Source organism: Microbacterium sp. zg-B96, from assembly GCF_030246865.1.
Lineage (GTDB): Bacteria > Actinomycetota > Actinomycetes > Actinomycetales > Microbacteriaceae > Microbacterium.
Genome location: NZ_CP126738.1, coordinates 1 through 56,788 on the forward strand (window position 1 = coordinate 1; position 56,788 = coordinate 56,788).

Sequence of the window (56,788 nt, forward strand, 5' to 3'; positions counted from 1 at the left end):
AGGGAAGCCTCCCTGATTAGCGTTGCCCACGCACGTTATCCACAGGCCCGCCCCCTCCGAGTGCGGCGGATGCCACGGCGCATCGATCCCCGGAGGCGCAATGTCACAGCACGACCTTCCAGACGTACCGGTCTGGAGAGCTGTGCTCGACGAGCTCTCCGGCGACGAGCGGGTCACCCCGCAGTTGCAAGGCTTTCTCAGTCTCGCCGTCGCGCAGGGCGTGATGAGCGGCACACTGTATCTCGACGTACCCAACGAGCTGACCGCGGCGCAGCTGAACAAGCGGCTGCGCGCTCCCATCATGGAAGCCCTCGCCCGCGTCGACGCCGAACCTGCAGCTTCCGCGTTCCGCGTCGTGGTCAACCCCGAGCTGACCGACGCGCATTTGACCGCACCGATCCCGCTGCAGCCGGCGCCGGCTCCCATCGTGGTGCGCAGCCCGATCGCCGAGGCACCCGAGCCGGTCGCGCCGCCCTCCCGCAGTGACACCCGGCTCAACCCGAAGTACACCTTCGACAACTTCGTCATCGGCCAGTCCAACCGTTTCGCGCATGCCGCCGCCGTGGCCGTGGCCGAAGCACCCGCGAAGGCGTACAACCCGCTGTTCATCTACGGCGACTCCGGGCTGGGCAAGACCCACCTGCTGCACGCGATCGGCGAGTACGGGCTGAGCCTGTACCCCGGCATCCGGGTGCGATACGTCTCGAGCGAAGAGTTCACCAACGACTTCATCAACTCGATCGCCAATAACCGCGGTGCCGCCTTCCAGGCACGCTACCGCGAAGTCGACATCCTGCTGATCGACGACATCCAGTTCCTGCAGGGGCGCGCCGAGACGCAGGAAGCCTTCTTCCACACGTTCAACCAGCTGCACGACCACGACAAGCAGGTCGTGATCACCAGCGACCTGCCGCCGCGGCTGCTCACCGGGTTCGAAGACCGCATGCGCAGTCGGTTCGAGTGGGGTCTGATCACCGACGTTCAGGCACCCGACCTCGAAACCCGCATCGCGATCCTCCGTAAGAAGGCGCAGTCCGAGCGACTTCTGGTGCCCGACGAGGTTCTCGAGTACATCGCCACGAAGGTCTCGTCGAACATCCGCGAGCTCGAAGGGGCGCTGATCCGCGTCTCGGCGTTCGCGAGCCTCAACCGCTCGTCGCTGGACATCTCCCTCGCACAGACCGTGCTGCGCGACATCATCGATCACGACGATGCCAACGTGGTCTCACCGACCGACATCATCACCGCCACGGCGCAGTACTTCCGGCTGTCGGTGGACGATCTCTACGGCTCAAGCAGGTCCCAGGCCGTCGCCACGGCCCGTCAGATCGCGATGTACCTGTGCCGTGAGCGCACGAGCCTGTCGCTGCCGAAGATCGGTCAGCTGTTCGGCAACCGCGACCACACGACCGTGATGTACGCCTACAAGAAGATCAGCGAACTCATGAAAGAGCGCCGCTCCATCTACAACCAGGTGTCCGAGATCACCACGCAGCTGGGCCGCAACGGCCGCTGACCGCCGTCCGCAGGCCTATGCCGCGGTCCGCATGCCCGTCGAGCGACGTATTCGTGTCTCTCGCGCTTGACAGGCGCGCCTCGGCGCGCCATCATCCCAGTTCTGCACAGTGTGGAAAACCTGTGGATAAATGTGAGACGCGCCGACGTGATTGTGCACAGATCGGGCCAGCCTGTGGAGGACGGCACTGCAACGGCACCTCGCCGATACCCGCGGAAAGACGCCAATCCGCACGCCGCTAACAAATGACACGGTTGTCGTTACGGTGTCTCGACTGGCATCGCGGAAGTTATCCACAGTTTCCACAGGCGTTAACAAGATGACAGAACCATCTCTATGAATTTCCAGTCCATCACCGTGACCGGAACCGGAATCACATCTTCCGGGCCAGTGCCTCCTGGGCAGTAGCATGGGAGCCCAACCCGCCGTCAAGGGAGCACCAGTGAAGTTCCACGTCAATCGCGATGTGTTCAGCGAGGCCGTGTCGTTCGTCGTGAAGCTTCTGCCGCAGCGAAACCCGCAGCCGATCCTGGCCGGCGTGCTCATCGAAGCCACCGAAGCGGGTCTGTCGCTGTCGGCCTTCGACTACGAAGCGTCCGCCCGCACCACGATCGAGGCCACGGTCGATGACCCGGGCACGATCCTGGTGCACGGCCGCCTCCTCGCCGACATCGCCAGCAAGCTCCCCAACGCCCCGATCCAGATGAGCATCGAGGACGACGGCGGCATCCTGCTGACCTGTGGTTCCGCCCGCTTCACGCTGTCGTCGATGCCGGTGCAGGAATACCCCGCGATCCCGGAGGTCTCCGGCGAATCGGGCCTGGTCCCCGCCGATGACTTCGGCACCGCGATCGCACAGGTCGCCTTCGCCGCGTCCCGCGACGACGTGACCCCCGTGCTCACCGGCGTGCAGCTCGAGGTCTCCGGCACGCAGCTGAGCCTTGTCGCCACCGACCGTTACCGCGTGGCGCTGCGGGAACTGCCCTGGGACGGCGGAGCCGCGGCCACCGAGGAGTCGACGACCGCCCTCGTCCCGGCACGCACGCTCACCGAGGTCGGCAAGACCTTCGCGCACTCCGGTGACATCTCGATCGCCTTCTCCGGCTCCGGCGACCGTGAGATCATCGCGTTCACGGCCGGCAACAAGACGGTCACGTCTTTGCTGATCAAGGGCAACTTCCCGCCGGTGCGGCGGCTGTTCCCCGAGCAGACCGAGCACCACGCGGTGGTCAACACCGCCGAGCTCATCGAAGCCGTGCGCCGCGTGTCGCTCGTGCTCGACCGATCTGCGCCGCTGCGGTTCACCTTCACGGTCGACAGCGTCTCGATGGATGCCTCGGGCACCGAGCAGGCACGTGCGACGGAGTCGGTGGATGCCACGCTCGTCGGCGAGGATGTCACTCTCGGCCTGAACCCGCAGTACCTCATCGAGGCGCTCGGAGCGGTGCGCAGCGAGTTCACGCGCATCACGTTCACCTCGAGCGAGAACGCCAACAAGCTCAGTCCCGTGCTGATCACGGCGCAGACCTCCGTCGACCGCGCCGGTGAGGGTTCGTTCAAGTACCTGCTGCAGCCGAACCTTCTGCTGCGCTGACCACCGCAGCCGGCCCGGGCGACCTGTCGGAACGGCGAACTAGGGTGATTCGGTGATCGTCGAGCAGCTCAGCCTCGTGGACTTCCGCAATTACGCGGTCGCCGACGTCGCGCTGTTCCCCGGCGCGAACGTGTTCGTCGGCCGCAATGGCCAGGGTAAGACCAACCTGGTCGAAGCCATCGCCTTCTTCGCCACGCTGGGGTCGCACCGGGTGTCCAACGACGCCCCGATGGTGCGTCACGGTGCGGATGCCGCGATCGTTCGGGCTCGGCTGGCTCACGGTGAACGGCGTGTGCAGTTGGAAGTCCAGGTCAACAAGCAGGGATCCAACAAGGCGCGCGTCAACGGGGCGCCGGTCAAGCCGTCGGAACTGCCGCGCTACGCGCAGGTCGTGTTGTTCGCTCCGGAAGACCTGCAGATCGTCCGGGGAGACCCCTCCGCTCGCCGTAGGTTCGCCGATCAACTGCTCATCCAGCGCACTCCGCGCATGGCCGGAGTGCTTGCCGACTACGACCGAGTACTCAAGCAGCGCACCGCCCTGCTGAAATCGGCGAAGGCGCGCGGCATCCGCGGCGACGCGCTCACGACCCTCGAGGTGTGGGACGACAAACTCGTCACCCTCGGCACGCAGGTGATCCGCGCTCGTCTGGCCCTCGCATCCGAGCTCACCGGTCCGCTCGTCGCCGCGTATGCGGCGATCGCCGGCGCTGACCACAGCCCGGAAATGGTCTGGGCGCTGTCGGTGGACGGTACCGATCCCGAGGAGGATGCCGCGTCGGCGGCGTCCGCGGCCGATGCCTCCGCCGTCGAGGCGCTGTTCCGCACGGCACTGGCCTCCCGCCGCACCGCCGAGTTCGACCGTGGCCTGACGCTGACCGGCCCGCATCGTGACGACCTGCTGCTGCGGGTGCGCGGCCTGCCGGTGAAGGGCTATGCGTCGCACGGCGAGTCGTGGTCGGTCGCGCTCGCGCTGCGGCTGGCATCGGCAGAGCTGCTGCGCGCCGAGTCGCGGCTGGGAGATCCGGTACTCATCCTCGACGATGTGTTCGCCGAACTCGACGCCGACCGTCGCAGCCGCCTGGCAGGACTGGTCGCCGACTACGAGCAGGTCGTGGTCACCGCCGCCGTCGACGATGATGTGCCGGTCGCGCTGCGTGCGCGCACCGTGCGGGTGGATGCCGGTCGCATCCTGGAGGCAGAAAATGACTGATCCGGCGCGTATTCCCGAAACCATCGCGACCTACATGAGGTTGCGGGGCCTGGAACCGACGACCCGCGGCTCACGCCGCAAACGCCGCCGCGTCACCGACGACGAGAACGCACCGTTCACCTCTGGTCGCGATCCGCACGGCCTGGGCGACGTGGTCGCCGCGCTCACCCGGGCCTCCGGGTGGGACTCGCAACTGGCCCGCGAAGACCTCGTCCTGCAGTGGGATGAGGTCGCCGGCGCCGAGACGGCGCAGCACGCGGCGCCGGTCGCTCTGGGCGACGGCATCCTCACCGTGCAGTGCGACTCCACCGCATGGGCTCGCCAGCTCACCCTGATGCGAGCGACGATCGTCTCGGAGATCGCGCGCCGCTTCCCTGAGGCGGGCGTGTCGAGCATCCGGTTCATCGGGCCGGACGTTCCCTCCTGGAAATGGGGCCGCAGAGCGATTCCAGGGCGGGGTCCTCGCGATACCTACGGCTAACCCACGATCTGGGGCATTCCACGCGATTTCAGGGCGCTACAGGGCCGTTTATGCCCCGTTCGGTGAGTGAAACCCAGTAGACTGGACGCTCACGCACGATCGATGTGGAGCGCTCGAAACCTATGACGCCTGACAACCCCGACAGCGTTTCCGAAGAACCCGAATCTCACGCGGCGCCGGCCACGCACGCCGAGTACGGGGCGGATGAGATCCAGGTACTCGAAGGGCTCGAGGCGGTACGCAAGCGTCCCGGCATGTACATCGGCTCGACCGGTGAGCGGGGTCTTCACCACCTCGTCTACGAGATCGTCGACAACTCCGTCGATGAGGCTCTGGCCGGGTACTGCGACACGATCCACGTCACGATCCTCGCCGACGGCGGCATCCGCGTGGTGGACAACGGTCGCGGCATTCCGGTGGACATCCACCGCACCGAGGGCAAGTCGACCGTCGAGGTCGTGCTGACCGTGCTGCACGCCGGCGGCAAGTTCGGCGGCGGCGGTTACGCCGTCTCCGGTGGCCTGCACGGCGTCGGCTCATCGGTCGTCAACGCGCTGTCCAGCCGCCTCGAGGTCGAGGTGCGGCGTCAGGGTCACGCGTGGCGGCAGTCCTACGCCACCGGTGGTGTGCCGCAGGCGCCGCTGGCGATGATGGAGGAGACCTCCGAGACCGGCACGACCATCGAGTTCTGGCCCGACGAGACGATCTTCGAGTCGGTCCACTTCGACTACGACACGCTACGCACCCGCTTCCAGCAGACCGCGTTCCTCAACAAAGGGCTGCGCATCACGCTGAGCGACGAGCGCCCCGAGTCCGCCTACGTGGTCGACCAGCCGGACGGCACCTCGGAGGAGCGCCGCCCGCACGACGACTTCCACTACGAGCGGGGCCTGGTCGACTACGTCGAGTACCTCAACAAGGTGCGCAAGGCCGAGGTCGTCAACGACGAGATCATCGAGATCGAATCCGAAGACACCGTGCGCCACATCTCGCTCGAGCTGGCCATGCAGTGGACCACGAGCTACACCGAGAACGTCTTCACGTTCGCCAACACGATCAACACGCACGAGGGCGGCACGCACGAAGAGGGCTTCCGCGCCGCGCTGACGACGCTGGTGAACAAGTACGCCCGCGCGCAGAACCTGCTCAAGGAGAAGGACGACAACCTCACCGGCGAGGACATCCGCGAGGGGCTCACCGCCGTGCTCTCGGTGAAGCTGTCCGAACCCCAGTTCGAGGGCCAGACAAAAACCAAGCTGGGCAACACCGAGGCCAAGGCGTTCGTGCAGAAGGTCGTCGGCGACAAGCTCACCGATTGGCTCGACCGCAACCCCGGGCAGGCCAAGCGTGTCATCGGCAAGGCCGTCGACGCCGCCACGGCGCGGCTCGCGGCCCGCAAGGCACGCGAGACAGCACGACGCAAGAGCGTCTTCGAGTCGGCATCCATGCCCGACAAGCTCAAGGACTGCTCGAGCAAGGATCCGTCGATCAGCGAGATCTTCCTCGTGGAGGGCGACTCCGCCGGCGGCTCGGCCGTCAGCGGCCGCGACCCCGAACGCCAGGCGATCCTGTCGCTGCGAGGCAAGATCCTCAACGTCGAGAAGGCGCGGCTGGACCGGGCGCTGGGCAACAACGAGATCCAGGCGATGATCTCCGCGTTCGGTACCGGCATCGGCGAGGACTTCGCGGTGGAGAAGGCGCGGTACCACAAGATCGTGCTGATGGCCGATGCCGACGTCGACGGGCAGCACATCACCACGCTGCTGCTGACCATGCTGTTCCGGTACATGCGCGGGCTCATCGAGGCCGGGTTCGTCTACCTCGCCCAGCCGCCGCTGTACCGGCTCAAGTGGTCCAACTCCGACCACGAGTACGTCTACAGCGACCGTGAGCGCGACGCGCTGATGACCGAAGGGCTGGCCTCCGGCAAGCGCATCCCCAAGGACAACGGAGTGCAGCGCTACAAGGGTCTGGGCGAGATGAACGCCAAGGAACTGTGGGAGACCACAATGGACCCGCAGACGCGCACCCTCCGTCAGGTGACGATCGACGACGCGGCCGCCGCGGACGAGATCTTCTCGGTGCTCATGGGCGAGGACGTCGAGGCGCGGCGCGGGTTCATCCAGCGCAACGCCAAAGACGTGCGCTTCCTGGACATCTGAGCTGCGCTGCACAAGCGAACCGGAACTGAGAGAACATGACTGACGACCAGCGCCCCGACCCGACTCCCGGGTACGAGCACGGCAACATCGACCAGGTCGACCTCCAGGTCGAGATGCAGCGCAGCTATCTCGACTACGCGATGAGTGTCATCGTCGGTCGGGCACTGCCGGACGTGCGCGATGGGCTCAAGCCCGTGCACCGCCGGGTGATCTACGGCATGTACGACGGCGGATACCGCCCCGACAAGGCCTTCTCCAAGTGCGCCCGCGTCGTGGGTGAGGTGATGGGTCAGTACCACCCGCACGGTGACACCGCGATCTACGACGCGCTGGTGCGACTGGTGCAGCCGTGGTCGCTGCGCTACCCGCTGGCCGACGGTCAGGGCAACTTCGGATCTCCCGGCAACATGGGTGCCGCCGCCCCCCGGTACACCGAGACCAAGATGGCCCAGCTGGCGCTGGAGATGGTCCGCGACATCGACGAGGAGACCGTCGACTTCGAGGACAACTACGACGGCCGCACCCAGGAGCCCTCGGTGCTGCCGGCGCGGTTCCCGAACCTGCTGGTGAACGGCTCGGTGGGTATCGCGGTCGGCATGGCCACCAACATCCCGCCGCACAACCTGCGTGAAGTGGCATCCGGTGCCCTGTGGGCGCTGGAGAACCCGGATGCGTCCCGCGAAGAGCTGCTCGAAGCGCTCATGCAGCGCATCCCCGGCCCCGACTTCCCCACCGGTGCGCAGATCCTCGGCACCCGCGGCATCCGCGACGCGCAGCGCACCGGACGCGGCTCCATCACGATGCGCGCCGTCGTCAGCGTCGAGGAACTCCAGGGCCGCAACTGCCTGGTCATCACCGAGTTGCCCTACCAGGTCAACCCCGACAACGTCGCGGCGAAGATCCGCGACCTCGCCCGCGACGGCAAGCTCACCGGCATCGCCGACATCCGCGACGAGACCAGCGACCGCACCGGCCAGCGCCTGGTGATCGTGCTCAAGCGCGACGCCGTGGCCAAGGTCGTGCTGAACAACCTGTACAAGCACACCCAGCTGCAGGAGAACTTCGGCGCGAACATGCTCGCCATCGTGGACGGCGTGCCGCGGACGCTGCCGCTGGACGGCTTCGTCTCGCACTGGATCGACCACCAGGTCGAGGTCATCGTGCGACGCACGCAGTACCGCCTGCGCGAGGCCGAGAAGCGCATGCACATCCTGCGTGGCTACCTCAAGGCGCTCGACGCGCTGGATGACGTCATCGCCCTCATCCGCCGCTCGCCGAGCGCGGACGAGGCGCGCGAGGGCCTGAAGGTGCTGCTCGAGATCGACGGCGACCAGGCGGATGCCATCCTGTCGATGCAGCTGCGCCGACTGGCCGCCCTCGAGCGCCAGAAGATCATCGACGAGGCCGAAGCGCTGCAGCTGAAGATCACGGATTACATCGACATCCTCGGCAGCCCGCTGCGTCAGCGCGAGATCATCCGCGACGAGCTCACCGGCATCGTCGACAAGTTCGGCGACGAACGGCGCACCCACATCCTGCAGGGCTACGACGGCGACATGTCGATCGAGGACCTGATCCCCGAGGAGGAGATGGTCGTCACCGTCACGCGTGCCGGCTACATCAAGCGCACCCGCAGCGACAACTACCGCTCGCAGCACCGGGGCGGCAAGGGCGTCAAGGGCGCCCAGCTGCGTGCCGATGACGTCGTGGAGCACTTCTTCGTCACCACGACCCACCACTGGCTGTTGTTCTTCACCACCAAGGGCAGGGTCTACCGCTCCAAGGGATACGAAGTCCCCGAAGCAGGGCGCGACGCCAAGGGCCAGCACGTGGCCAACCTGCTGGCGCTGCAGCCGGATGAGGAGATCGCGCAGATCCTCGACATCCGCGACTACACCGCGGCCACCTACCTGGTGCTGGCCACCCGTGGCGGCCTGGTGAAGAAGACCAGGCTGACCGAGTACGACACCAACCGCCAGGGGGGGATCATCGCGATCCGCCTGCGCGAGGACGACGAGGTCGTCAGCGCCCTGCTCGTCGACGAGACCGACGACGTGCTGCTCATCTCCCGCCACGGCATGTCGCTGCGCTTCACCGCCACCGACGAGTCGCTGCGCCCGATGGGCCGGTCCACCGAGGGCGTCAAGGGAATGTCGTTCCGCGGCGACGACAGCCTGCTGTCGGCCTCCGTCGCCCACGACGACGGCTACGTCTTCGTCGTGACCGAAGGCGGGTACGCCAAGCGCACCCGACTCAGCGAGTACCGCGTCCAGGGACGTGGCGGTTTGGGCATCAAGGTGGCCAAACTCAATGAGGATCGCGGCGTCCTCGCGGGCGGCCTGATCGTCGGCGAGGACGACGAGGTCTTGGTGGTTCTTGCCAGTGGCAAGGTGGTACGCTCTGCCGTGGCCGAGGTGCCTGCCAAGGGCCGTGACACGATGGGCGTCGTCTTCGCACGACCGGACGACGAGGATCGCATCCTCGCGATCGCCCGTAACGGTGAGCGCGGCCTGGCAGAGAGCGCCGCAGCTGATGCGGATGCCGCAGCAGCAGATACCGACGCACCGGCCACGGAGCCCGCAGACGGGACCACCTCCCCCGAGATCCCGGAAGAGAGTACTGACGCATGAGTACGGTAGCCGACAAGCTGGCCAAGAAGTCCTCAAGCAAGACCAGCTCCAAGCAGGTGCGCCTGCGGCTGGTCTACGTGGACTTCTGGTCCGCGGTGAAGCTGTCGTTCCTGGCTGCGGTGGCGCTGGCCGTGGTGACCGTGGTGTCGATCTTCCTGGTCTACATGATCCTGGAGGCCACCACCCTGCTGGCCAAGGTCGACGAGCTGTTCATGGCCTTCACCGACGGCACGGGGTCGCTCACGTCCTTCCTGGGGCTCCCCCAGGTGATGGCGTTCGCGGCGATCGTGGCCATCCTCAACCTCATCGTGGTGACGGTGCTCGGTGCCGTCGTCGCGGGCATCTACAACCTCATGGTGAAGATCACCGGCGGGCTGCTCGTCGGGTTCACCTCCAACTGACTCGCCCGGCGCGTCGTCGGTTTCGTGAAACCGGGTCGCGTCGGGTAAAGTCTTGGAGGTTGCCGATGCGAATCGGCGCAGGGGGCTATAGCTCAGGCGGTTAGAGCGCTTCACTGATAATGAAGAGGTCCCAGGTTCAAGTCCTGGTAGCCCCACCACAGCCCCGGGGCCTTAGCTCAGTTGGTAGAGCGCCTGCTTTGCAAGCAGGATGTCAGGAGTTCGAATCTCCTAGGCTCCACAGTTCGAAAAGCGTCGCCCTCGGGCGGCGCTTTTCGGTTTTCCGGCTTCGCACTGCCGCGACGGCGCACCGGTTCTTCGGAGATCGGCAGTCCTTCGGATGCCGCGGGGCCGGATGGTCCGAAGTTGTGACGTTCGCCGAAGTTGTGGCGGTGGGCGCGGACACCAGGCCCATGTCGCCCCGCTCGGTAGAGTCACAGACATGGACATGCGGATCGCCGCCTACGCCGTCATCACCGATGACGACGAGCGCGTCCTGCTTGCCCACTGGAACCAGAACGGCCACTCCGGCTGGACCATGCCCGGTGGCGGCCTGGAGGACGGCGAGGACCCCGAGCACGCCGTGCGGCGCGAGGTGCGCGAGGAGACCGGCTACCGCGTCGCGGTCGGGCCCGTCCTTGGCATCCACTCGCGTGTCATCCCGGCCTCCCGACGCATCGCCGAGGGGGAGGGTCCGCTGCACACGCTGCGCATCGTCTACAGCGCCCGCATCACCGGGGGCCGGCTGCGCGACGAGGTGGATGGTTCCACTGACCGTGCCGAGTGGTTCCCGCTGGCCGGGGTGTGGCTCCTGCAGCGCGTGAAGCTCGTGGACATCGCGCTGAAGATGGCTCAGCTCAGCTGACGGATGCCGCAGCCAGCTCGGTGGAGATGTCGGCCACGGTGGCCTGATAGGCGGCGATGAGCGCGTCGGCATCGACGAACAGGCTGTAACCGGGCGCGCCGGCACCCATGGCGATGTGTTTGCCGACGATGCGCTCGTCCGCGAACACCGGCCAGTCCGTCGTGCTGCCGATGGGCACGATGGTGCCGCGCTGGTATCCGGTGGCGGCCAAGGCGTGCTCGGCATCCGGCAGGCGCAGCCGGTTGACGCCCACGACGGAGCGCAACTTCGGCCACGAGATCGCGCGGTCCCCAGGGATGAGCACGAACAGATACGTGTCGTTGCTGCGCCCCACCACGAGGGTCTTCACGATGTCCGCGGGGGTCAGGCCCAGCAGGGCTGCCGCCTCGGGGAGGCTGTGCGCGGCCGGACGCTCCCGGAAAGACACCTCGAGCCCGCGCGCCTGTGCGGCGTCGCGGGCTCGAGAAAGACCGTCGGGGAGACTCGTCAAGCGTCGGGTGCGCTCAGCGGGTCGTCGGCCACCCACAGCTCGTCGTCGGCGCGCAGCGTCTGCCACGCGGCGTAGACGATGCCCAGTGCCGCAGCAGCGCCCAGGATGATGGCGATGACGCCACCGGCGCTGACGCTCTTCTTCGGCTCGGGGGCCACGACAGACAGCTTCTTGGCGATCTTCTTCGCCGCATCCTTGCTGTACTTGTCGGCCTTCTTGGAGTACTTCGCCACGTCGGGGGCGGCGAAACCACGACCTGCGGCCACGCGGGATCGGGTGTCGTTCGCGGCATCCCACACCGACATCGCGGAGCCGACGACGGCGCCGGCGGCGGGGACCACCTTGTCGTTGAGGACGCTGCGCGAAACGGTCGCGGCCTTGGTGACGTACGGCGCTGCGTAGTGGCCGTAGGCAGTGTTGATCGCCGGCAGGACCTGCTCGCGGTTGTACTTTCCGAGCTGACGGCTCGCTTCCTTGGCGACGTGTGCCGCCTCACCAACCAGTACCTGCTGCGACTCCCACAGCGTGTTGGCCTGTTGCTGGAGCTTGCGGAGTTCCTTCTTGCGTTTGCGGCTGAGGCTCACGAGGGGCCCTCCCTTTTCGCTCGGGGACGTTTCTCCTTATCTTGCCAGACCTGCCCCTGGGCGGGAGGGGTTGCGCATAACTCTGCGAGAATGTACAACATGGCACTCCCCACTGCGGTCGCGACCTTGCACACCAACCATGGCGACATCGTCGTCAATCTCTTCGGAGACCACGCACCTCGCACGGTGCAGAACTTCGTCGGCCTCGCCGACGGCACCGGGTCGTGGACCGACCCGGCTACCGGCAAGCCGGGCGAGGGCCCGCTGTACAGCGACGTCATCTTCCATCGCATCATCCCCGGCTTCATGATCCAGGGCGGCGACCCCCTCGGTCAGGGCGTGGGCGGCCCCGGCTACACGTTCAACGACGAGATCCACCCCGAGCTGGACTTCGGCAAGCCCTACATCCTGGCCATGGCCAACGCGGGGCTCCGCCGTAACGCGATCACCGGCAAGGCCGAGGGCACCAACGGCTCGCAGTTCTTCATCACGACCGACCCCACCCCGTGGCTCAACGGCAAGCACACCATCTTCGGCGAGGTCGCCGACGATGCCTCCCGTGCCGTCGTCGACGCGATCGCGAAGGTTCCGACGGCAGGCGGCGACCGCCCCATCGAGCCGGTTGTGATCTCCTCGATCGACGTCACCGCCGTCTGACAACCCGATCGTGACTTCCGCGGACTTCCGCACCAATCCGGAGAATTTCTGCTACCGGCATCCGGACCGGCAGAGCTTCGTGCTGTGCCAGCGGTGTCTGCGGACGATCTGCCCGGAATGCCAAACGCAGATGCCGGTCGGAGTGATCTGCCCGGAGTGCCTGCGCGATCAGCAGCAGTCGGCGAAAGTGACGCGGATGCCATCGCGCCGTAAGGCGCGGTGGCAGTCCACGTCCACCGATACGCGGCCGCTGGCGACCTATGCGCTCCTGATCGTCACGTCGGTGGTGTCGCTCATCGCGATGATCCCCGGTATCGGCGGCGTGGTGTCCACGTACCTGGCGTTCAACAGCGCATTCCTGTTCCCCGGACCGGGTTTCCAGCCGTGGCGTCTGCTCACGGTGACGCTTGTGCACGCGGGTGTCTGGCATCTGCTGCTGAACATGCTGGCGCTGTGGGCGCTGGGCCGGAGCCTCGAGCCCCTCCTGGGGCGCGGGCGCTTCCTTGCGCTCTACGCGCTCAGCGGGCTGGGCGGATCGGTGCTGGTGGCGTTGCTTGCACCCGGTACGTGGGTCGTGGGTGCCTCGGGCGCGGTCTGGGGCCTGCTGGGCGCGATGTTCGTGATCGGGCGTCACTTGGGCGTCAACGTCACCGCGATCGCGATCCTGCTGGGGCTCAACCTCGTGATCACGTTCCTGCCTGGTTCGGGAATCTCATGGCAGGCCCACATCGGCGGCGGCCTCGTGGGCGCGCTGGTCGGGCTCATCTTTGCGCGCACGCGCGCGGTACGCCAGCGGCGCAGCCAGATCTGGCTGCTCATCGCGGTCGCCGGGGGGCTTCTCGCACTGCTCGTTGTGCCGGTGCTGGTCTACGGCTGAAAGTTATCCACAGATTCATCCCCAGCCTGGGGATGAATCACACCGGTGTAATTCACAGGTGCGGGACGACCTGTGGAGGGGTGAATCAGCGCCAGCGCGTCGTCATCAGGAAGCCGATGAAGGCGATGCCGAAGCCGATCACAAGGTTCCAGGCGTCGATGCCGGGGATCGGGTACTGCATGCTGCTCAGGTAGAAGACGAGCACCCACACCAGGCCCAACAGCATCAGCCCGAACATGATGGGCTTGAACCAGACGGGGTTGGGGGTCGCGTCGCCCTCGCTGCGTTCGGTGACCGAGTCGCCGCCGTTTTCGGAAGGTGCCATGCGGGCCAGTTTAGCGTCCAGCGCCGTCCCACCCTGCCTCGTTAGGATGCAGATGTGCCCGAGACTTCCGTAGCGCTTCGCACGCGCCGCCGCCCGGCCGACAGCCGGCGCCCGGTGAACGTCTTCGGGGTGCTCGGGGAGATCCTCATCACCCTCGGCGTGATCGTGCTGCTGTACGTCGCGTGGCAGATGTGGATCGGCGACGCGATCATCGCCGGCGAGCGGCAGACCGAGGCACGCGAGCTGAGCCGGCAGTGGTCGGAACAGGCTCAGCCGCAGCCGGCGACCCCCGAGCCGGAGGCCGCAGCGGAACCCGCACCGGCCGAGCCCATCGTGCCGGCGCAAGTCGGCAACGCCGAGGTGTTCGCCACGTTGCACATCCCGCGCTTCGGCGACGGCTGGGTGTTCCCGGTGGCCGAAGGGACCAGCAAGTCACGAGTGCTCGACCCCATCGGGATCGGCCACTACCCGAACACCGCGATGCCCGGCGCCGTCGGTAACGTCGCACTGGCCGCGCACCGCTACACCCACGGCGCCCCATTCGAGCATGTCCCCTCGCTGCGGATCGGCGACGCGATCGTGATCGAGACGCCCGACGGCTGGTTCACCTACCGCTTCCGCAACCTCGAGTACGTCCGCCCCAGCGAAGTCGCGGTGCTCGAACCCGTGCCGCAGCAGGTCGGTGTGGCCCCCGACGGGCGCTACCTGACGCTGACCACGTGCAGTCCGATGTGGTCGACCGACGAGCGCATCGCCGCGTATGCGGTGTACGAATCGTTCACCCCGCGCGACCAAGGCGAACCCGAATCCCTCACCCTGGCAGGAGAAGCCTGATGTATGCAGCGCTGTGGCGGGTTCTGCCCGGCCCCTGGTGGATCCGCACCCTCATCCTGCTGCTGCTGGCCGCCGGTGTGCTGTACGGGCTGTTCTTCTACGTCTTTCCGTGGGTCGGCGCCATGCTCACCCCGGAGGACGTCACCGTCGGATGACTCGCGTGCTCGTCGTGGACAACCACGACAGCTTCGTGCACACCCTGGTCGGCTACCTGGGGGAGTTGGGAGCGATGGCATCCGTCGTCGAGGCCGATGAGATCATCGACCCCGCCGCCGCCATCGCCGGATACGACGGAGTGCTCATCTCGCCCGGCCCCGGCACGCCCGCCCGCGCCGGCGCGTCCATCGCCGTCGTCCACGCGGCGGCCGAGCGACGGATGCCGCTGCTCGGAGTGTGCCTGGGTCACCAGGCGATCGGAGAGGCGTTCGGGGCGACAGTGACCCACGCCCCCGAACTCATGCACGGCATGACCAGCGATGTCCACCACGATGGTGGACCGCTCTACGCCGGACTGCCTGCTCCGTTCGTCGCAGGCAGGTACCACTCGCTCGCGATCGTCGCCGGTACCCTCCCCGCCGAGCTCATCGTCGCCGCCCGCACCGAGACCGGGGTGGTGATGGGAGTGACGCACCGCACGCTGCCGATCGACGGCGTGCAGTTCCACCCGGAGAGCGTGCTCACCGAGGGCGGCTATCGGCTGCTGGGCAATTGGCTCGAGCGCGTGGGCGTGGGTGGTGCCGCCGCCCGTGGGTCGCAGCTACGGCCCCACCGGGGCGGGGCGGGCTACTCGCCGGTGCAGTAGGTCAGTTCCACCGTCGAATGGATCGGCACGTCGCCGGGGGCGACGGACTGCCTGGCCACGGTGGGCTCTCCCGGCGTCGCGGGGCAGGAGGGGTCTTCGACGGTCACGACGGTGAACTGCATCTCGTCTGATTCGAGTTCGCGCACCGCCGCGTCCAGTCGGTACCCGGACACGTCGACCAGCGTGACCCGGCCGGTGGCAACCTCGAGGTCCACCGCGGTGCCCGTGGGGACCTGGGTCCCCTCGGGCTGCGAGGCGGAGAGCACGAAACCCTCGGCAGCGGCGGGATCATTGCGGGCGGTCACGATCCCCATCCGCAATCCCGCCGCGGTGAGCGCCTGCTCGGCCGCAGCGCGGTCCAGCCCGACGAGGGGCGGCACCGAAGTGGTCTCGATTCCGGTGGAGACGTACACGTTGACCTTCTCGCCGATGGCCATCGATGTGCCAGCCTGCGGTTCGGTGCGGATGACGTTGCCTGCCGCGATGTCGTCGCTGGCCTCTTCGATCCGGTCGGGCTCGAGTTCCTCGGCGACCAGCAGCTCCTCGGCCCGGTCGTAGGCCATGTCCACGACGTCCGGCACGATGCGCGCGTTGTCGGGGACACTGGAACCCGGCTGGATCGTCACGACCCAGAACAACACCGAGACGAGCAGGACCGCCAGCAGCGCGACGCCCGCCCAGATCCACGCCACCGGGGGACCGGACTGGGTGCGGGTCATCGTGGTGTCGGTGCTCAGCTGCCGCAGCGACCGGGCGGTGTCCTGCGCCTGGCGGGGGTCCGGACCGTAGAGCTGGTTGGTCAGCGCGCCGACCTGACGCTTGGAGGGCGTCTTGCCGTCAACGGTGGCGTCGAGGGCCTCACGGAATCCCGCGGCATCCTGAAAGCGCTGGAAGGGATCCTTCGCGAGCGCGCGCAGCACCACCGCATCGAGTCCGCGTGGCACGTCGGGGTTGACCTCGCTGGGCGGCACCGGCGTCTCGCTGACGTGCTGGTAGGCAACGGCCACCGGGGTCTCGCCGCGGAACGGCTGACGGCCGGTGAGCAGCTCGTAGAGCACGACCCCCGTCGAGTAGACATCGGCACGGGCGTCGACGGGCTCACCCTTGGCCTGCTCGGGCGAGAAGTACGCCGCGGTGCCGAGGATCGCGGTGGTGTCGGCGACGGTCGAGGAGGAGTCGGAGACGGCACGGGCGATGCCGAAGTCCATCACCTTCACCTGGCCGGCCTCGGTGACCATGACGTTGCCCGGTTTGATGTCGCGGTGCACGACTCCCGCACGGTGCGAGTACTCCAGCGCCTCGAGGATGCCGTCGACGTAGCGCACCGCAGTGGTCGCCGGCAACGGACCGTCGGCGATGAGGTCCTTCAGCAGCGCGCCCTGCACGAGCTCCATGACGATGTACGGAACCGGGTGCACCGAGCCATCCGCATCCGTCTCGGAGTCCTCGCCGGCGTCGTAGACCCGCACGATCGTGGGGTGGGACATGCGCGACGCGGCCTGCGCCTCAAGGCGGAAGCGGGTGCGGAACGCGCTGTCTTCGGCGAGGTCGCGCTTGAGGATCTTGATCGCGACCGGCCGTCCCAGGGTGAGGTCGTAGCCGCGATAGACGCGTGCCATCCCGCCACGTCCGATGAGTTCGTCGATGCGATAGCGACCGGAAAGCACGCGCGGCTCAGCTGACACAGACATCCCCCCTGGGTAGAGAACCAGCCTAGTCGACCCGCCCAGCCCAACCTGGGCGGGGCGGGTCAGCCGCCGGGGGTGTTGTCTTCTTCGGGCTCGGCGCCGCCGGTGGGCTCAGGGCTGGGGGTGACCACTGCCTGAATCTGGGCGACGGCCTCGCCGGAGGTGCCGGTGACGCGCTGGCCGGCGCTGCCGCCGGAGCAGGTGACGGTGTAGGTGACGATGACGGTCTGGCCGCTCCCGCCGGTGATCTGCAGGTCGCCGGCACGTTCACCGCCGCCGAACGGTGCCGTGGATTGCCCGCTGACGGGGAATACGGCGTTGGTGGCGGAGAGGTTGTACGAGCTGACGCTGCCCTGACCGGACGGGCAGGAGTACCCGGGCCAGCTGACCCGCACCGTGCTGCCGGCGTCGACCGTGGCGGGCAGGCTGGGCGCGGCGGGCGCCTCGAGCGGCACCTGGTCACCGTAGACGGTGAGTTCGATCACCGTGCCCACCGGCACGTTCGCGGTGGGGTTCACCCGGTAGACGAGCCCCTGGCTGCCCTCGTCGGGTGCGGCGTCGCCGGTGACGCAGCGCGCCCCGAGTCCCAGCTCGTCGAGGACGGCCGAGGCCTCCTCACACGTGAGGCCTTCGAGATCGGATGCCGAGACGTTCACCGTGTCGGGACTGGGCTCGGTGGTGGGCGTATCGCGGGGGGTCGGAGCGGCCGACGAGGTACTGGGAGCCGGCTCCGGCTCCTGGCCGGCCAGCAGCGCCCACACCGTGCCGCCCAGCACAAGCACCAGCAGTGCGATGAGGGCGATCAGCGGCCAGGTCCACGGGCTGCGTTTGCGCTTGGGTTTGCCCTCGGTGGGCTCGCCCTCGCCGTCGACGCCGTCCATCGCGGCGGTGGCGGGGAGGATGCGGGTGGCATCCTGTGTCGACAGCCCCGGCGTGAGCAGTTGCGTGACCTCGTCCACGGCTGCGCCGCCGGTGATGGCGGGCACGGCGGCCGCGGCGGCGGCGATGTCGCCGCGACGCAGCGCCGTGGCGGCGCGGGCGACGGCGGAGGCGGTGGCGGGGCGCTCATCGGGCTTCTTGGCGATCATGGCCAGGACGAGGTTGCGCACCGGGACTTCGACCGTCGGCGGCAGCGGCGGCGGCTGCTCGTTGATCTGGGCCATCGCGATGGCCACCTGCGACTCGCCCGTGAAGGGCCGCTTGCCGGCGAGGCATTCGTAGGCGACGATTCCCAGCGAGTAGACGTCGGTCGCCGGAGTCGCCGAGTGTCCCGAGGCCTGCTCCGGGGAGAGGTACTGCACCGTGCCCATGACCTGACCCGTGGCCGTCAGCGGCACCTGGTCGGCGATGCGGGCGATGCCGAAGTCGGTGATCTTGACCCGACCGTCGGGCGTGATGAGCAGGTTTCCCGGCTTGATGTCGCGGTGCACGAGGCCCGCGGCGTGCGCGGCCTGCAGTGCGAGCGAGGTCTGCGCCACGATGTCGAGGGTCTTGTCGGTGGACAGCGACCCTTCGCGCTCGAGGATGGTCGACAGGGCCTCACCCGGCACGAGCTCCATGACGAGGAAGGCGCTGCCGTTCTCCTCGCCGTAGTCGAAGACGCTAGCAATGCCCTCATGGTTGACGAGGGCCGCGTGCCGAGCCTCGGCGCGGAAACGCTCGAGGAAGCCGGGGTCGCCCATGTACTCGTCTTTGAGGATCTTGATGGCGACGGTACGGCCGATGACGTGGTCGGTTGCCTCCCACACCTCGCCCATGCCGCCGATCGCGATCCGCGAGTCCAGTTCGTAACGGCCGCCGAAGGTCACCCCTTGCGTCGGTCTCATCTGCTCAGCACCGCCTCCATGACCTTTGCCGCGATCGGAGCCGCGATCCTGTTGCTGCTGCCTGACTGACCCAGCCCGCCCCCGTTTTCGACGACGACGGCGACGGCGACCCGAGGGTCATCCGCCGGAGCGAATCCGGTGAACCACAGCGTGTAGGGATCGTCCACCCCGTTCTCCGCGGTGCCGGTCTTCCCGGCCACGTCTACGCCGTCTATTGTTGCACCGCTGGCCACACCCGATTGGACGTTGGCGACCATCATCGCAGTCATCGACTCCGCGATGTCCGCGGACACGGCGCGACCGAACTCGGTGTCATCGAATCGTTGTTGTTCGGTGAGGTCGGCGGCGATGACGGAATCCACCATGCGCGGGTTCATCACGATCCCTTCGTTGGCGATACCGGCGGAAACCATGGCCATCTGCAGGGGCGTGGCTCGCACGTCGCCCTGGCCGAATCCGGTGAGAGCCGTTTCGGCGTCGCTCAGGCCACGCGGGTAGGTCGAGGCCGTGGAGACCAGTGGCATCGTGAACGACGTGTTGAAGCCGTATTTCTCGGCCTCTTCCCGGATGACGTCCTCACCCAGCAGCACCGCGAGCTGGGCGAACGCGACGTTGCAGCTCAGCCGCAGGGCGTCGGCGATCGTGACCGTCTCGCCGCCGCCGCAGGTGTCGCCCCCGGCGTTGCGCACGATGCTGGAGGACTGCGGGAGCGTGTAGGTGGGCGGATTGGGCAGCGTCGACTGCGCGGTCCACTCGCCGGTGGCCAGCGCCGCGGAGGCGACGACGAGCTTGAACGTGGAGCCGGGCGGGTTGAGTGCACCCGCGATCGCGCGGTTGTCGAGGGGATCGAGGGGGTCTTCCTCGAGCGCCGTGTATGCCGCCTCGGCGGCTTCGCCGTTATGGGAGGCGAGCGGATTGGTGTCGAAGCTGGGACTGGACACCATCGCCAGGATGCGCCCGGTGGCCGGTTCAATCGCCACGACGGCGCCCTGCAGGTCGCCCAGCGCGTCGTAGGCGGCACGCTGCACGGCGGCATCCAGGGAGAGCACGACGTTCGATCCGCGGGGCTGCTGCCCGCTGACGATCTGCTCGATGCGGGAGAGGAACTGCGAGTCGGCGGTGCCGCTGAGTTCCTGGTTCATCGCGAGCTCCATGCCCGTCGCCGACGCCAGCACGGGGTTGATCCAGCCGGTGACCGGCGCCCACATGTCGGCGTCGGTGTACACCCGCTGCCAGCTGTACAGGCCGTCGCTGGGCACCGACGAGGCGATCGCGGTGCCGCTGGCGATGATCGATCCCCGCTGCACCTCGAACGTGTCGTACAGCGCGCGGCGGTTGAGCGGGTTCTCACCCAGCGCATCGGCCTGCACCACCTGGATGACGCTGGTCGAGGCGAACATCGCCAGGAACATCGCCAGCACCAGGATGCTGAGCCTGCGCAGTTCTTTCGTCATATCAGCCGATCACCACCCGGGGACGGCTGCGCACGGCATCCGAGATGCGCAGCAGCAAGGCCACGATGATCCAGTTCGCGATGAGGGAGGAGCCGCCCGCGGCGAGGAACGGCGTCGTCAGGCCCGTCAGCGGGATGATGCGGGTGACGCCGCCGACCATGATGAACACCTGCAGTGCGAGGGTGAACGACAAACCGGTGGCCAGCAGCTTGCCGAAGTCGTCCTGACCGGCCAGGCCGATGCGGATGCCGCGGCTGGTGAAGACCATGTACAGGCACAGGATCGCGAACACGCCGATGAGACCCAGTTCCTCACCGAGGCTTGGGAAGATGTAGTCGCTCTGCGACAGCGGGGTCAGCCACGGGCGTCCCTGGCCGAGTCCGGTGCCGACGAGACCGCCCTGGGCGAGCCCGAAGATGCCGTTGGCCAGCTGGTAGGTGCCGGCGCCGGCCTCGTACAGCTCGGGGTCGAAGGCGTTGAGCCAGTTCTCGAACCGGCCGCCGACGTACGGCAGCACGCGGGAGGCGAGGAAGGCGCCGCCGGCGGCGAGGACCACGCCGATGAGTACCCAGCTGGTCTTGCCCGTGGCGACGTAGAGCATCGCGACGAACATGCCGAAGATGAGCAGCCCGGTGCCGAGGTCGCGCTGCAGCACGATGATCCCCAGCGACGCGAGCCAGATCACCAGCAGCGGGCCGAGTTCGCGCGCCCGTGGCCAGGTGATCCCGAGGAAGCGGGTGCCGACCGAGGTCAGCGCCTCCCGGGTGCGCACCAGGTAGCCGGCGAAGAAGATCGCCAGCGCGATCTTGGCCAGCTCGCCGGGCTGGAAGGAGAAGATGCCCAGGTCCACCCAGACGTCCGCATTGGCATCCGCACCCAGGCCCGGGACGATCGGCAGCAGCATGAGCAGGATGCCGAGCAACCCGAACAGGTAGGTGTAGCGGAACAGCACGCGGTAGTTGCGCAGCGCGATGACGATGGCCACCGCGCCGACCAGGGCGATCGCCGCCCACGCCAGCTGGCGGGTGGAGGTGGCCGCCCAGCCGTGGGTGTCCCAGTACAGGTCGATGCGGTAGATCATCGCGATGCCGAGCCCGGTGAGCACGGTGGCGATGGGGACGACGAACGGGTCGGCATCCCGCGCGACCAGACGCAGCACGATGTGCAGTGCCAGCGCGAGGGCGGTCAGGCCGCCGCAGTAGATCAGGAACGTCGCGTCGATCACGCCGCTCACGCCCAGCTGCACCAGCGCGACGGCGGCAGCGTTGATGACGAACGCGAACAGCAGCAGCCACAGCTCGCGGTTGCGCTGCGTCTGCGGCAACCGCAGCTTCTTCAGCGCGCGGATGACGGTGGTGTCGGCCTGCACCTCGGTGGGCGTGCTCATAGGGTGCCTTCCGCGGTGTCCCGCAACTGCGAGACGATGCGCTGCGCGTCGGCCAGTGACGCGGCGGAGATGGTCTGTTCCACGCTGTCCCGCACGAAGCCGGGCAGGTCGTCCAGGTCTATGCCGGTGTCGGTATATCGAGTGGACAGCGAGATGGGGCCGATGCTCTGCTGGATGCCGCGGTACACCACCACGGTGTCGTCGTCGGTGCCGACGAAGTACCTCGTCTGGGTCCAGGAGTATCCCGCGAACAGGCCGCCGGCGATGACGATCAGCACGCCGACGAGGGCGATGACCCACCAGATCCGGCGACTGCGCGCCCGGCGGCGGTCCTCTTCGATGAGTTCCTCGAGGAACTCCGCGGCCGGCTCGAAGTGGGTGGGGTCGTTCGCGGCCTGCCGGGCGGCGTGCAGCCAGCCGGCGCGGGTGGGCCGGGCGGCGGGGACTTCGACGCCGGTCGGGTTGGTGGCGGAGCCGACGATCGTGGGGGTGCCGATGAAGACGGGGTGCTGACCACCCACATCCACCAGCACGATGGTGACGTTGTCCGGCGCGCCGCCGTCGAGCGCTTGACGCAGCAGGATGTCGGCCGTGCGGCCGGGCGGCAGGCCCTGACCGAGCGCCTTGGCGGTGTGAGCCTCATCGACCACGCCGGACAGGCCATCGGAGCACAGCAGCCAACGGTCGCCCGGCTGGGTGGGCATGATGAACGTGTCGAGCTCGGGGTCGGCGTCGGTGTCGCCGAGCACGCGCATCAGCACCGAACGGCGGGGGTGGTACCGCGCCTCCTCCGGCGTGATGCGTCCGGAGTCGACCAGCCGCTGCACGAACGTGTGGTCGGTGGTGATCTGGGTCAGCGTGTCGTCGCGGTACAGGTAGACGCGGGAGTCGCCGATGTGGGCCAGCACCGCGTAGTCGTCGACCATGACCAGGGCACTGACGGTGGTGCCGAGCCCCGCCAGCTCCGGCTGGGCCTTGACGGTCTCGATCAGTCGCGACGCGGTGTCGGCGATGGCGTCGCGCAGCGCCCGCTCGGCATCCGATGGCGTGTCATAGGTGTGATCGAGGGCCGCGAGGCGGTTGATCGCGATGCTCGAGGCCACGTCTCCGCCGGCGTGCCCGCCCATGCCGTCGGCCACGGCGAACAGGTTCGATCCGGCATATCCGGAGTCCTGGTTGTTGGAGCGCACCTTGCCGGTGTGCGAGATCGCCACGCTCGAGCCCTGGAAGACCATCAGCAGACGTTCCGCTACTTCCGCAGCTCGAAGGTCGTCGCGCCGACCTTGATCGGTGCGCCCACCTTGATCGGCACGGGTGCGGCCACGCGCTGCCCGTCGTGCCAGGTGCCGTTGGTGGAGTCGAGGTCTTGGATCATCCATCGGTCGCCCCACAGCACCAGGCGGGCGTGGTGGCTGGAGGTGTAGTCGTCGCGGATGACCAGGCCCGACTCGCTGGAGCGGCCGATCGTGAGAGGTTCGTTGCCCAGCGGCAGCTCCAGGCCCGTCTTCGGCCCGCTCGTGATGACGATGCGGCTGACGGTGCCGGTGGTCGCCGGCCCGCCGGACTTCGGGGAGGGGGAGGCGGCGGGGCGCTTCGTGACCGGGGCGGTCAGGTCGCTGGGTCCGGCGGTCGGGGCTGATCCGGCGGCAGCCGGCTCGGGGAGCTTTCGCACCTTCACGCCGAACAGGTCGGCGCGCAGCGAATAGATGACCGCGAAGACGAAGAACCACAGCAGGACGAGAAAGCCGATGCGCAGCAGCAGCAGGGTCAGTTCACTCACCGGCGCCTCCTCGCACGTCGAATGCGCGGGTGGCATCGGATGCCGGGCGCGACGGTCGCGGCGGCTGGGCCTGCGCGACGACGCGGAAGACGATGTCGGTGCGGCCGATCGTCACGGTCGAGTCGGGGGGCAGGGGCGCCTCGGCGACCCGCTGGCCGTCGAGCTTCGTGCCGTTGGTCGACCCGAGGTCGCGCACCATGGCGCGCTCGCCGTCCCAGAGGATCTCCACGTGCTTACGGCTCGTGCCGGCATCGGGAATGGTGATGTCGGCGTCGCTGCCGCGGCCGATGACCGTGCGACCCTTCACGAGTGCGTGCCGGGTGCCGTTGATGTCGATCACGCCGCGCCAGGCGACACTGCCCTGTGCGTTCTGCGAGTCCACCCGGAGCGTTCCGGTGGACAGCTGGTCGTCGCGAACGATGCCGATCGTGACCGGCCCGGCGAAGGAGTACCCCTGCGAGCGGGCGTGCTTGTGGACCAGTGTGTCCAGCTCGTCGCCGAGCGTGGAACCGAACGCACGCATGCGCTCTTCGTCGCTGGGAGCCAGGCGCACCGTGAAGCTGTTGGGCGCCAGAATGCGGTCGCGGCTGACGATCGCGGCTTTCGCGTCGAGCTCGGCGCGCAGCGCCGATGCGATCTCGACGGGCTGGACGCCGCTGCGGAAGGTCTTCGCGAACGCGCCATTGACGGCGCGTTCTAGCCCCTTCTCGAAGCTGTCTAGTAGTCCCACACGTCTCCTCAGGCAGGCAGACCGGTCGCTACATGCTAGTTGGCTGCGCTGGGAGAACGTGATTTCGCCGAGCGAATGCCCGGAAACCCGGGGGTTTTGCGGCATCCACAAACCCCCTCCGGGTGTGTCCGGATGCCGCGCAGCGGTGGCTCAGACCTGTAGCAGGCGCGGCAATGGCGTGCGAAAACGTGATATCGTCGGCAAGTTGAGTTCGTGCAATATGCGGCTCGCGCGAGTGGCGGAATAGGTAGACGCGCTGGCTTCAGGTGCCAGTGCCCGAAAGGGCGTGGGGGTTCAAGTCCCCCCTCGCGCACAGCGACAAGAAGGCCCCCGGATCCCGGGGGCCTTCTTCGTTCCCGGGCGTGCCCCGGACCGTGAAACGACAGCTGGTCGCCGAGACGGTGGGAACTTCCCATAGTCTCGGCGACCAGCTGTGGTCTCAGCGGTGGGGCGGCGGGGGCGGCGGGGGCGGGGTCAGATGCCGTCGAGCACCGGGACCAGGGTGTAGAGGAGTTCTTCGACCTCGCGGCCGAGACCGGGGGCGAAGGCGCGCTGCCGCGACACCTCGGCGAAGCCGTTGCGCTCGAGCACCGCGATCGCGGCGGCGTTATGGGATGCCACGCGGGCGTACAGCGGCCGGATCGGCTCGCGGGAGATCAGCAGCCGCAACGCCTCGGTCGCCACACCGCGGCCCCACGCGTGACGCGCGATCCAGAAGCTCACCTCACGGTCCTCATCGACCGAGAAGGCCGCCGCCGTTCCGGCGAACCCACCTTTCTCGGTCACGACGAACAGGGCCACGTCCTCGGCGTCCCGCTCGCGAGCGATCCACGCATCGAACGCGGCGCGGTCGTCGGGGTCGTCCGCGGTGAAGGCCTCCATCGCGACGGCATCCTGATCGCGCATCATCTCGAATACGGCGTCGAGGTCGTCGTCGTCGAGGGGTCGCAGCTCCACGTGTGCCATCCGGCAACGCTACCCGCGCGAGCGCCGCACCACATCCGGCACCATCGGCGTCAGCGCCGCCCGGCCGCGCCTGCCGCATGCAACGTTTTCGTCACCATCGGAAACCGGGGCTGACGCGCGCACACGTTTTGGCTACGGTATGAATCGCCGGGGCGGCCGCTTCGGCATCCTCAGCACGAAGGCAGTTCATGGCTACGCAGGGCACCGTAAAGTGGTTCAACTCCGAGAAGGGCTTCGGTTTCATCGCTCCCGATGAGGGTGGCGCCGACGTCTTCGCTCACTACACCGCGATCCAGGCGGGCGGCTACCGCTCGCTCGAGGAGAACCAGCGCGTCGAGTTCGAGGTCGCACAGGGCCCCAAGGGCCTGCAGGCGGAGAACATCCGTCCCATCTGAGCACCTCCTCAATCGTTCTCGCTGCGCACAAGCTCCAGGCCTGCGTCGGCGAACTGACGCAGTGACGCGTCCGGGAGGTATGCCCGGACGAGTCCTGCGCCGATCCGCGCAAGGTCGGCCTCGTCACGGAACAGCAGGTAAAGCGTCTCGTAGCGCGGGTGGAACTTCTCCTTGAACTTGTGGAGCGAGCGAAAGCCGTAGACCGGCTCCAGCGCCTCCGCGAGCCGTTCGCTCAGGACGGCGATGATGCCGGCATCCGGCGGATACTCATGCGTGAGCGGCGCGCCCGACAGGGACATGATCCGCGCGCCCTCGGCCGAGAACTGCAGCGCGCTGGAGCCGATCAGGTACTCCATCACCGGCACGAAGCCGCCCTCGCGGCGGCGCATGAGATCGAGGGTCCAGCCGTCGATCACCCCATCGGGGCTGTAGACCGGCAGCCACGACAGGAACCCGTCGATGTCGCCCTGCGGTGAGACGGCCAGCGCCAGGCGCACCTCCGGATCGCTCGCCTCTTCCAGCGTCCCGAGCGTGAATCCCATCTCGGGCAGCTCCTTGCCGCCGACCCAGGACTGCGAGATCACCCGCAGCTGCGCCTGCACGCCCCAGGGTTCGTCGACGAGACGGGTGAGGCGGAAAGTCATCCCCTCGCGCCGCGCGCGGTTGAGTGAGGTGCGCACCGGCTTCCACGCGTTGCCACCGAAGCGCAGACCGGGCAGGTCCACGACCGTGTCATCGGCGACGACCAGGCTCCGCCAGGTCTGCGGCACCGCCCGGCGGGTGGCTTCGCCTGCGCTGAACCAACAAGGCACGAGACCGGCGTGTTCGGATGCCGCGACGAACTCCGCCACCGACCGCTGCCGCCCCGCGGTGGGACCGAGCGGATCGGCCAGGGCCAGCGCCACGCCGGCATGACGCTGGTAGGCGACGATGCCGGTCTCGGTGCGCAGGTACGACATGTGCTTCCACGTCGTCATCCACGACAGGGTGCCGCCGCCGTGTTCGCGGAGCATCGCCGCGGCATCCGTCGCCGTCGGCGCCGGCGTCGCTCCGATCGTGCTGCGCCAGCCGACGCGGAAGGCCGCGCGCGCCCAGATGAGGTAGCCGAGGAAGATCAGCCACAGCACCGCGTGACCGAGCAGCGGAGCGGTGTCGCCGCCGAACGTGGCCTCCGGGAGCCCCGCGATCTGCACCCCGGTGACCACCACGAGGCTCCATGCGATGTTGACCGCGGCCAGCACGATGCCGACGATCCATGCCCAGCGCCGGCCGCGGCGCAGCCCCCGGGCGATCAGGACGATCACCACGACGTCGACAGTGACGTCGATCAGCGGCGCCGAGATCGCTGCGCTGCTGCCCAGCGGGCCGCTCGTGGGCGCGAGCACGGTGAGCACCTGGGCGGTGCCCAGGCAGAGCACCGCGACGAACGCGATGAGACGCCGCTCCCGCAGGGTGGTGCGTCGCGCCGGCAACGGCCGCTGCACGGCGAGCACCAGCAGCACCGCGAACGCGTGCACGACGTCGGCGAGGCTTCCCCAGAACAGCAGCAGCACGGCGCACGCGCCCAGCGTGATGAACCAGACCCGTTCCCGCCACGGGGAGCGCATGATCGTGGCGGATGCCGCGATGCAGGCCACGGTGCCGCCGGAGGGGCCGACGTCCAGCGACGCCGCCGAGGCCACCGCCCACGGCCACGGCAGCTGTGAGGTGGCCGCGATGAACGCGATCGCGGCCAGGACTCCGAACAGCTGGCCGACGGCGAACCAGCTCAGCGCCACCTTCGAGCCGCGGTGGTACTCCAGGTAGGCGACGCCGGCGAATCCGGAGATCACCACGAGGTACAGCCAGGAGGGGTCACTGAAGAAGGTGCCGGCCAGCGGCGTCCACCACCGTCCCGCCGCGAGGGCCGGCACGCCGTAGGCGACCTGGTCCCACCACGGCGATGCGGACAATGGGCGCCAGAGTCCCTGACTGACCAGGCCGCAGATCACGACGAGGCCGACGAGCACGAGTGTCGCCGGAATGCGTGCGGCAAGCAGCGCGAGCGGATGCCGGCGCGTGGGCGTTGCCTGGGCCATGTGGCCCACCCTAGGCGGGTCAGGGTGCCGCGCGACCGACCAAGCGCCCGTAGTCGGCGAGGGCCACCGCGTCCTCGGCGTGGCGCAGCGCCCGCCGCGCGGCATCCAACGCCTCGACCGGGTCCTGAGCCTGCCGGGCCGCTGCCAGTTCCCGCTGGGCGGAATCCAGGCGCACCCGCGCGTCGGCACCGCTGCCGGTCACGGCGGCCTCGGCGCGGGCGAGAGCGCCGCGCGCGGCGGCCAACGTTCCCGGCAGCGCGGTGCGGGCCCCCCGCAGTCGCTGCTGGGCCGTGCGCGCATCGCCAAGGGCGAGATCCAGGCGGCTGCGAAGCCGCGCGACTTCGGCCACGGTCGCGGTCGGGCGGCGTTCGGCAGCGGGCACCAGTCGGTCCAGTTCCGCGGCGACGGCGCGCATCTCGGTGCCCAGCCGCTCCGCGTCGGCCGGTTCCAGCTCGTCGCGCACGCGCTGCGCCTGCGCCAGCGCCGCGCGAGCCTCGGCGAGTTCCTGGGGAACGGCCAGCGCGGCATCCGTCACGAGCCGATGGGATTCGTCCAGGGCGCGGGCACCAGCCTGGGCTCGGTGCAGCTCGCGCTGCGCGGCGGCCAGTTCCGGCAGCGCGCTGCGAGTGGGGTCGGCGGCCAGTTCGCGCGCCGCCGTCAGGTGCTGCCGGGCCAGGGTCAGGGCTTCGGATGCCGCATGCGCGGCGGCGCTGGCCTGGAGCCACTCCGGCTCATCGAACCGCCCGGACAGGTCGGCCACGAGCGCGCCGGGGTCTCCCAGCTCGGTGCGCAGATGCTCGAGACGCACGTATGCGGCATCCACCTGCGCGGCGGCGGAGCTGTGCACCCGCATCCAGTCGTCATGCTCCGCGCGGGCGCGGGCGATGAGTGCGAGGGCGCCCTCGGCGCGGGTGCGGATGCGGCCGCTGATGCGACGCACCTCTGCGGGGTCGGCGCCGTCGAGCCCGCGGAAGCTCTCGAACGCCTCGTCCCGCACGTGCTGGGCGGTCATCCGCGCTCGCCGCAGGCTCGCCGGTGCCTCGCCGTCGTAGAGCGCCCCGGAAAGCCCGACCTCGAGGTCGAGTTCGGTCACGGCATCGTCGAGGCGCACCAGAGCGGACCCGGCCTTGGTGCGCTCCGCCTCCGCCGCGGCGCGGGCGCGCGGCGAGCGGCGGGCGCGGCGGACCGACCAGACCGCGAGGACGACGATGATCGCCGTCACCCCGAACACGACCACGGCCGGGATCACCCAGGCAAGGACCGCATCCAGGGAGAGGTTCATCCCGGGTCCGCCACAAGCAGCAACGAGCGCAACTGGTCGACGGTGTCGACGACGGCGGTGGCGCCCTCGGATTCGTGCGGCCAGCTGAAGCCCCAGCGCACGAAGATGACGGGCACGTCGTGCACTGCGGCGCCGTCGATGTCGTGGTGGCGATCGCCGATGAGCACCGGGCGACTCGTGTCGACCCCGGCGGCCTGCAGGCGGCGCAGCGCCTCGGCGATGATGTCGGCCTTCGTGGCGAGTGTGCGCTCGTCGGCCGTGGCGCCGGTGACGGCGGTGAAGAACGGGGCCAGCGCGAAATGGTCGACAAGGGCGAGTACCTGGATCTCGGGCTTGGAGCTGGCCGTGCCCTGCGGCACGCCGGCGGCGGCGAGATCGGCGATGAGGTCGGCGATACCGGGATACAGCCGCGCCCCGGTGGTGTAGCCGTCGGCCTTGCCCAGCACACGGTAGAACGCGACGGCCTCGGCGGACTGCTCGGGGGTCATGCCGACGTTGGTCTGGAACGACTCGAACATCGGCGGGCCGATCCAGTGCACCAGCTCCGCGTAGGTCGGTGCCGGGTGGCCGTAGTGCTCCAGCGTCACGGCGAGGCGGCGGAGGATCCCCTCGGAGGCATCGACGATCGTGCCGTCGACGTCCCACAGGACGCACGAGAAGGGAGATCGAACCGGCATCCCTCCACCCTAATCGGGCGCCCCCAACCCGTGAGACGACAGCTGGTCGCCGAGACCCTGGGTGGTTCCCATCGTTTCGGCGACCAGCTGTGGTCTCACGGTGGGTGGGCGTGCGGGGGAGCGGGTCAGAACAGGCGAGGGGCGCCGGAGTCGATGCCCTTCATCTCGTCGTAGTCCAGCGTCACGCAGCGGATGCCGCGATCGGCGGCGAGAACCCGGGCCTGCGGCTTGATCTCCTGCGCCGCGAACACCCCGGTCACCGGCGCCAGGTGCGGGTCGCGGCCCAGCAGGTCGAGGTAACGGGTCAGCTGCTCCACGCCGTCGATGTCGCCGCGGCGCTTGACCTCGACGGCGATCGTGCCGCCGGCGGGGTCGCGCAGCAGCAGGTCGACCGGGCCGATCGCGGTGGGGAACTCCCGCCGCACCAGCGTCAGGCCGTCGCCGATCACGCCGACCTGCTCGGCCAGCAGGCGCTGCAGATCCGCCTCGACGCCGTCCTTGACCAGGCCGGGATCGATGCCCAGCTCGTGCGAGGAGTCGTGCAGCACCTCGTAGATGCGCACGACCAGTGAGTCGCCGGACTTGGCGTGCGTGACGCGCCACTGCTGGACGACCTGCTCCTCGTCCTCGGCGGCGACGTCGGGCGTCTCGACGGTGAGGGTGCAGGGCGGGCTCATCCAGTTGAGCGGCTTGTACGAGCCGCCGTCGGAGTGCACCAGCAGACTGCCGTCGCCCTTGTGGACGAGCAGGCGCGTCGCAGTGGGCAGGTGCGCATTCAAGCGCCCTGCGTAGACAACGGAACAGCGGGCGATGACCAAACGCACCCGATGAGCCTACCTGTGCTCACTCGCCCCGGTGGTGACCGGCGCCCACCTTGGCGCCCGCCAACGGGCGCGCTGCCGACGAGGCGAATCCGGATGCCACGACCAGCGCCACCAGCACGTAGAGCGTGTTGAGCAGTCCGATCTGGTCACTGATGAAACCGAGTACCGGCGGGCCGCAGAGGAATGCGACGTAGCCGATGGTCGCCGCGGCGCTCACGCGAGCGGCGGCCTTGGCCGGGTCGTCTGCTGCTGCCGACATGCCGAGCGGGAAGCCGAGGGACGCCCCCACGCCCCACAGTGCCGCCCCCACGAACACCAGCGGCAGGTTCGGCGCGAGGATGAACAGCACGATGCCGACAGCCGCCGTCACCGCCAGGACCCGCAGTGTCGCCACGCGGCCGAATCGGTCCACGAGCGGCCCTCCCAGCACACGGACCACTGTCATCGCGATGGAGAAGACCATCAACGCCGCGGCGCCCAGCTCTTCGCTGCCGCCATGACCGTCGGTGACACCCAGCGCCAGCCAGTCGTTGGCGCCGCCCTCGGCGAAGGCCATTCCCAGCAGCACGACACCCAGTGCGTACGTGCGCGGCTCCCGCCAGGCCGACAGCGATGTCATCAGACGCTCGCGCCAGCCGGCCCTCGGGCCTGCGGCATCCGCTGCCGGGTCACCGGCGCCCTCGCGCGTCGGCACGTTGGCGTAGGCGACGATGGCCACGACGAGGATGACAACCGTGACGATCGCGGTGTGCGTGAAGACGTTGAGGTCCATCGCCGCGGCCAGCGCCCCCAGTCCCGCCCCGAGCACCGTGCCGAAGCTGAAGAACGCGTGGAACAGCGGCAGCAGCGTCTTCGCCGAGGCTGTCTCGATCGCCGCGCCCTCGACGTTCATCATGATGTCGACCGCGCCGTTGCCGAAGCCGAACAGCGCCAGGCCGATCAGCACGATGGCCAGCGAAGGCACCAAGTTCGTCCCGACGCCGATGAGGGCGACTCCCGCGGCGAAGATCACCATGGCGCCGAGCATGCCGCGGCGCGTGCCGAACCGGGCGATGATCACCGATGATGCGGACAGGCCCAGGATCGACGCGACACCCATGCCCAGCAGCAGCATGCCGATCTGGCTGTTCTCGATGCCGAGGTCGTCCTTGATCGAGGGCACCCGAGACGCCCATGTGGCGATGCTCAATCCGCTCGCGGCGAAGATCGCGAAGATGGCGGTGCGCCAGCGCACGAACTGGGAACGAGTGAGAGCAGTGTCCACCGGCTCAGCGTAACGAATCGATTCGATTGGCCCAACCGGCTACGATCGGGACGTCATGAGCACGCGCCGCGCAACGATCGCCGACGTCGCCCGCACCGCGGGGGTTTCGCCGTCGACGGCGTCCGTGGTGTTCAGCGGCAAGACGAGGGTCTCGGATGCCACGCGGGAGCGCGTCCTCGCCGCCGCCGCGACCCTCGGCTACACCGGCCCCGATCCCCGCGCCGCTTCGCTGCGCCGCGGCCGCTCCGGCATCGTGGGCGTGCTTTTCCAAGGACACCTGGGCGCCGCCTTCGTCGATCCGGTGATCCGGCTCATGATGGACGGTCTGGCCGATGCTGTGGCCCCGATGGATGCTGGGCTCCTGCTGCTGCGCGAAGGCGTCGAAGGGGACTCCCGCGGCGCGTCCCTGACCACCGCCCCGATCGACGCGGCCGTGCTGATCGGTTGCACTCCCGGCATGGCCGATTCGCTTGCGACCCTGCGCGCCCGCGGCATCCCGGTGGTCGTCGTCGAAGGCGACGCCGGACCAGACGTGCCCCGGGTGATCCTGGACAACCGTGAGGCCCAGCGCGCGCTGGCCAGTCACGTTCGGTCCCTCGGACACACCGAGGTGGCGTTGGTGACGCTGCCGACCGATCGCGACAGCCCGCGGGGCTGGATCGACGCCGAGCGCCTGCGGGAAACCACCGTGGACGTCACCCGGCACCGCATCGCGGGCGCCCGCGATGTCTACCCGGACGCCCCCGCCTACGCGGCCGGCGGCAGCTCGATCGACGAAGGACTGGCGGCGGGCCGTGAGATCCTCGCCGACCCGCAGCACCTGCCCACCGCGGTGCTCGCGCAGAGCGACCTGCTCGCGGCCGGCGTGCTGCGCGCCGCGGAGGAACGCGGGCTCGGCGTGCCGCAGGACCTCAGCGTCACCGGCTTCGACGGCATCGACGTCGACGGCCTGGCGCCCTTCACCCTGACCACCATGGTGCAGCCGGCCACCGAAAAGGGCCGGGCCGCCGGCGAGGCCGTCGTGGCGATGCTCGCGGAGCAGGATGCCGCGTCGGTGTGCTTCACGAGCGTGTTCCGGGAGGGGAATACAACCGCTCCACCCCCCGGATTGTGACCCCCGCGGCCATCGGCGCCGATCTGCACCGGTAGACTGAAGGCCAATCCTGAACGCCGTGCCTCTGGCCGCGACCCCCGAGGAGGCCGCGAATGCTGATGATTCTCGCCGCGTTCGCGATCCTCCCGCTGATTCTGCCGTGGCTGGTTAGTCGCATCGGGGCCCGGGCGTTCTACGTCTCGGCCGCCCTCCCGATCGCCGCGTTCGGCCACACCTTGATGCAGACGCGGGCCGTACTGGCGGGCGACACGCCATTCCAGTCGCTGTCGTGGATCCCCGCGCTGGACATCGCGGTGTCGATGCGGATGGACACTCTCGGCTGGGTCCTGGCGCTCATCGTCACCGCCATCGGCGCACTGGTGATGATCTACTGCCGCTGGTACTTCGACGGCAAGCGTGACGGCGTCGGACAGTTCTGCGCGGTGCTGCTGGCCTTCGCCGGTGCGATGTACGGCCTCGTGCTGACCGACGACATCGTCGTGCTGGTGATGCTGTGGGAAGTCACCAGCGTCCTGTCGTACCTGCTCATCGGCTTCTACCACCGCCGCGGCGCCAGCCGCCGGGCGGCGCTGCAGGCGCTGCTGGTGACGACGATGGGCGGCTTGGTCATGCTGATCGGCGTCGTGCTGCTGATAGTCGACACCGGCACGACCAGCCTCTCCGGCATCCTCGCACTCGCCCCGACCGGCCCCGTGATCGACGCCGCCCTCGTGCTGGTGCTCGTGGGCGCCCTGAGCAAGTCGGCGATCTTCCCGTTCCACTTCTGGCTCCCCGGCGCCATGGCCGCCCCGACACCGGTGAGCGCGTACCTGCACGCGGCGGCCATGGTCAAGGCCGGCATCTACCTCATCGCGCGCCTTGCCCCGGTGTTCGCGCTCGCCGCGCCGTGGCGGCCGATCGTCATCGGCCTCGGCATCCTCACGATGCTGATCGGCGGCCTGCAGGCGCTGCGGGAGTCCGACCTCAAGCGCGTGCTCGCCTTCGGCACCGTCAGCCAGCTGGGCATGCTCACCGCCGTGCTCGGCTACGGCACACGCGACGCCGCGCTGGCCGGTCTTGCCCTGCTCATCAGCCACGCCCTGTTCAAGTCGGCACTGTTCCTGGTAGTCGGTGTGATCGACCGGCAGCTGTCCACTCGTGACATCGGGGAGCTGTCCGGCGTCGGACGCCAGGCTCCGACGCTCGCGGCGTTCTCGATGATCGCCGTCGCCTCGATGGTCGGGGTGATCCCCACCGTGGGCTTCGTCGCAAAAGAGGCGGCGCTGACCGCGTTCCTCCACGAGGGTGCGGCGGGCCAGGTGTGGGCGATGGTGGGCCTGGTGGGCATCGTGCTCGGCTCCGTGCTCACCGCCGCCTACGGCATCCGCTTCATCTGGGGCGCGTTCTGGACCAAGAAGGATGCCGCCGGGGCTCGTATGCCGCGAACGGAATGGCCGGACCCGCCGATCGGCTTCCTCGGTGCACCGGTGCTGCTGGCTGGCCTGACGCTCGTCGCCGGCCTCGCCGCGCCCCTGCTGGACACCGCGCTGGCGACCTACGCCGACACCGCCCCGGCGTCCAGCCCCGGCGTCGCGGCGCCCGAGCACAGCTATCACCTGGCCCTGTGGCACGGCGTGGAACCCGCCCTGCTGCTGTCGCTGGGCTCCATCGCCGCCGGAGCGGTGCTGTTCTGGCTGGTGGGGCGCGTAGGGGCGCCTCGGCGGCTGCTGCCGTTCACCGCGTCGGACATCTACAACCTGGTGCTGCGCTCGGTCGCCCGCCTCGCGGTCGTGACGGTCACCGTCACCCAGCGCGGCTCGCTGCCGGTCTACGTCGGCACGATCTTCATCGTGCTGGTCGCCGCGGAAGGCACCGCCCTGCTGGCCACGCCGGAATGGCGCATGAACCTCGAGGCCTGGCAGTCTCCCACGCAGCTGCTGGTCGCGCCGCTGATGATCGTGGCCGGCATCGTCGCGGTACGCGCCCGCAAGCGCTACACCGGTGTCGTACTCGTCTCGGTCACCGGGCTCGGCATGGTCATGCTGTTCGCCACGAGTGGGGCACCCGACCTCGCCCTCACCCAGGTGCTGGTCGAGACGGTCACGCTCGTCGCGTTTGCGCTCGTGCTGCGGCGCATCCCGGCCCGACTCGGCGAGCACAACGCCTCGGTGCTGCCGGTGGCCCGCGCGGTGCTGGCCGGCGCGGTCGGGCTCACGATGGCGATGGTCGCGATCGTGGCGACCGGCGCACGCACCCACGAACCCATCTCGGCGTCGTTCCCGGAGCTGGCCTATGAGCTCGGCCACGGCAAGAACGTCGTCAACGTCGCGCTGGTGGATCTGCGCGGCTGGGACACGATGGGCGAGCTGTCGGTGCTGATCCTGGCGGCCACCGGTGTGGCATCCCTCGTCTTCGTCACCCACCGCGCCGACACGCTCTCGCGTGCCGTCGCGCCGCTGCCGATGGCCTCATCGGGCAACCGGCGCCTGCTCGTGGACACCGCCGAGGGTCCCCGGCCGCAGACCGCCGACAACCGCGGCGCACCGCGCACCTGGCTCGTCGGCGGCCAGCGGGTGCGGCCGGAGAACCGCTCGATCATCCTCGAAGTGATCGTGCGCATCCTGTTCCACACGATCATGGTCGTGTCGATCTACCTGCTGTTCGCCGGCCACAACCTGCCCGGCGGCGGCTTCGCCGGGGGCCTGGTCGCCGGTATGGGCCTGGTCATGCGGTACGTCGCCGGCGGCCGGTATGAGCTGGGCGCGGCGGCGCCGACGGATGCCGGGCGGCTGCTGGGAGTGGGTATGGCGCTGGCCGTCGGCTGCGCGATCGTGCCGCTGCTGTTCGGCCTGCCGCCGCTGTCGAGCATGTTCTGGGAGGCGGAGATCCCGGTGCTCGGCCACGTGGAGTTCGTCAGCTCCACGATCTTCGACGTCGGGGTCTACCTCGTCGTCATCGGCCTGGTGCTCGATGTGCTCCGCAGTCTCGGCGCCGAAGTCGACCGTCAGACCCAGGAACTGCGCGACCGGGGGGTGACGGCGTCATGGATGTCTCACTGACCCTCATCGTGATCATGGCGGTGCTCTTCGCCGCCGGCGTCTACGCGATGCTCGAGCGCAGTCTCACCCGCGTGCTCATCGGCTTCCTGCTGCTGGGCAACGCCGCGAACCTGTTCCTGCTGATCGTCATGGGGGACCCCGGAGTCGCGCCCTTCTTCGGCGGCGAGGACGGCGCCGGGGCGCAGCGGATGAGCGATCCGCTGCCGCAGGCGCTGACCCTCACCGCGATCGTCATCACCTTCGCCGTTTCGGCGTTCCTGCTCGCGCTCATCTACCGCTCGTGGCAACTCGGTCAGGCCGACACCGTCGAAGACGATGCCGAAGACCGCGCCGTGCGCGAGCGCAGCGCCGTGGACGAGGACTCGATGGACGACGAGACCACCACCGACGACGAACAGGCGACGACGGACTTCGTCGGCGTCGACACCGCACCCATCACGGTGCTGCACGCGAAGGACGTCCCCGGCTTGCGCGACGACGCCCCCACCGACCGGCCCGATGGGGGAGTGCAGCGATGAGCCTGAACGCACTCGTCCCGCTGCTGGTCACCCTGCCGCTGCTGGGTGCCGCCGTCGCGCTGATCGCCGGGCGCCACCGCCGCACCCAGGTGGTCGTGTCGATCGCCACGCTCAGCCTCGTCTGCATCATCGCGGCCGTGCTGCTGGTGACCGTCGACGCATCCGACCTTCCCATCGCGGTGTCGGTGGGCGGCTGGCCGATCCCCTTCGGCATCGTGCTGTACGTCGACCGGCTCGCCGCTCTTCTGGTGGTCGTCTCGAGCATCGTGCTGCTGGCGGTGCTGCTGTTCTCCGTCGGCCAGGGCGCCGCGGACGGCGACGACGACACCCCGGTGTCGATCTTCCACCCGTCGTACCTCATCCTCGCGGCGGGCATCTTCAACGCCTTCATCGCCGGCGACCTGTTCAACCTCTACGTCGGTTTCGAGATCCTGCTGGTCGCCTCGTACGTGCTGATCACCCTCGGCGGCACCGAGTCGCGCATCCGCACCGGCGTGGTCTACATCGTCGTCTCGCTGGTGTCCTCGATCCTGTTCCTCTCCGCGATCGCGGCCATCTACGGGGCGCTGGGCACCGTCAACATGGCGCAACTGTCGCAGCGGATGAGCGAACTGCCGCAAGAGACGCAGATGGTGCTGCACGTGCTGCTGCTGCTGGCGTTCAGCATCAAGGCGGCGGTGTTCCCGCTGTCGTTCTGGCTGCCGGACTCGTACCCGACCGCCCCGGCACCGGTCACGGCGGTGTTCGCCGGCTTGCTGACCAAGGTTGGCGTCTACGCCATGATCCGCACCGAGACGCAGATCTTCCGCGACAACGACGTCAACACGCTGCTGCTCATCGTGGCGCTGGCGACGATGATCGTGGGGGTGCTCGGCGCCGTCGCGCAGGCCGAACTCAAACGGATCCTGTCGTTCACGCTGGTCAGTCACATCGGCTACATGGTGTTCGGGTTGGCGATCGCGACGCCGGCTGCCATCGGCGCGACGATCTACTACACGATCCACCACATCATCGTGCAGACGACGCTGTTCCTCGCCGTCGGACTGGTGGAGCGCCGCGCCGGATCCACCTCGATCCTCAAGGTCCGCGGGCTCATGCGCGCCGCGCCGCTCATCGCGGTGCTCTACTTCATCCCCGCGATCAACCTCGGCGGCCTACCGCCGTTCTCCGGGTTCATCGGCAAGTTCGCGCTCTTCGACGCCGCGGCATCCGTCGGCGCACCGCTCATGATCGTGGTCATCGTCGGCGGCGTCATCACGAGCCTGCTGACGCTGTACTCGCTCATGCGCGCGTGGAACCTGTCGTTCTGGCGCGAGGACGAGGACGACCACGGTGAATCAGAGACCGAGGAGCGCATCTCGTACCTGGGCGCCGCGCCGGCGGCGGCCACCCAGACCCGGCGCCGGGTGATCCCGCGCATCATGACCGCCGCGACCGCCGGCATGGTCGCCGTCACGATCGCCCTGACGGTGTTCGCCGGACCCCTGTACGACGTCTGCGCGCGCATCGGGGCGTCGCTGATGGACCCCGTCACGCTCGTGCAGCTGGAAGAGGGGACGCAGTCATGAGCCCCGAGCGCCAGTCGGTCATGACCCAGGTGTGGCGGCAGATGCCGTTCATCGTCTGGCTCGTCGCGCTGTGGATGCTGCTGTGGGGCCAGTTCACGGTGCTGTCGCTGGTGACCGGGCTGCTGGTGTCGCTGTTCGTCACCCGCGTGTTCCGGCTGCCGCCGGTGGAACTGTCGGGGCGGGTGAACCTCTGGTACGGACTGGTCTTCCTCGCCACGTTCGTCGGGTCGCTGGTGCGAGGGTCGCTGCTGGTCGCATGGCAGGTGCTCAACCCGTCGCGCTACCCCGGCACGGCCATCATCGCGGTACCGCTGCGCACCGACGACGACCTCATCATGACCCACGTGGGCGTCACGGCCTCGCTCATCCCCGGCTCGCTCGTGGTCGAGGCCGACCGCGACCGTCGCATCCTGTATCTGCATGTGATCGGTGTCTCCAGCGACGAGGACGTGCGGCTGCAGCGCGAGGCGGTGCAGCGGTGGGAGTCGCGGATCGTGCGTGCGGTGGGGTCGCGTGCGCAGCTGGAGCAGATCCGCGCGGCGGGCACACCGCGCCCCGGGGGGACGCCATCATGAACGCACTGCTGACCGTGATCTACGTGGTGTTCGCCGTCTCTGGGCTGCTGACGGTCTGGCGGATCATCAAAGGCCCGTCGATCCTGGACCGGGCCGTGGCCGCCGACGTGCTGATGACGCTGGTGATGTGTCTGCTGGGTGCGGAGATGGCCATCAACCACCACACGCGCACGCTCCCGGTGCTGCTGATCATCGCGGCGGTGGGCGTGTTCGGGTCGATCTCGATCGCCCGGTTCGTCGCGAGAAGGGACAACGCGGGCCGATGAACGCCTTGCTGGACACCATCTCCCTCGTGCTCATCCTGCTGGGCGCGCTGCTGTGCCTGACCGCCGCGATCGGGCTGCTGCGCTTTCACGACGTACCCACCCGGCTGCATGCGGCGACCAAGCCGCAGGTGCTGGGCCTGATCGTCATCTGCCTCGCCGTCGCGCTGTCCGCCCGCTCGTGGCCCGTGGTGGCGTTCCTCGCCGCGGTCGTGATGGTGCAGCTGGCCACCGCGCCGCTGTCGGCGCACATGGTGGGCCGCGCCGCGCACCGCAACGGCACGATCGACGCCGGATCGCTGTATGTCGACGAACTGGCCGAATCGCGTGAGACTCCCCCCGCCGCCGGCGGGTAGCCGAGTGAGTATTCGTGCTGCCGAGTGAGTATTCGCGGCGTCGAGTGAGTATTCGCGTCAGTCGTCGTGGAGCCGCGCCAGGGCGCCGATGACGTCCCGATGCCAGCGGCGGGCGGATGCCAGTGCGCCGGTGAACAACGGAATGTCATGCGTGACACCGAGATAACGCACCGCGCTGGCTGCCACGCCGTCGGCACGCAACCTCGCGGCGTACGCGTCGCCGTCGCGGCGGAGCGGGTCGTACTCGGCGGTGAGGACCACCGCCTCTGGCAGCCCGACGTGGGTGGCTGCCCGCAACGGTGACGCGAGCGGGTTGCGCGCGTCGGACGGATGCCGCAGATACGTGTGGGCCACCGAACGCAGCTCGCGCAGCGCGATGATGCTCGGGATGCCCAGTGCCCGCGTCGCCCGCAGGTCGAGATTGCGTCCGGTGAGGTCGGTGACGGGCACCTCGAGCACCTGGAGCCGGATGGGCAGGCCGGCCCGGTCGCGATTGAGTAGCGTCAGCCCCGCCGCGATCGCCCCGCCGGCCGAGGTTCCGGTCACGCCGAGGCGGCCGGGGTCGATCCCCAGTTCGGCCGCATTCTCATGCAGCCACACCAGAGACGCGTATGCCTGCTCGATCTGCGTCGGAAAGCGATGCTCCGGCGCGAGGGAGTAATCCACGGCGACCATCGCGACCCCGGCTTCGGCCGCACGGCGCCGGTTGGCGGCATCCGTCGTCGGATAGTCGATGCCGCCGATGCGGAACGCGCCACCGAAGAACGCGAGCCACGCGGGCACCGACCCCCCCGCCGCCCCATCGGGGTAGTAGATGCGCACGCGCACGGCGGGGTACCCCGGCACCGGCACCTCGTGCTCGGTCGTGCGCACGTCGGGCCCGGGCGTTCCGACCGCCTCGAGTTCCTTGCGATCCCAGGCGACCGCGGCGCGACGATGCCGCGCCCGGGCGGCGCTGTTCCCGCCCGATCCGCCCGAAGCGCCCGAGCCGCCCGAGCCGCCCGAGCCGCCCCCGCCACCACTGGACGCCGCCCGCGGTGCGCCGCCCCACAGCGAGGCGCGCCAGGCCGCGACGCGCGCGCGCATCGCCTTCAGGCTCTGGCCGATCAGGTAGCGCCGGTGCATCCGCAACCGCTCGGAGAAAAACGGGTCCAAGGGCATCGGGACCTCCTCGGGAGTCGGGGTTCGATTCTAATGACGGGTGGCATCCACAGGTCCTGAGAGGACGAACCGAGCGCGCAGGTCGAGCAGTGCCACGTCGAAGGCTGCAGTGCAACCCCGCGCACGATCCGGCCGTTGCGCGTTGAGTTGAACGATGACCAGGATGCCGGGTGGGGGAGACGGCCGGGCGGGGACCGTTCGGGTGAGTGTCGTGGTGGCGGTGTACAACCCGGGCGCGGAGTTCAACGAGCTGATCGGGTCCCTGGACCGGCAGACGTTACGGGCCCGCCACTTCGAGGTGCTGCTGTGCGATGACGGATCGGACGAGCCGACCCGCCAGCGCCTGGCGCGGGTCGCGCGCACCCGCCCGAACGTGCGGGTGCTGAGCCTCGAGCACACCGGCTGGCCCGGCACGCCCCGCAATCGCGGCATCGAGGCCGCGCGCGGTGACTACGTCTACATCGTCGACCAGGACGACTGGCTGTTCGAGCGGGCGCTGGCGCGGCTCTGCGACTACGCGGACCGCAACGGCTCGGATGTCGTCATCGGCAAGGAGGTCGGGATCGGGCGCCGCATCCCCGGCCAGATCTTCCGCCGGGACATCCCGCACGCCGTGCTCGGCGAAGATCCGCTCCTGGAACTGCTCACCCCGCACAAGCTGTTCCGGACGGCGTTCCTCAGGGACAACGACATCAGGTTCCCGGACGGGCGTGTGCGACTGGAGGACCACCTCTTCGTGATGCGCGCGTACTTCGCCGCGAAGACGATCTCGATCCTGGCGAGCGAGCCCTGCTATGCGTGGGTGAAGAACCGCGGCAGCGCCAGTTCGTCCCGGATCGATCCGGTGACCTACTTCCCTCACCTCGAGACGGTGCTCGATCTCGTCGAGGCCAATACGCCACCCGGTGCGCTGCGGAACACGCTGCTGCGCCACTGGTATCGCGGCAAGATCCTGAAGCGCCTCGATGGCCGGCGCGTCGTGAAGTATCCCGACGACTACCGGGAGCGCTTCCTCGACGTGGTCATTCCGATCGCCCGGGAGCGGTTCGGACCGGGCGTCGAGGCGGGTCTTCCCTTCCCGCTGCGGGTGCGCTCCGCGCTGCTGCGTGCAGGGCGGCGCGACGAACTGCTGCGGTTGGCTGAGTTCGAGGCGAAGCTCGGATGCCGCGCCGAGGTGACGGCCGCGCAGTGGACGCCGGGCGGCAAGCTGAAGCTCACGCTGCGCATCCGGTTCCTTCGCGACGGCCAGGACGCGCTCGTGTTCGATCCGCGGGAAGTGAGGGCGGATGCCGGTGCCGGTGCCGGTGACGGTGTGGATGCGGGGGCCCCCGCCGAAGAGGGGCCACGCGTGGTGTGGCGTCCCCCCGAATCTCTTGGCCTCGACGTGCTCCCCGAAGCCGACCGGGATGCGAGCCGCGACCTGTGGCAGGACCGGGTCGACCTGTTCCTGCGGGAGGACGGGGGCAGCGAACGCCGCATCCGGGGGAGCCGGCAGCGGAACATGGCGCGCGCAACCGTCACCATCGATCCGCTCGAGAGTGCTGCCGTCGGCGATGCATCCGTCGTCGGACAACTGGTGGCCCGCGTGCGCCACGCCGGCTGGACGTTCGAGACCCCGCTGCGGGCGGACCCGGCGATCTTCGACGGCATGAAGCCGTCGCCCCTTCTCGCGGGGCGCAACTGCGAACTCGGCGTCCGCAGCGACGGCACCGTCGAGTTCCGCCGTGACGGGTCCGCGGGCCGGTTGCGGGACTTCGTCGCGCGCGCGGCGCGGCGGCCCCGCGCCATCGCGGGCAAGGTCGTCCCGGCGCGGATCCGGCGGGCCCTGTCGCGCGTGCGCGGCGGCTGAATACTCACTCGGGACCGCGAATACTCACTCGGCACCGCGAATACTCACTCGGCGGTGTGAATACTCACTCGGCGGCGTGAATACTCACTCGGGGGCCAGGGAGGGGAGGGTGCGGATGCCGAAGGAGCGGCGCAGCGCGGAGCGCGCGGCGTACCACCCCGACAGGCCGTGCACCCCGGGACCGGGCACGGTCGACGCCCCGCACAGGTACACCCCGGGCAGCGGAGTGTGCCACGGATCGGTCGCGACCACCGGGCGGCGCAGCAACTGGCGCAGGCTCGCGGCCCCCGCGCTGATGTCGCCGTCGATGTAGTTGGGGTTCTCCTCGGGCAGGTCCGCCGCGGTCACGCTGTGGCTGTCGAGGATGAGGTCCCGGAACCCCGGTGCGGCCCGCTCGATCGTGCGCACGATCGCCTCGCGCTGGTCGACCGTGGATCCGGCCGGCACGTGCGTGTAAGCCCACAGGGTGTGCGCGCCGCGGGGCGCGCGGGTGTCGTCGAGCACCGACGGCTGCGACACCAGCACATACGGCTCCGCGGCATGCCGGCCCCGGGCGACGTCGTTCTCGGCCCGCGCGATCTCGGCGCGGGTGCCGCCCAGGTGCACCGTGCCCGCCTTCGCCACCCGAGGATCGGACCACGGCACCGGGCCCGACAGCGCGAAGTCGACTTTGGCGGCGGCGTTGCCGTAGCGGAACGCCTCGAGCGCTCGCCGGTACCCGGCCGGCAGGTCGTCTCCGGCGAATCCGAGGAACGCGCGCGGGGTGACATCCAGCAGCGTCGCCCGCGCCGGCGGCAGTTCCCGCAGCGACGTCACCTCGTGATCGGTGACGACCTCGCCGCCGTGCGCGACGAGATCCGCGATGAGCGCGTCGACGATCGCCTGGCTGCCGCCGCGGGGGATCGGCCATCCGCCGGCGTGGGCATGCGCCTGCAGCGCCAGCCCGGCACCGGCGCCGACGACGCTCGGCTGCCGCACGATCGCATGCGCGGCGACCCCGGTGATCATGGCCGGGGCGGCGGCCCCGGAGAAGCGCACATTCCACAGCGGGCTGCCCTGCGCGAGCGCGCGCAGTCCGAATCGGACCGCGGTCAGCGGATGCCGCGGCACGCCCAACAGGTTCGATCCGGTGAACTGGGCGACCTCGAAGGCGTGGGTGGCGAGCGGGGCGAGCAGCCGCCGGTAGGCGCGGCCGTCGCGCCCCAGCTCCTGCGCGGTGCGGTCGAGGTCCCGGTAGGCGACCCCCGCGCCGCCGGGCAGCGGATGCGCGAAGGACACCTCGGGGGTGATCAGCTCGACCCGGTGCGCCAGGCCGAACGCCCGGAAGAAGGGGGAGGCCACCGCGAGCGGGTGCACCGCGGAGCACACGTCGTGCCGGAACCCCGGGAGGGTCAGCTCCTGTGTGCGCGAGCCGCCGCCGGGCTGCGCCGCGCGCTCGTAGACGCGCACGGCAAGGCCCGCGCGGGCGAGGGTGACCGCCGCGGCCAGGCCGTTGGGGCCTGAGCCGACGACGACGACGTCGGGGGTGGTCATGTCCCGGGGGCACCGGGTTCGTTGCGCGCGGCATCCCCGTCGCCGGTGGATACATCGCCTGCCACGTCACCACCCGTGCCCGCGGCCCGCACAGCGCGCTCGGCACCGTCCGCGCCGTCCACGTCGGCCTGCGCCTGCGCTCCGGCGCCCGCGGTGGACGCGTCCGGCACGTCCTGGCGCGCTGTCTGGCTGCCCGCCTCGCGCTCGCGTCGCCGCCCCTCGGCGAGAAAGCCGAGGCGGCGCAGCGACTCACGGTTGCGGGCGCGCAGCAGCGGAGCGATCAGCTGCGACACCAGGCGGCCGGGGCCGGCGACCGGCTCCTCGCCCATAGTCACCAGCGTGTCCTCGCCCCGCTCGCGCACGTCGATCACGACCACGGCACGGCCGATCGGTCCGGCCTTCGCGCGCAGCCGCACGCGATGCGGCGGCGACCATTCCACGATCTCGGTGGAGTCGTCGATCAGCCACGGCCAGGCGCCCACCGAGTGCTGCAGCTTCGCGCCCTGCTGGGGCCACTGCGGCGACACCGCCCGCATGCGCGCCGCGCCCACGACCCACACCGGGTAGATCCAGCCGTCGGCGAGCGTGGCGAACACGTCGCCGGCTGTACAGCGCATCACACGCGCATTGCCTGCTGCCATGGGTGCTCCCCTCGTCGGTGCTCCGATCGTAGGCGAGTAGACGCGACCGCCGCCCGGGGGTTGCATCCGGCGCGATGACCTGCTTCGGATGCCCCGGATGCGCTCAGGATGCCGGCACGAGCCGCAGTTCGTCGGTCGCCGCCGCCCGCACCGCGTCGTCGCTGAACGGCCACGGCGTCATCTCGCCGCGCTGCCACGTCTCGGTCTGGTCGGTGTAGTTGGGATGGAACGTGTGACCGCTGGTGCCGGTGAGGTGGTTCCACCGCGACGCATCGAGGTCGGACAGATCCACCACCATGCGCATCGACGGCACCGTGACGGTGGCGAAGCTCCCGCTGCCCAGCGACCAGCCGCTCGCGTCGACCACCGAGGCGCCGCCGGCCACGTCGTACGGCCCGCGGTTGAACAGCCACTCGATCGGGGCGATGCCCGACGAGCCGAACGTGTCGCTGGTGAGGGTGATGGCGTGAAGCGACCCCCACTTCCACTGCGTCGGGTCCTCGCCTTGCAGCTCGGTCAGGCGTGCGGCGGCATCCCGTGCGGAGCGCTCCAGCATCTCCTGCTGCCCGGTCACCTCGAGGCCCTCGTTCGTCCACCACGGGTCGGACGGGTTCTTCAGCAGCTCATCGACCACCTGGAACATGCGCGAGTGGCTGCCGGCCGGGGCGGGCACCTCCCGCTCGCGCACGAACATGTTCGACACCAGTTCGTCCCACAGCACGTTGGCATAGGCGGCGGCGGCGGATTCGGCGGAGTTCTGCGCGTCCCAGTCCTGCAGCAGCGCGAGGGCGGCATCCGTTTCCCCGTCGCCGGTCTGCACGTCGGCGTAGACCGCAGCCAGACGCTTTCCCATCCAGAACTGCGCGTCCGCCTGGATGTCGCGCATGTCGGCTGTCGTCAGCGGAGCGGCTGCGGCCTTGCGCTGGATGAGCTCGGTGATGCGGGCTGCCCGCCAGCCGTAGTCCCAGTCGTTCGTCAGCAGATAGGGATAGGTCTCATCCACCACGGCGTTGTTCGCGGTGACGATGTAGCCCTCGTCGGGGTTGTAGACCACCGGCAGCTCCTCGAACGGGATCATGCCCTGCCAGTCGTAGGCGGAGTCCCACCCCGGCTGCGGGAGCGAGCCGTCGCCGGCGCCGCGGATGGGCAGGCGTCCCGGCGTCTGGTAGCCGATGTTGCCCTCACGATCGGCGTAGACGAGGTTCTGCGCCGGCACGTCGAACAGCGCCGCGGCAGCGCGGAAGTCAGCGAAATCGGTGGCGCGGTCCAGCGCGAAGATGGATGCCGCGGTGGTACCGGCCTCCAGCGCGGTCCACCGCAGGCTGACGGCGTATTCGCTTCCCGTCGGTTCCGCCTCCGGTGCCCCGATCCCGGTGTCGCGGCGGATCTGCGGGTCATCGGCGATCGCGGTGAAGGCGGGCGTCAAGCCCGACACGATCGGGCCGTGCACGGTCGAGCGGATCTCGAGGGTCACCGGGTCGCCGCCGGCGACCTGCACCGTCTCGGTGCGGGTCTGAAGCGGCACGAGCTCCCCATCGCGCCAGTACGCGTCGCCCTCGATGCGCTCGATGTACAGATCGGTGACGTCGGTGGTGAGGTTGGTGAACCCCCACGCCACGTCGCGGTTGTGGCCGATGATGACGCCGGGCACGCCGGAGAAGCCGAACCCCGCCACGTCGAAGGGGCAGGCCTGCGATACCGCCCGGCACCGCAGGTGACTCTGGTGCCAGACGCTCGGCAACGACGCGCCCAGATGCGGGTCGTTGGCCAGCAGCGGCATCCCCGACGCGGTGAGGTCGCCGGAGACGACCCAGGAATTCGAGCCGATGCCTTCACCGACGCCGCCGAGCATCGCCGCGGCCGCCTCGACGACGCCGTCGACCTCAACCCAGTCGATCGACGCCGTCGCCGCGGTTGCGGGAGTGGTCCCCGGCAGGTCGTCCTCGGCAGTGATCACCGGGACGATCACCGGGTTGCGGTCGAACGGGTAGCCGGGGAAGAGCTGATCGATCTGCGCGGTGGTGTAGTCCTGCGCCATCAGCGCGCGATCGGTCTCGGTCTCCACGTTGCTGCGCAGGTCCCAGGCCATCGCCTTCAGCCACGCGATGGAATCCACCGCCGTCCACTCCTCGATGGCGTAGTCGGGGTTCTGCAGGCCGAGCACGGCGTACTCGAAGGATGCCGCCGACCCCTGGTGATCTGCCAGGTAGGCGTTCACCCCGTCGGCGTACGCGTCGTAGTACCCGCGCGTCTCGTCGTCGAGTGCGGCCACCTCCTGCTCGGCGATCTCGTGCCAGCCGAGGGTGCGCAGGAACAGGTCCGTGGGCAGCTGGCTCTCGCCGAACAGCTCCGACAGGCGCCCGGCGGTCATGTGCCGGCGGAAGTCCATCTCCCAGAATCGGTCCTGGGCGTGCACGTAGCCCTGTGCGAAGAACAGATCGTCGGAGGTGTCGGCGACGATGGTCGGCACGCCGAGCGCATCGCGCAGCACCTCCACCTCGCCGGTGAGCCCGGCGACCTCGACGGTGCCGTCCAGCTGCGGGAACGACCGCTGGATCGTCCAGACCACGGCGCTGACCGCGATGAGCGCGATCACCGTGATCCCCACGATCACGCCGTACACCGACAGCCCGATCACCCGGCCGACGGAGCGTTTGCGCTTGCGCGGGGGTGCGCCGATCGTCGCCGGGTCCCCGCTCCGCGGGTCGTCAGCGGTCATGGCGCGTTCACGTGTCGTCATCGAGCATCCCCAGTCGTGCCGCGTCTCCCCTGTGAAACGCGGTGCCTGGGAATGCTATCGGGTCAGTCGGCGCCGAAGTCGAACGACGCCGACTCGGATGCCTCGTCGACCGCTTCGGCCAGGCCCTCACGCTCGGCGGTGTAGCCGGTGGCGTGCTCGGTGATCTCGTCGGCGCCGCCGGATTCGAGTTTGCCGACCAGTTCCCCGGTCGCGCCGCCGATCAGGCCGAGACCCGCGTACTGCTCGAGCCGCGACCGGGAGTCGGCGATGTCGAGGTTGCGCATGGTCAGCTGGCCGATGCGGTCGGTCGGACCGAACGCGGCGTCGCCGACGCGCTCCATCGACAGCTTCTCGGGGTGGTACGACAGGCTCGGGCCGGTGGTGTCCAGCAGCGTGTAGTCCTCGCCGCGGCGCAGGCGCACGGTGACGGTCCCGGTGATCGTGGACCCCACCCAGCGCTGAATCGACTCGCGCAGCATGAGCGACTGCGGCTCCAGCCAGCGGCCCTCGTACATCAGGCGCCCCAGGCGCCGGCCCTGCTCGTGGTAGGTGGCGAGGGTGTCCTCGTTGAGGATGGCGTTGAGCAGGCGCTCGTAGGCGATGAACAGCAGTGCCATGCCGGGCGCCTCATAGACGCCGCGCGACTTCGCCTCGATGATGCGGTTCTCGATCTGGTCGCTCATGCCCAGGCCATGACGGCCGCCGATGCGGTTGGCCTCGAAGACGAGCTCCACCGGATCGGCGTACTCGACCCCGTTCAGCGCCACCGGGCGGCCGGCCTCGAACGTGATCGTGACGTCCTCTGTCTCGATCGCGACCTCGGGGTCCCAGAAGCGCACGCCCATGATGGGCTCCACCGTCTCCAGCGACACGTTCAGGTGCTCGAGGGTCTTGGCCTCGTGCGTCGCGCCCCAGATGTTGGCGTCGGTCGAATAGGCCTTCTCGACGGAGTCACGGTAGGGGAAGCCGTGCTCCACCAGCCACTCGCTCATCTCCTTGCGGCCACCCAACTCGGTGACGAAGTCGGCATCCAGCCACGGCTTGTAGATGCGCAGGCTGGGGTTGGCCAGCAGCCCGTAGCGGTAGAACCGCTCGATGTCGTTGCCCTTGTAGGTGGAGCCGTCGCCCCAGATGTCCACGCCGTCGTCCTTCATGGCGCGCACCAGCAGGGTGCCGGTGACGGCACGGCCCAGCGGCGTGGTGTTGAAGTAGGTGCGACCGCCGCTGCGGATGTGGAACGCGCCGCAGGCCAGGGCCACCAGGCCCTCTTCGACCAGTGCGGTCTTGCAGTCGATCAGCCGTGCCACCTCGGCGCCGTACTCCAGCGCGCGGCCGGGGATGGCGTCGATGTCGGTTTCGTCGGGCTGGCCGAGGTCGCCGGTGTAGGTGCAGGGGACCGCGCCCTTGTCACGCATCCAGGCGACGGCGACGGATGTGTCCAGTCCTCCGGAGAAGGCGATGCCGACGCGTTCGCCGACGGGCAGGGATTGAAGGACCTTCGACATGGGTTCCAGTCTAGTGATCGGGCGGATGCCGCCCCGGCGCGTGAAGCGACGGCGAGCGGGTCCTCGGGGGCGAAGCGGGAGGGGGTCAGCCGATGGTCACGCCGGTGATCGTCACCGGGGTGGCCGGCGCGCCGTCGGGCGCGCCGTCGACGGCGCCGGCGGCGGCGACCGTGCGAACGGCCTCGAGCCCGGCGGCATCCATCTCACCGAAAACGGTGTACGACGGCGGCAGCTCGGTGTCCTCGTACACGAGGAAGAACTGCGAGCCGTTGGTGTCGGGGCCGGCGTTGGCCATCGCGACGGTGCCGGCCGGATACGTTTCCGAGCCGTCGAGTTCGTCGGCGTAGCTGTAGCCCGGGCCGCCGCGGCCGGTGCCGGTGGGGTCGCCGCACTGCAACACGAAGATCCCCGAGGTCGTCAGCCGGTGGCACTCGGTGTCGGTGTAGTAGCCCTGCTCGGCGAGCGAGACGAAGCTGCCCACCGTACAGGGAGTGCGCTCGGCGTCCAGCGTCAGCGTGATGGCACCCACTGAGGTCTCCAGCGTCGCCTGCACGTCACCGGTCACGGTGGGATCGGCCGGGGGTGCGTCGACCTCCCGGGCCGCGCTGCCGCCGCCGGAGTAGGAGCAGCCCGCGGCATCGGGTGACGCCTGCGGCGCCTGCTCCCCGCCGCTCGCACACCCCGCCAGCAGGAGCAGCGAGACGGCGAGCAGCGGGGCGGCGAAACGACGGTTCATAGGTCCAGAGTACGAGGGTGCGGGTCAGCCGACGACGGGGACGACCAGGCCGCCCCAGGTCTCGTTCTCGAAGTCGGCGACCTCGTCCGAGATCAGCAGTTCGTAGAGCGCCTCGATGCGGGGATCCTCAGCAAGCTCCGGACGGGTCGCCAACACGTTGTAGTACGGGCTGGACTCGCCCTCCAGCAGGATGGCCTGGTCGCTGGACAGGCCGGCCGGCAGCGCGAAGGAGATCGTGACGAACGCGGCATCCACGTCGGGCAGCGCCTGCGGCAGGGTCGCGTTCTCGATCTCGGTGAACTCGAAGTCGTGCGGGTTGGCGGTGATGCCGCTGAGATCCACCACGTCGTCCTCGACCTCGATCAGGCCTTCGTCGGCGAGCAGCTTCAGCGCGCGACCCTCGTTGGTGGGGTCGTTGGGGATCGCGATCGTGGCGCCGTCCTTCAGGTCGTCAAGGCTGTCGACCTTGTCGGAGTAGAACGCGGCGCTGGGGAGGTAGGCCTCCCCGACGCTGACGAGGTCCGAGCCGGTGGCCTCGTTGAAGGTCTCCAGGAACGTGGAGTTCTGGAACAGGTTCGCGTCGATCGAGCCGTCGGCCAGCGCCGTGTTGGGCGTGTTGTAGTCGGTGAACGGCACGAACTCGATGTCCAGGCCCAGCTCGGCGGCGGCGTTCTCATCGATGAAGGTCAGGATGTCGCCGGCGGGCGTCTGCAGTGCGCCCACCTTGAGCGTGCCGAGGTCATCGGATGCCGCGGCGTCGCCGCCGTCTTCGGGGGCGGAACCGCCGGCGCAGGCGGTGAGGGCCAGGGCGGTGGCCGCGACGGCGGTCAGCAGCAGGGTGCGGTTGGAGCGGGGCATGGGAGTGTCCTCTCAGTCGGTCAAACGGTGCGGGCGCGCGTGCGGCGCCGTGGGGTCGGGGTTCGCCGGGCCAGGCGCCGGGCGCCCCAGGTGGCCAGGGACTGCAGCGCCATCACGATGGCGAAGATGATGATGATCACCGCGACGATGTGCACCCAGCTGTACTGCTGGTAGCCGTAGCGGATGGCGACGTCACCGAGGCCGCCGCCGGCGACGGTGCCGACCATGGCGGAGAAGTTGATGATCGAGGTGACGGTGGTCGACAGGCCCAGCAGCATCGGGGCGGCGGCCTCCGGCAGCAGCACCTTCGTCACCAGTTCCCAGCGGCTCGCGCCCAGCGATGAGGCGACTTCGAGCAGGCCCGGGTCGACCTCCTTGATCGCGATCTCCACCATGCGGGCGAAGAAGGGGATCGCCACCACCGACAGCGGCACGATCGCCGCGGTCGGGCCGATGAAGGTGCCCACGATCAGACGGGTGAAGGGGATGAGGGCGACCATCAGGATGATGAACGGCACGGATCGACCCAGGTTGACGATGAATTCCAGGATGCGGTTGACCACGATGGCCGTCGTCCGCGACCCGAACAGGCGGTCCAGGAACCGGCCCTCTTCGGTGCCGACCAGGACGATGCCCAGCGGCAGGCCGACGATCAAAGTCACCAGGAGGGCGACGCTCACCATGTAGAGGGTCTGCCCCGTCGCCACCAGGAGCACCTCGAACAGCTGATCGTTCATGCGCGTGTCCCTTCCTGCAGCACCTCGACGAGCAGGTCCTGGCCTCGCAGGTCGGCGATGATGCCGGCCGCGGCCGGGGCCGGGATCTCCAGACGGGTGCGCCCGGCCTGAGTGCCGCCGATCTGCTCGATGAGGGCGCCGAGGATCGACACGTCCACGGCGTGCTCGCGGGCCAGGCGCGCGATGACGGGCCGGTCGGCGGTGCCGCCGGCGAACGTGATGTCGATGACCGTGGCATCCGGGGCCACCGTCGCCGGGATCGGGCCGAGCGGGAACAGCTGCGCCGTGAGGCGGGAACCGGGGGTCCGGATGATGTCGACCAGCCGCCCGCTTTCGATCACGCGGCCGGCTTCGACCAGCGCGGCGGAGTGGCAGGCCGCCTTGACGACGTCCATCTCGTGCGTGATGAGCAGCACCGTCAGGCCCAGCTCGGCGTTGATGCGGCGGTACAGGTCGAGGATCGAGGCGGTGGTCTCGGGGTCCAGAGCGCTCGTGGCCTCATCCGACAGCAGCACGCTAGGGCGGGCGGCCAGGGCCCGGGCGATGCCGACGCGCTGCTGCTGACCGCCGGACAGCTCGTGCACCGACGCGTCGCCGCGGTGTCCGATGCCGACGAGGTCGAGCATCTCCTGCGCGCGGCCCCGACGCTGGGCGCGGGGCACTCCGTCCAGTTCGAGGGCGAGCTCGACGTTGCCGCGCACCGTGCGGCTGCCGAGCAGGTTGAAGCGCTGGAAGACCATGCCGATGCGGCGACGGGCGGCGCGCAGGTCCGACTCACGCAGTGCAGTGAGGTCGGTGTCGTCGACGACGACCCGGCCGGAATCGGGGCGCTCGATGAGGTTGACGATGCGGGCGAGGGTGCTCTTGCCTGCACCGCTCTGCCCCACGATGCCGTAGACCTCGCCGCTGGGGATCTGAAGCGTCACGTCGTCGACGGCGGCGAGGTCGCCGTAGCGTTTCGTGACGTGTTCGAGCGCGATCATGCGGAGTGTCCCGGCCTTCCCAGAGGCCCCGCGCCACGCCGATCGGCGGCAGGGGGGCCGGTTCGATCCAACTCCCTGGGCGCGCGCTTGGATAATCGCGTTACGCCGCGTGTCATCCGCGGTGACGCTGCCGGCGTCGCCGCGCCCCGCGGTGTCCGCCCACGCGGGCGCGCGGGGGCCGCCGGATAGGATGGGGTGTAACCGTCCGATAAACGGGGGAGTAGCCCATGCCAGGCATCGTGATCGTCGGAGTCCAATGGGGAGACGAGGGCAAGGGCAAAGCCACCGATCTTCTCGGAGAGCGCACCGACTGGGTCGTCAAGTTCAACGGCGGTAACAACGCCGGCCACACCGTCGTCATCGGTGACGAGAAGTACGCCCTGCATCTGCTGCCGTCGGGCATCCTGTCGCCTGGTGTCAACGCCGTCATCGGCAACGGCGTCGTGGTCGACCTCGAGGTGCTGTTCGACGAGCTCGAGGCGCTGCATGCCCGGGGCCTGGACACGTCGCGGCTGCGGGTGAGCGCCAACGCGCACATCATCACGCAGTACCACCGCACGCTGGACAAGGTGACCGAGCGCTTCCTCGGCAAGCGCATGATCGGCACGACGGGGCGAGGCATCGGCCCCGCCTACGCCGACAAGATCAATCGTGTCGGCATCCGCATGCAGGACCTGTTCGACGAGAACATCCTGCGGCAGAAGGTCGAGGGCGCCCTCGACCAGAAGAACCACCTGCTGGTGAAGGTCTTCAACCGCCGCGCCATCACCGTGGACGAGGTCCTCGAGGACCTGCTGTCGTATGCCGAGCGGCTGCGGCCCATGGTCTGCGACACCGGCCTGCTGCTGAACAACGCGCTGGATGCCGGTGACGTCGTCGTCTTCGAGGGTGGCCAGGCCACCATGCTCGACGTCGATCACGGCACGTACCCGTTCGTCACGTCGTCCTCGGCCACGGCCGGGGGCGCGTCGACCGGCTCCGGCGTCGGCCCCAATCGTCTTGACCGCATCGTCGGCATCGTGAAGGCCTACACGACACGCGTCGGGTCCGGACCGTTCCCCACCGAGCTGCACGACGAGCAGGGCGAGTGGCTGCGATCGCGCGGCTTCGAGTTCGGCACCACTACCGGCCGGCCCCGCCGCGTCGGCTGGTACGACGCCCCCGTCACCCGGTACGCCACCCGCATCAACGGCATCACCGACTTGGTGCTCACCAAGCTCGACATCCTCACCGGCCTGGAGCGCATCCCGGTCTGCGTCGCGTACGACGTGGACGGAGAGCGCTTCGAAGAGGTGCCGGTGAACCAGTCGGACTTCCACCACGCCACGCCGATCTATGAGTACCTCCCCGGCTGGAGCGAGGACATCTCCACGGCGCGCACGTTCGACGAGCTGCCCACGGCGGCGCAGGAGTACGTGCTGGCGCTGGAAGCGATGAGCGGCACGCGCATCTCGGTCATCGGCGTGGGTGCATCCCGCGACGCGGTGATCGTGCGCCACGACCTCGTGGACTGATGCGCTTCCTGCTCGGCGGGTACACCGCCGACATGGGCGGCACCGCCGAGGGTATCGGGGTGTTGCGCGCCGGAGAGGCGGATGCCGCATCCGCCGGCGGTCCGCTGGCGTACGAGGGCGACGCCGCCACGGCCGGCGGGTCGCCGTCGTGGCTCACCTGGCATCCGTCGCGCGACGTCGTCTACGCCGCGCTCGAGGGTGACGGTACGGTGCAGGCGTTCCGCCGCACCGGCACGATGTCGCTCGCGCGCCTCGGCGGCCCCGTGGCGGTTGGCGAGGCGCCGTGCCACATCGCCGTCGCACCCGACGGCGGGTCGCTCATCGCGAGCTGCTGGGGCGACGGCCGGGTGGTGCGCGTGCGCCTGGATGCCGAAGGGCGCCCCGGACCCACGGCCGCTGCCGCGGGGGCGCGCGATCCGCACGCCGAGGAGGGTCCCGACGCGTGGGGCCCCGCCGCGATCGGCTCGACCGGTGCGGTGGATCTCGGCGCGCGCGGCGAGGAATCGGATGGGCGGCTGCTGGATCTGGCCGCTGCGGCGCGTGCGCTGCGCGAGGCCGCCGGCGACGAGTTCGCTCACCTGGTGCCGGAGTACGACTCCCCGCCCGCGCCGGCCGAGCCCACCCCGGTGGCGGCACCCGACGAAGAGGCATCCGTTGCTCGCGCTTCGCACGCGCACCAGACGGTGTACCTGCCCGGCGGTGTCGTCGCCGCCACCGACATGGGCTTCGACCTGGTGCGGTTCTGGCGCGCCGGTGACGGTGGCATGCGGTCGCTTCCCGCCGTCGTGCTGCCGCGCGGCAGTGGACCGCGCCACATGGTGTGGCATCCGAGTGGTCATCTGTACGTCGTCACCGAGGCATCCCGCGAACTGTTCGTGCTGGCACCGGATGCCACCGGACTCTGGCGCATCGTCGCGGGCACGCCGCTGGGAGCAGGCACCCTCGCGGGCGACACCGCTGCGGAGATCTGCCTCTCGCGGGACGCCGAGTTCGTGTACGCCGGGGTGCGCGGCAGCAACACCCTCGCCGTGCTGCGCGTGCGCGGCGACGGGTCCGAGGTGGCACCGGTCGCGCTCGCCGAGGCCGGAGTCGACGGTCCGCGGCATCACCTGGTCGTCCGCGACACCCTCCTGGTGGCAGGCCAGCACTCGGGAGAGGTCGCCGCGCTCACGCTCGACATCCGTACCGGTGTCCCCGGTGGCGTCCGCGCCCGCACCGCCGCGCCGTCGCCCACCTGCATCCTGCCGCTGCGCTCGTCACGAGCGTAGGAGATGGTGCGAGCGTAGGACGAACCCGCCGGCATCCGTCCTACCGTCGTCACATCTCCTACGCTCGGCACGCGGTGGGGTGGTGCTGGTGTCGCTGATAGGTTCGGCCCGTGAGTGACTACCGCGCTGTGTTCGACGCGCAGATCACGTTCATCAACGGCGGCAGCCTGAGCGCCGAGGGGTTTCGTCTCGACCTCCCGAGCAAGGACACCGACGAGGCGGAGATCGCGCGCCTGCTGGTGCAGCACCTCGGTCTTGCTCTCGTCGGTGAGGTGCGGCTGCAGGGGCTCCGGGTCGTTGCGGAGCAGCATCGGGGGAGCAGGGGCATTGCGAACGCGAGTGCGGTCACGCCGGGCGGGATCCACCGGCTGGTGGATCTGAGCCACACCATCCGAGCGGGGCTCGTCACGCTGCCCGGGGTGCCGGCGCCGGTCATCACGCCGCACTTGACGCGCGCAGACGCCGAAAGCCGGTACGCACGCGGAACGACGTTCGTGATGGACATCGTCACTCTCCCCGGTAACACCGGCACCTACATCGACTCCCCGTTTCACCGTTTCGAGGGCGGTGCCGACCTGGCGAGCCTCTCGCTGGAGACGCTGGTCGACCTCCCCACCGAGGTGTTCCACGTCACCGACGCCGGGCAGCGGGGCATCCCGGCATCCGTCTTCTACGACCGCGACGTGCGGGGCAAGGCAGTCCTCCTGCACACCGGGTGGGATCGCCACTTCGGGACACCTCAGTACGGCGTGGACGCACCGTTCCTCACCGAGGATGGGGTGCGTTACCTCGCCGATCAGGGCGTGACGCTGGTCGGCATCGACTCGGTCAACATCGACGACATGTCCAGCGACGCGCGCGGTGAGCGACCCGCACACACGGTGTTCCTGGGATCGGGGATCCACGTCGTCGAGCACCTGACGCATCTGGAGGCACTGGCGCCCAGTGGCGCACTGTTCACCGTCGTGCCGCCGAAGGTCGAGGGCTTCGGGACCTTTCCGGTCCGGGCCTTCGCGAAGGTAGGAGATGGTGCGAGCGTAGGACGGACCCGCCGGCATCCGTCCTACCCTCGTCACATCTCCTACGCCCGTGACGGGCCGGAAGGGTCCCGGCTCGCTACAATTTCGCGTCCTGACGCGGGATCAGCACCTGCTTGATGATCAGCAGGATCGACGCGGTGACCGGGATCGCGATGAGTGCGCCGAGCAGGCCCAGCAGGGTGCCGCCGACCAGAGCGCCGATGACCACAAGAGCCCCGGGTACCGAGATCGCCTTGTTCATGACGCGCGGCGTGAGTATGTATGCCTCGATCTGCATGTAGATCAGATAACCGATGCCGAAGATCAGTGCCGCCAGCGGACTGCTGAACAGGGCGAGGGTCGTGGCGAGCACCCAGAACATCACCGTGCCCACGAGCGGGATGATCGTGATGCAGAACGCGACCACGGCCAGCAGTGCCGGGAACGGCAGTCCCAGCACGACGTGCAGGATGAATGCGAACACCGAATTGAAGAACGCGAGGATCACCATTCCCATGAGGTAGCTGCCGATCGAGTCGGTGATCTGGTTGGTGAGGGAGGCGACCTTCGGGCGGCTGTGCGCGGGGGTCAGGCGCACGAACGATGCCTTGATCGTGGACAGCGACGCCAGGAAGTACAGGGTCAGCACGAGCACGATGATGAGGCCCGAGATGGTCGTCGCGATGGAGAGACCGACCTTCAGCAGCCCGCCGCCGATCGAGGCGAGGTTGCTCGGGTTCGTGATGAAGTTCTGCGCGTCGGTGAGAAGCGTGCCGATCTGATCGCTGAAGGTGGTCGAGAGCCAGGAGTAGAAATCGGTCTTCTGGAAGTCGGATACCAGTGATGGCACGTCATCGATGAACTGCTTGACCTGGTTCACCACCGCCGGGATGACCAGCCACAGCATGCCGACGACCACGAGCGCGAACCCGAGGAAGACGATCACCATCCCCCAGGCGCGAGGAACGTTGTGGTTCTCGAGCCAGCGGACGACGGGGTCTAGGCCCAGCGCGGCGAACAGGGCGAATGCGATGTA

Annotated in this window: 51 protein-coding genes and 3 tRNA genes (1 of these 54 cut by a window edge); 28 read left to right on the top strand and 26 right to left on the bottom strand. The window is 69.3% G+C overall.

The genetic code is table 11. The features are described 5' to 3' along the window. Window positions 1–100 precede the first annotated feature (100 nt). The 10 genes from dnaA to QNO11_RS00050 all read left to right on the top strand — a co-directional run bounded on the left by dnaA (window position 101) and on the right by QNO11_RS00050 (window position 10,856). Complete coding sequence (gene dnaA / locus QNO11_RS00005) at window positions 101–1,516, top strand: chromosomal replication initiator protein DnaA (RefSeq protein WP_257507234.1); 1,416 nt, start codon at window positions 101–103, stop codon at window positions 1,514–1,516. Window positions 1,517–1,958: 442 nt separating this feature from the next. Continuing rightward, window positions 1,959–3,110: a DNA polymerase III subunit beta gene (gene dnaN, locus QNO11_RS00010; protein ID WP_257507233.1), complete on the top strand. Its 1,152-nt coding sequence runs from the start codon at window positions 1,959–1,961 to the stop codon at window positions 3,108–3,110. Window positions 3,111–3,162: 52 nt separating this feature from the next. Continuing rightward, window positions 3,163–4,320 carry a DNA replication/repair protein RecF gene (gene recF / locus QNO11_RS00015; RefSeq protein ID WP_257507232.1) on the top strand — a complete coding sequence of 386 codons (1,158 nt, stop codon included), beginning with the start codon at window positions 3,163–3,165 and terminating at the stop codon, window positions 4,318–4,320. Continuing rightward, window positions 4,313–4,801, top strand: coding sequence for a DciA family protein (locus QNO11_RS00020; protein WP_257507231.1), 489 nt, complete (start codon window positions 4,313–4,315; stop codon window positions 4,799–4,801). The genes recF and QNO11_RS00020 overlap by 8 nt, the downstream gene beginning before the upstream one ends. Before the next feature lie 122 nt (window positions 4,802–4,923). Further along, window positions 4,924–6,963, top strand: coding sequence for a DNA topoisomerase (ATP-hydrolyzing) subunit B (gyrB, locus tag QNO11_RS00025; RefSeq protein ID WP_257507230.1), 2,040 nt, complete (start codon window positions 4,924–4,926; stop codon window positions 6,961–6,963). Window positions 6,964–6,998: 35 nt separating this feature from the next. Continuing rightward, on the top strand, window positions 6,999–9,593 hold the full coding sequence (gene gyrA / locus QNO11_RS00030; protein ID WP_257507229.1) for a DNA gyrase subunit A: 2,595 nt from the start codon (window positions 6,999–7,001) through the stop codon (window positions 9,591–9,593). Next, window positions 9,590–9,994, top strand: a complete 405-nt coding sequence (locus QNO11_RS00035) for a DUF3566 domain-containing protein (RefSeq protein ID WP_257507228.1) — start codon at window positions 9,590–9,592, stop codon at window positions 9,992–9,994. The genes gyrA and QNO11_RS00035 overlap by 4 nt, the downstream gene beginning before the upstream one ends. Before the next feature lie 81 nt (window positions 9,995–10,075). Continuing rightward, window positions 10,076–10,152 (top strand) — tRNA-Ile (locus QNO11_RS00040). Between the two features lie 7 nt (window positions 10,153–10,159). Further along, a tRNA-Ala gene (locus tag QNO11_RS00045) sits at window positions 10,160–10,232 on the top strand. A gap of 201 nt (window positions 10,233–10,433) precedes the next feature. Then, window positions 10,434–10,856 carry an NUDIX hydrolase gene (locus QNO11_RS00050; RefSeq protein ID WP_257507227.1) on the top strand — a complete coding sequence of 141 codons (423 nt, stop codon included), beginning with the start codon at window positions 10,434–10,436 and terminating at the stop codon, window positions 10,854–10,856. Here QNO11_RS00050 and QNO11_RS00055 read toward each other — a convergent pair. Together QNO11_RS00055 and QNO11_RS00060 are read right to left on the bottom strand one after the other, a co-directional pair. Continuing rightward, the gene (locus QNO11_RS00055) at window positions 10,849–11,346 is read right to left on the bottom strand and encodes an aminoacyl-tRNA deacylase (protein ID WP_257507226.1); all 498 of its coding nucleotides are present in this window, start codon (window positions 11,344–11,346) and stop codon (window positions 10,849–10,851) included. The two genes, QNO11_RS00050 and QNO11_RS00055, sit on opposite strands and share 8 nt — an antisense overlap. Then, complete coding sequence (locus QNO11_RS00060; RefSeq protein ID WP_257507225.1) at window positions 11,343–11,930, bottom strand: DNA helicase; 588 nt, start codon at window positions 11,928–11,930, stop codon at window positions 11,343–11,345. The genes QNO11_RS00055 and QNO11_RS00060 overlap by 4 nt, the downstream gene beginning before the upstream one ends. Before the next feature lie 99 nt (window positions 11,931–12,029). On the opposite strand from QNO11_RS00060, the gene QNO11_RS00065 reads away from it, so the two are divergent. Next, window positions 12,030–12,587: a peptidylprolyl isomerase gene (locus QNO11_RS00065; RefSeq protein WP_257507224.1), complete on the top strand. Its 558-nt coding sequence runs from the start codon at window positions 12,030–12,032 to the stop codon at window positions 12,585–12,587. Window positions 12,588–12,597: 10 nt separating this feature from the next. Continuing rightward, window positions 12,598–13,464, top strand: a complete 867-nt coding sequence (locus QNO11_RS00070; protein ID WP_257507223.1) for a rhomboid family intramembrane serine protease — start codon at window positions 12,598–12,600, stop codon at window positions 13,462–13,464. An 85-nt stretch (window positions 13,465–13,549) separates the two neighbouring features. Here the strand turns inward: QNO11_RS00070 and QNO11_RS00075 are convergent, their stop codons facing one another. Continuing rightward, window positions 13,550–13,789, bottom strand: a complete 240-nt coding sequence (locus QNO11_RS00075) for a cell division protein CrgA (protein ID WP_257507222.1) — start codon at window positions 13,787–13,789, stop codon at window positions 13,550–13,552. A 54-nt stretch (window positions 13,790–13,843) separates the two neighbouring features. Between QNO11_RS00075 and QNO11_RS00080 the strand changes: the two genes are divergently transcribed. The 3 genes from QNO11_RS00080 to QNO11_RS00090 are packed head-to-tail and all read left to right on the top strand — an operon-like array spanning window position 13,844 to window position 15,425. Continuing rightward, window positions 13,844–14,623: a class E sortase gene (locus QNO11_RS00080; protein ID WP_257507221.1), complete on the top strand. Its 780-nt coding sequence runs from the start codon at window positions 13,844–13,846 to the stop codon at window positions 14,621–14,623. Further along, window positions 14,623–14,778, top strand: a complete 156-nt coding sequence (locus tag QNO11_RS00085) for a hypothetical protein (protein ID WP_257507220.1) — start codon at window positions 14,623–14,625, stop codon at window positions 14,776–14,778. The genes QNO11_RS00080 and QNO11_RS00085 overlap by 1 nt, the downstream gene beginning before the upstream one ends. Beyond that, window positions 14,775–15,425, top strand: coding sequence for an anthranilate synthase component II (locus QNO11_RS00090; RefSeq protein ID WP_257507219.1), 651 nt, complete (start codon window positions 14,775–14,777; stop codon window positions 15,423–15,425). Before QNO11_RS00085 ends, QNO11_RS00090 begins: the two co-directional genes overlap by 4 nt. Here the strand turns inward: QNO11_RS00090 and pknB are convergent. Genes pknB through QNO11_RS00125 form a run of 7 tightly spaced genes read right to left on the bottom strand, consistent with a single transcriptional unit; the run spans window position 15,407 to window position 24,290 of the window. After that, window positions 15,407–17,116, bottom strand: coding sequence for a Stk1 family PASTA domain-containing Ser/Thr kinase (pknB, locus tag QNO11_RS00095; RefSeq protein ID WP_257507218.1), 1,710 nt, complete (start codon window positions 17,114–17,116; stop codon window positions 15,407–15,409). The genes QNO11_RS00090 and pknB overlap by 19 nt on opposite strands. Before the next feature lie 59 nt (window positions 17,117–17,175). Next, window positions 17,176–18,939 carry a serine/threonine-protein kinase gene (locus tag QNO11_RS00100; protein WP_257507217.1) on the bottom strand — a complete coding sequence of 588 codons (1,764 nt, stop codon included), beginning with the start codon at window positions 18,937–18,939 and terminating at the stop codon, window positions 17,176–17,178. Next, the gene (locus tag QNO11_RS00105; RefSeq protein WP_285169548.1) at window positions 18,936–20,393 is read right to left on the bottom strand and encodes a peptidoglycan D,D-transpeptidase FtsI family protein; all 1,458 of its coding nucleotides are present in this window, start codon (window positions 20,391–20,393) and stop codon (window positions 18,936–18,938) included. Before QNO11_RS00105 ends, QNO11_RS00100 begins: the two co-directional genes overlap by 4 nt. Window position 20,394: 1 nt before the next feature. After that, window positions 20,395–21,780, bottom strand: a complete 1,386-nt coding sequence (locus QNO11_RS00110) for an FtsW/RodA/SpoVE family cell cycle protein (protein WP_257507215.1) — start codon at window positions 21,778–21,780, stop codon at window positions 20,395–20,397. Continuing rightward, window positions 21,777–23,015 carry a PP2C family protein-serine/threonine phosphatase gene (locus tag QNO11_RS00115; protein ID WP_257507214.1) on the bottom strand — a complete coding sequence of 413 codons (1,239 nt, stop codon included), beginning with the start codon at window positions 23,013–23,015 and terminating at the stop codon, window positions 21,777–21,779. The genes QNO11_RS00110 and QNO11_RS00115 overlap by 4 nt, the downstream gene beginning before the upstream one ends. A gap of 14 nt (window positions 23,016–23,029) precedes the next feature. After that, window positions 23,030–23,560, bottom strand: coding sequence for an FHA domain-containing protein FhaB/FipA (locus QNO11_RS00120; RefSeq protein ID WP_257507213.1), 531 nt, complete (start codon window positions 23,558–23,560; stop codon window positions 23,030–23,032). Continuing rightward, entirely contained in the window at window positions 23,553–24,290 is a 738-nt protein-coding gene (locus QNO11_RS00125) for an FHA domain-containing protein (protein ID WP_257507212.1), read from the bottom strand. Before QNO11_RS00125 ends, QNO11_RS00120 begins: the two co-directional genes overlap by 8 nt. A 229-nt stretch (window positions 24,291–24,519) precedes the next feature. Here QNO11_RS00125 and QNO11_RS00130 point away from each other — a divergent pair. Next, a tRNA-Leu gene (locus tag QNO11_RS00130) sits at window positions 24,520–24,603 on the top strand. Between the two features lie 161 nt (window positions 24,604–24,764). Here the strand turns inward: QNO11_RS00130 and QNO11_RS00135 are convergent. Then, complete coding sequence (locus QNO11_RS00135; protein WP_257507211.1) at window positions 24,765–25,256, bottom strand: GNAT family N-acetyltransferase; 492 nt, start codon at window positions 25,254–25,256, stop codon at window positions 24,765–24,767. 188 nt (window positions 25,257–25,444) lie between these two features. Here QNO11_RS00135 and QNO11_RS00140 point away from each other — a divergent pair, with 188 nt between their 5' ends. Next, window positions 25,445–25,651, top strand: a complete 207-nt coding sequence (locus tag QNO11_RS00140) for a cold-shock protein (RefSeq protein WP_257507210.1) — start codon at window positions 25,445–25,447, stop codon at window positions 25,649–25,651. Window positions 25,652–25,659: 8 nt separating this feature from the next. Here the strand turns inward: QNO11_RS00140 and QNO11_RS00145 are convergent, their stop codons facing one another. The 5 genes from QNO11_RS00145 to QNO11_RS00165 form a co-directional block, all read right to left on the bottom strand. After that, entirely contained in the window at window positions 25,660–27,729 is a 2,070-nt protein-coding gene (locus QNO11_RS00145; RefSeq protein ID WP_257507209.1) for a bifunctional lysylphosphatidylglycerol flippase/synthetase MprF, read from the bottom strand. Window positions 27,730–27,748: 19 nt separating this feature from the next. Next, window positions 27,749–29,011 (bottom strand): hypothetical protein, encoded by a 1,263-nt coding sequence (locus QNO11_RS00150; RefSeq protein ID WP_257507208.1) that lies wholly within the window; start codon window positions 29,009–29,011, stop codon window positions 27,749–27,751. Next, a complete protein-coding gene (locus QNO11_RS00155) occupies window positions 29,008–29,688 on the bottom strand; it encodes an HAD hydrolase-like protein (protein ID WP_257507207.1) in 681 nt (226 codons plus the stop codon). Before QNO11_RS00155 ends, QNO11_RS00150 begins: the two co-directional genes overlap by 4 nt. Before the next feature lie 125 nt (window positions 29,689–29,813). Then, window positions 29,814–30,512: an endonuclease NucS gene (gene nucS / locus QNO11_RS00160; protein WP_257507206.1), complete on the bottom strand. Its 699-nt coding sequence runs from the start codon at window positions 30,510–30,512 to the stop codon at window positions 29,814–29,816. A gap of 19 nt (window positions 30,513–30,531) precedes the next feature. After that, complete coding sequence (locus QNO11_RS00165; RefSeq protein WP_257507205.1) at window positions 30,532–31,776, bottom strand: MFS transporter; 1,245 nt, start codon at window positions 31,774–31,776, stop codon at window positions 30,532–30,534. A gap of 55 nt (window positions 31,777–31,831) precedes the next feature. Between QNO11_RS00165 and QNO11_RS00170 the strand changes: the two genes are divergently transcribed. The 7 genes from QNO11_RS00170 to mnhG all read left to right on the top strand — a co-directional run bounded on the left by QNO11_RS00170 (window position 31,832) and on the right by mnhG (window position 39,208). Further along, the gene (locus tag QNO11_RS00170) at window positions 31,832–32,890 is read left to right on the top strand and encodes a substrate-binding domain-containing protein (RefSeq protein WP_257507204.1); all 1,059 of its coding nucleotides are present in this window, start codon (window positions 31,832–31,834) and stop codon (window positions 32,888–32,890) included. Between the two features lie 92 nt (window positions 32,891–32,982). Beyond that, the gene (locus QNO11_RS00175) at window positions 32,983–35,928 is read left to right on the top strand and encodes a Na+/H+ antiporter subunit A (RefSeq protein WP_257507203.1); all 2,946 of its coding nucleotides are present in this window, start codon (window positions 32,983–32,985) and stop codon (window positions 35,926–35,928) included. Continuing rightward, complete coding sequence (locus tag QNO11_RS00180) at window positions 35,913–36,446, top strand: Na(+)/H(+) antiporter subunit C (RefSeq protein WP_257507202.1); 534 nt, start codon at window positions 35,913–35,915, stop codon at window positions 36,444–36,446. The genes QNO11_RS00175 and QNO11_RS00180 overlap by 16 nt, the downstream gene beginning before the upstream one ends. Before the next feature lie 2 nt (window positions 36,447–36,448). Continuing rightward, window positions 36,449–38,014 (top strand): Na+/H+ antiporter subunit D, encoded by a 1,566-nt coding sequence (locus QNO11_RS00185; RefSeq protein ID WP_374113781.1) that lies wholly within the window; start codon window positions 36,449–36,451, stop codon window positions 38,012–38,014. Next, entirely contained in the window at window positions 38,011–38,589 is a 579-nt protein-coding gene (locus tag QNO11_RS00190; protein ID WP_257507200.1) for a Na+/H+ antiporter subunit E, read from the top strand. Before QNO11_RS00185 ends, QNO11_RS00190 begins: the two co-directional genes overlap by 4 nt. Next, window positions 38,586–38,855, top strand: coding sequence for an MrpF/PhaF family protein (locus QNO11_RS00195; protein ID WP_257507199.1), 270 nt, complete (start codon window positions 38,586–38,588; stop codon window positions 38,853–38,855). Before QNO11_RS00190 ends, QNO11_RS00195 begins: the two co-directional genes overlap by 4 nt. Further along, entirely contained in the window at window positions 38,852–39,208 is a 357-nt protein-coding gene (mnhG, locus tag QNO11_RS00200) for a monovalent cation/H(+) antiporter subunit G (protein ID WP_257507198.1), read from the top strand. The genes QNO11_RS00195 and mnhG overlap by 4 nt, the downstream gene beginning before the upstream one ends. A 57-nt stretch (window positions 39,209–39,265) precedes the next feature. On the opposite strand, the gene QNO11_RS00205 is transcribed toward mnhG, so the two are convergent. After that, on the bottom strand, window positions 39,266–40,369 hold the full coding sequence (locus QNO11_RS00205; protein ID WP_257507197.1) for an alpha/beta hydrolase: 1,104 nt from the start codon (window positions 40,367–40,369) through the stop codon (window positions 39,266–39,268). A 154-nt stretch (window positions 40,370–40,523) separates the two neighbouring features. Between QNO11_RS00205 and QNO11_RS00210 the strand changes: the two genes are divergently transcribed. Further along, window positions 40,524–42,218, top strand: a complete 1,695-nt coding sequence (locus QNO11_RS00210) for a glycosyltransferase family 2 protein (protein ID WP_257507196.1) — start codon at window positions 40,524–40,526, stop codon at window positions 42,216–42,218. An 84-nt stretch (window positions 42,219–42,302) separates the two neighbouring features. Here QNO11_RS00210 and QNO11_RS00215 read toward each other — a convergent pair whose 3' ends face one another. The 8 genes from QNO11_RS00215 to QNO11_RS00250 all read right to left on the bottom strand — a co-directional run bounded on the left by QNO11_RS00215 (window position 42,303) and on the right by QNO11_RS00250 (window position 51,951). Continuing rightward, window positions 42,303–43,751: a phytoene desaturase family protein gene (locus tag QNO11_RS00215; protein ID WP_257507195.1), complete on the bottom strand. Its 1,449-nt coding sequence runs from the start codon at window positions 43,749–43,751 to the stop codon at window positions 42,303–42,305. After that, window positions 43,748–44,392, bottom strand: coding sequence for an SRPBCC family protein (locus QNO11_RS00220; protein ID WP_257507194.1), 645 nt, complete (start codon window positions 44,390–44,392; stop codon window positions 43,748–43,750). Before QNO11_RS00220 ends, QNO11_RS00215 begins: the two co-directional genes overlap by 4 nt. Window positions 44,393–44,495: 103 nt before the next feature. Continuing rightward, entirely contained in the window at window positions 44,496–47,132 is a 2,637-nt protein-coding gene (locus tag QNO11_RS00225) for a penicillin acylase family protein (RefSeq protein WP_257507193.1), read from the bottom strand. A 62-nt stretch (window positions 47,133–47,194) separates the two neighbouring features. Further along, window positions 47,195–48,637: an argininosuccinate synthase gene (argG, locus tag QNO11_RS00230; RefSeq protein WP_257507192.1), complete on the bottom strand. Its 1,443-nt coding sequence runs from the start codon at window positions 48,635–48,637 to the stop codon at window positions 47,195–47,197. 85 nt (window positions 48,638–48,722) lie between these two features. Further along, window positions 48,723–49,373 (bottom strand): peptidylprolyl isomerase, encoded by a 651-nt coding sequence (locus tag QNO11_RS00235; protein WP_257507191.1) that lies wholly within the window; start codon window positions 49,371–49,373, stop codon window positions 48,723–48,725. 24 nt (window positions 49,374–49,397) lie between these two features. Continuing rightward, window positions 49,398–50,231, bottom strand: coding sequence for a MetQ/NlpA family ABC transporter substrate-binding protein (locus QNO11_RS00240; protein WP_257507190.1), 834 nt, complete (start codon window positions 50,229–50,231; stop codon window positions 49,398–49,400). A 20-nt stretch (window positions 50,232–50,251) separates the two neighbouring features. Then, window positions 50,252–50,968 carry a methionine ABC transporter permease gene (locus QNO11_RS00245; RefSeq protein WP_257507189.1) on the bottom strand — a complete coding sequence of 239 codons (717 nt, stop codon included), beginning with the start codon at window positions 50,966–50,968 and terminating at the stop codon, window positions 50,252–50,254. Then, window positions 50,965–51,951, bottom strand: coding sequence for a methionine ABC transporter ATP-binding protein (locus QNO11_RS00250; RefSeq protein WP_257507188.1), 987 nt, complete (start codon window positions 51,949–51,951; stop codon window positions 50,965–50,967). The genes QNO11_RS00245 and QNO11_RS00250 overlap by 4 nt, the downstream gene beginning before the upstream one ends. Window positions 51,952–52,178: 227 nt before the next feature. Here QNO11_RS00250 and QNO11_RS00255 point away from each other — a divergent pair, with 227 nt between their 5' ends. The 3 genes from QNO11_RS00255 to QNO11_RS00265 all read left to right on the top strand — a co-directional run bounded on the left by QNO11_RS00255 (window position 52,179) and on the right by QNO11_RS00265 (window position 55,890). Then, entirely contained in the window at window positions 52,179–53,465 is a 1,287-nt protein-coding gene (locus tag QNO11_RS00255) for an adenylosuccinate synthase (protein WP_257507187.1), read from the top strand. Further along, a complete protein-coding gene (locus QNO11_RS00260; protein ID WP_257507186.1) occupies window positions 53,465–54,733 on the top strand; it encodes a lactonase family protein in 1,269 nt (422 codons plus the stop codon). The genes QNO11_RS00255 and QNO11_RS00260 overlap by 1 nt, the downstream gene beginning before the upstream one ends. A gap of 110 nt (window positions 54,734–54,843) precedes the next feature. Continuing rightward, on the top strand, window positions 54,844–55,890 hold the full coding sequence (locus QNO11_RS00265; RefSeq protein ID WP_257507185.1) for a cyclase family protein: 1,047 nt from the start codon (window positions 54,844–54,846) through the stop codon (window positions 55,888–55,890). Here the strand turns inward: QNO11_RS00265 and QNO11_RS00270 are convergent. Further along, on the bottom strand, window positions 55,850–56,788 hold the 3' portion of the coding sequence (locus QNO11_RS00270; RefSeq protein WP_257507184.1) for an AI-2E family transporter. Its footprint extends 174 nt past the window's final position; the window shows 939 of its 1,113 coding nt (coding positions 175–1,113); the start codon falls outside the window, past its right edge; the stop codon is at window positions 55,850–55,852. The two genes, QNO11_RS00265 and QNO11_RS00270, sit on opposite strands and share 41 nt — an antisense overlap.

Bases quoted from the DNA above. Each gene is read 5' to 3' on its own strand.
- QNO11_RS00150 (WP_257507208.1), bottom strand. From the start codon at position 29,011: ATGAACCTCTCCCTGGATGCGGTCCTTGCCTGGGTGATCCCGGCCGTG.
- QNO11_RS00225 (WP_257507193.1), bottom strand. From the start codon at position 47,132: ATGACGACACGTGAACGCGCCATGACCGCTGACGACCCGCGGAGCGGG.
- QNO11_RS00050 (WP_257507227.1), top strand. From the start codon at position 10,434: ATGGACATGCGGATCGCCGCCTACGCCGTCATCACCGATGACGACGAG.
- QNO11_RS00085 (WP_257507220.1), top strand. From the start codon at position 14,623: ATGTATGCAGCGCTGTGGCGGGTTCTGCCCGGCCCCTGGTGGATCCGC.
- QNO11_RS00195 (WP_257507199.1), top strand. From the start codon at position 38,586: ATGAACGCACTGCTGACCGTGATCTACGTGGTGTTCGCCGTCTCTGGG.
- dnaA (WP_257507234.1), top strand. From the start codon at position 101: ATGTCACAGCACGACCTTCCAGACGTACCGGTCTGGAGAGCTGTGCTC.
- QNO11_RS00115 (WP_257507214.1), bottom strand. From the start codon at position 23,015: ATGGTCTTCCAGGGCTCGAGCGTGGCGATCTCGCACACCGGCAAGGTG.
- QNO11_RS00215 (WP_257507195.1), bottom strand. From the start codon at position 43,751: ATGACCACCCCCGACGTCGTCGTCGTCGGCTCAGGCCCCAACGGCCTG.
- QNO11_RS00240 (WP_257507190.1), bottom strand. From the start codon at position 50,231: ATGCCCCGCTCCAACCGCACCCTGCTGCTGACCGCCGTCGCGGCCACC.
- mnhG (WP_257507198.1), top strand. From the start codon at position 38,852: ATGAACGCCTTGCTGGACACCATCTCCCTCGTGCTCATCCTGCTGGGC.
- QNO11_RS00245 (WP_257507189.1), bottom strand. From the start codon at position 50,968: ATGAACGATCAGCTGTTCGAGGTGCTCCTGGTGGCGACGGGGCAGACC.
- QNO11_RS00020 (WP_257507231.1), top strand. From the start codon at position 4,313: ATGACTGATCCGGCGCGTATTCCCGAAACCATCGCGACCTACATGAGG.
- QNO11_RS00035 (WP_257507228.1), top strand. From the start codon at position 9,590: ATGAGTACGGTAGCCGACAAGCTGGCCAAGAAGTCCTCAAGCAAGACC.
- QNO11_RS00145 (WP_257507209.1), bottom strand. From the start codon at position 27,729: ATGGCCCAGGCAACGCCCACGCGCCGGCATCCGCTCGCGCTGCTTGCC.
- QNO11_RS00205 (WP_257507197.1), bottom strand. From the start codon at position 40,369: ATGCCCTTGGACCCGTTTTTCTCCGAGCGGTTGCGGATGCACCGGCGC.
- argG (WP_257507192.1), bottom strand. From the start codon at position 48,637: ATGTCGAAGGTCCTTCAATCCCTGCCCGTCGGCGAACGCGTCGGCATC.
- QNO11_RS00135 (WP_257507211.1), bottom strand. From the start codon at position 25,256: ATGGCACACGTGGAGCTGCGACCCCTCGACGACGACGACCTCGACGCC.
- QNO11_RS00220 (WP_257507194.1), bottom strand. From the start codon at position 44,392: ATGGCAGCAGGCAATGCGCGTGTGATGCGCTGTACAGCCGGCGACGTG.
- QNO11_RS00105 (WP_285169548.1), bottom strand. From the start codon at position 20,393: ATGACGAAAGAACTGCGCAGGCTCAGCATCCTGGTGCTGGCGATGTTC.
- QNO11_RS00210 (WP_257507196.1), top strand. From the start codon at position 40,524: ATGACCAGGATGCCGGGTGGGGGAGACGGCCGGGCGGGGACCGTTCGG.
- QNO11_RS00255 (WP_257507187.1), top strand. From the start codon at position 52,179: ATGCCAGGCATCGTGATCGTCGGAGTCCAATGGGGAGACGAGGGCAAG.
- QNO11_RS00075 (WP_257507222.1), bottom strand. From the start codon at position 13,789: ATGGCACCTTCCGAAAACGGCGGCGACTCGGTCACCGAACGCAGCGAG.
- gyrB (WP_257507230.1), top strand. From the start codon at position 4,924: ATGACGCCTGACAACCCCGACAGCGTTTCCGAAGAACCCGAATCTCAC.
- gyrA (WP_257507229.1), top strand. From the start codon at position 6,999: ATGACTGACGACCAGCGCCCCGACCCGACTCCCGGGTACGAGCACGGC.
- QNO11_RS00175 (WP_257507203.1), top strand. From the start codon at position 32,983: ATGCTGATGATTCTCGCCGCGTTCGCGATCCTCCCGCTGATTCTGCCG.
- QNO11_RS00140 (WP_257507210.1), top strand. From the start codon at position 25,445: ATGGCTACGCAGGGCACCGTAAAGTGGTTCAACTCCGAGAAGGGCTTC.
- QNO11_RS00235 (WP_257507191.1), bottom strand. From the start codon at position 49,373: ATGAACCGTCGTTTCGCCGCCCCGCTGCTCGCCGTCTCGCTGCTCCTG.
- QNO11_RS00110 (WP_257507215.1), bottom strand. From the start codon at position 21,780: ATGAGCACGCCCACCGAGGTGCAGGCCGACACCACCGTCATCCGCGCG.
- QNO11_RS00090 (WP_257507219.1), top strand. From the start codon at position 14,775: ATGACTCGCGTGCTCGTCGTGGACAACCACGACAGCTTCGTGCACACC.
- QNO11_RS00250 (WP_257507188.1), bottom strand. From the start codon at position 51,951: ATGATCGCGCTCGAACACGTCACGAAACGCTACGGCGACCTCGCCGCC.
- QNO11_RS00260 (WP_257507186.1), top strand. From the start codon at position 53,465: ATGCGCTTCCTGCTCGGCGGGTACACCGCCGACATGGGCGGCACCGCC.
- QNO11_RS00100 (WP_257507217.1), bottom strand. From the start codon at position 18,939: ATGAGACCGACGCAAGGGGTGACCTTCGGCGGCCGTTACGAACTGGAC.
- QNO11_RS00190 (WP_257507200.1), top strand. From the start codon at position 38,011: ATGAGCCCCGAGCGCCAGTCGGTCATGACCCAGGTGTGGCGGCAGATG.
- QNO11_RS00170 (WP_257507204.1), top strand. From the start codon at position 31,832: ATGAGCACGCGCCGCGCAACGATCGCCGACGTCGCCCGCACCGCGGGG.
- QNO11_RS00065 (WP_257507224.1), top strand. From the start codon at position 12,030: ATGGCACTCCCCACTGCGGTCGCGACCTTGCACACCAACCATGGCGAC.
- pknB (WP_257507218.1), bottom strand. From the start codon at position 17,116: ATGTCTGTGTCAGCTGAGCCGCGCGTGCTTTCCGGTCGCTATCGCATC.
- QNO11_RS00180 (WP_257507202.1), top strand. From the start codon at position 35,913: ATGGATGTCTCACTGACCCTCATCGTGATCATGGCGGTGCTCTTCGCC.
- QNO11_RS00155 (WP_257507207.1), bottom strand. From the start codon at position 29,688: ATGCCGGTTCGATCTCCCTTCTCGTGCGTCCTGTGGGACGTCGACGGC.